The 57671-nt window shown below is 51.3% G+C and carries 52 protein-coding genes (1 of these 52 running past the window's edge); 29 read left to right on the plus strand and 23 right to left on the minus strand.

Going from position 1 to position 57671, the window contains the following annotated elements:
• The 8 genes from purF to rpsF form a co-directional block, all read right to left on the minus strand.
• A protein-coding gene (gene purF, locus PsAD26_RS13535; protein WP_063310840.1) for an amidophosphoribosyltransferase crosses the window boundary here: on the minus strand, positions 1-1303 show its 5' portion. The gene continues 191 nt to the left of window position 1, outside the view; the window shows 1303 of its 1494 coding nt (coding positions 1-1303); its start codon is at positions 1301-1303; its stop codon lies beyond the left edge, outside the window.
• 47 nt (positions 1304-1350) lie between these two features.
• The gene (locus PsAD26_RS13540; protein ID WP_063310841.1) at positions 1351-1977 is read right to left on the minus strand and encodes a CvpA family protein; all 627 of its coding nucleotides are present in this window, start codon (positions 1975-1977) and stop codon (positions 1351-1353) included.
• 81 nt (positions 1978-2058) lie between these two features.
• Entirely contained in the window at positions 2059-3462 is a 1404-nt protein-coding gene (radA, locus tag PsAD26_RS13545; RefSeq protein WP_063310842.1) for a DNA repair protein RadA, read from the minus strand.
• A gap of 33 nt (positions 3463-3495) precedes the next feature.
• Positions 3496-4647 (minus strand): alanine racemase, encoded by a 1152-nt coding sequence (gene alr / locus PsAD26_RS13550; protein WP_063310843.1) that lies wholly within the window; start codon positions 4645-4647, stop codon positions 3496-3498.
• Positions 4648-4782: 135 nt separating this feature from the next.
• Positions 4783-6270, minus strand: a complete 1488-nt coding sequence (locus PsAD26_RS13555; protein WP_063296513.1) for a replicative DNA helicase — start codon at positions 6268-6270, stop codon at positions 4783-4785.
• A 336-nt stretch (positions 6271-6606) separates the two neighbouring features.
• Positions 6607-7224, minus strand: a complete 618-nt coding sequence (gene rplI, locus PsAD26_RS13560) for a 50S ribosomal protein L9 (RefSeq protein ID WP_063310844.1) — start codon at positions 7222-7224, stop codon at positions 6607-6609.
• Between the two features lie 151 nt (positions 7225-7375).
• The gene (gene rpsR / locus PsAD26_RS13565) at positions 7376-7621 is read right to left on the minus strand and encodes a 30S ribosomal protein S18 (RefSeq protein ID WP_008552033.1); all 246 of its coding nucleotides are present in this window, start codon (positions 7619-7621) and stop codon (positions 7376-7378) included.
• A gap of 6 nt (positions 7622-7627) precedes the next feature.
• Complete coding sequence (rpsF, locus tag PsAD26_RS13570) at positions 7628-8068, minus strand: 30S ribosomal protein S6 (protein WP_057460953.1); 441 nt, start codon at positions 8066-8068, stop codon at positions 7628-7630.
• A 513-nt stretch (positions 8069-8581) separates the two neighbouring features.
• Between rpsF and fabD the strand changes: the two genes are divergently transcribed.
• The 8 genes from fabD (at position 8582) to PsAD26_RS13615 (ending at position 17197) form a co-directional block, all read left to right on the plus strand.
• Entirely contained in the window at positions 8582-9535 is a 954-nt protein-coding gene (fabD, locus tag PsAD26_RS13580; protein WP_063310846.1) for an ACP S-malonyltransferase, read from the plus strand.
• Between the two features lie 115 nt (positions 9536-9650).
• A complete protein-coding gene (gene fabG / locus PsAD26_RS13585) occupies positions 9651-10388 on the plus strand; it encodes a 3-oxoacyl-[acyl-carrier-protein] reductase (protein WP_063310847.1) in 738 nt (245 codons plus the stop codon).
• Between the two features lie 274 nt (positions 10389-10662).
• Positions 10663-10899, plus strand: a complete 237-nt coding sequence (locus PsAD26_RS13590) for an acyl carrier protein (RefSeq protein ID WP_008551920.1) — start codon at positions 10663-10665, stop codon at positions 10897-10899.
• Positions 10900-11052: 153 nt separating this feature from the next.
• Positions 11053-12318, plus strand: coding sequence for a beta-ketoacyl-ACP synthase II (gene fabF / locus PsAD26_RS13595; RefSeq protein ID WP_063310848.1), 1266 nt, complete (start codon positions 11053-11055; stop codon positions 12316-12318).
• Positions 12319-12510: 192 nt separating this feature from the next.
• Positions 12511-13686: an endolytic transglycosylase MltG gene (mltG, locus tag PsAD26_RS13600; protein ID WP_063310849.1), complete on the plus strand. Its 1176-nt coding sequence runs from the start codon at positions 12511-12513 to the stop codon at positions 13684-13686.
• A gap of 245 nt (positions 13687-13931) precedes the next feature.
• A complete protein-coding gene (locus tag PsAD26_RS13605; protein WP_063310850.1) occupies positions 13932-14822 on the plus strand; it encodes a YicC/YloC family endoribonuclease in 891 nt (296 codons plus the stop codon).
• A gap of 92 nt (positions 14823-14914) precedes the next feature.
• Entirely contained in the window at positions 14915-15607 is a 693-nt protein-coding gene (gene gmk / locus PsAD26_RS13610) for a guanylate kinase (protein WP_063310851.1), read from the plus strand.
• A 210-nt stretch (positions 15608-15817) separates the two neighbouring features.
• Positions 15818-17197 carry a multicopper oxidase family protein gene (locus PsAD26_RS13615; protein ID WP_063310852.1) on the plus strand — a complete coding sequence of 460 codons (1380 nt, stop codon included), beginning with the start codon at positions 15818-15820 and terminating at the stop codon, positions 17195-17197.
• A 149-nt stretch (positions 17198-17346) separates the two neighbouring features.
• On the opposite strand, the gene PsAD26_RS13620 is transcribed toward PsAD26_RS13615, so the two are convergent.
• The 7 genes from PsAD26_RS13620 to lptF all read right to left on the minus strand — a co-directional run bounded on the left by PsAD26_RS13620 (position 17347) and on the right by lptF (position 27820).
• Complete coding sequence (locus PsAD26_RS13620; RefSeq protein WP_063310853.1) at positions 17347-19749, minus strand: S8 family peptidase; 2403 nt, start codon at positions 19747-19749, stop codon at positions 17347-17349.
• 344 nt (positions 19750-20093) lie between these two features.
• Positions 20094-20933: a 16S rRNA (adenine(1518)-N(6)/adenine(1519)-N(6))-dimethyltransferase RsmA gene (rsmA, locus tag PsAD26_RS13625; RefSeq protein WP_063310854.1), complete on the minus strand. Its 840-nt coding sequence runs from the start codon at positions 20931-20933 to the stop codon at positions 20094-20096.
• Positions 20933-21949 (minus strand): 4-hydroxythreonine-4-phosphate dehydrogenase PdxA, encoded by a 1017-nt coding sequence (pdxA, locus tag PsAD26_RS13630; protein WP_063310855.1) that lies wholly within the window; start codon positions 21947-21949, stop codon positions 20933-20935. The genes rsmA and pdxA overlap by 1 nt, the downstream gene beginning before the upstream one ends.
• Before the next feature lie 34 nt (positions 21950-21983).
• Positions 21984-22925 carry a SurA N-terminal domain-containing protein gene (locus PsAD26_RS13635; RefSeq protein WP_063310856.1) on the minus strand — a complete coding sequence of 314 codons (942 nt, stop codon included), beginning with the start codon at positions 22923-22925 and terminating at the stop codon, positions 21984-21986.
• A gap of 208 nt (positions 22926-23133) precedes the next feature.
• Positions 23134-25536 carry an LPS-assembly protein LptD gene (locus PsAD26_RS13640; protein ID WP_063310857.1) on the minus strand — a complete coding sequence of 801 codons (2403 nt, stop codon included), beginning with the start codon at positions 25534-25536 and terminating at the stop codon, positions 23134-23136.
• Complete coding sequence (gene lptG, locus PsAD26_RS13645) at positions 25536-26627, minus strand: LPS export ABC transporter permease LptG (RefSeq protein ID WP_063310858.1); 1092 nt, start codon at positions 26625-26627, stop codon at positions 25536-25538. The genes PsAD26_RS13640 and lptG overlap by 1 nt, the downstream gene beginning before the upstream one ends.
• Complete coding sequence (gene lptF, locus PsAD26_RS13650) at positions 26627-27820, minus strand: LPS export ABC transporter permease LptF (protein ID WP_208985678.1); 1194 nt, start codon at positions 27818-27820, stop codon at positions 26627-26629. The genes lptG and lptF overlap by 1 nt, the downstream gene beginning before the upstream one ends.
• Positions 27821-28104: 284 nt before the next feature.
• Between lptF and PsAD26_RS13655 the strand changes: the two genes are divergently transcribed.
• The 5 genes from PsAD26_RS13655 (at position 28105) to PsAD26_RS13675 (ending at position 32652) form a co-directional block, all read left to right on the plus strand.
• Positions 28105-29595, plus strand: coding sequence for a leucyl aminopeptidase (locus PsAD26_RS13655; protein ID WP_063299400.1), 1491 nt, complete (start codon positions 28105-28107; stop codon positions 29593-29595).
• Between the two features lie 720 nt (positions 29596-30315).
• The gene (locus PsAD26_RS13660) at positions 30316-30765 is read left to right on the plus strand and encodes a DNA polymerase III subunit chi (RefSeq protein ID WP_063288455.1); all 450 of its coding nucleotides are present in this window, start codon (positions 30316-30318) and stop codon (positions 30763-30765) included.
• The gene (locus tag PsAD26_RS13665) at positions 30762-31454 is read left to right on the plus strand and encodes a methyltransferase domain-containing protein (protein WP_063310860.1); all 693 of its coding nucleotides are present in this window, start codon (positions 30762-30764) and stop codon (positions 31452-31454) included. Before PsAD26_RS13660 ends, PsAD26_RS13665 begins: the two co-directional genes overlap by 4 nt.
• 86 nt (positions 31455-31540) lie before the next feature.
• Positions 31541-32095, plus strand: a complete 555-nt coding sequence (locus PsAD26_RS13670) for an AAA family ATPase (protein WP_063310861.1) — start codon at positions 31541-31543, stop codon at positions 32093-32095.
• A 110-nt stretch (positions 32096-32205) separates the two neighbouring features.
• Positions 32206-32652, plus strand: coding sequence for a hypothetical protein (locus PsAD26_RS13675; protein WP_063310862.1), 447 nt, complete (start codon positions 32206-32208; stop codon positions 32650-32652).
• 78 nt (positions 32653-32730) lie between these two features.
• Here PsAD26_RS13675 and PsAD26_RS13680 read toward each other — a convergent pair whose 3' ends face one another.
• The 3 genes from PsAD26_RS13680 to PsAD26_RS13690 all read right to left on the minus strand — a co-directional run bounded on the left by PsAD26_RS13680 (position 32731) and on the right by PsAD26_RS13690 (position 36275).
• Positions 32731-34617: an ABC-F family ATP-binding cassette domain-containing protein gene (locus tag PsAD26_RS13680; RefSeq protein ID WP_063310863.1), complete on the minus strand. Its 1887-nt coding sequence runs from the start codon at positions 34615-34617 to the stop codon at positions 32731-32733.
• Between the two features lie 114 nt (positions 34618-34731).
• Entirely contained in the window at positions 34732-35622 is an 891-nt protein-coding gene (locus PsAD26_RS13685; RefSeq protein ID WP_063310864.1) for a DMT family transporter, read from the minus strand.
• A gap of 212 nt (positions 35623-35834) precedes the next feature.
• Positions 35835-36275, minus strand: coding sequence for a DUF1801 domain-containing protein (locus PsAD26_RS13690; protein ID WP_063310865.1), 441 nt, complete (start codon positions 36273-36275; stop codon positions 35835-35837).
• 145 nt (positions 36276-36420) lie between these two features.
• Between PsAD26_RS13690 and PsAD26_RS13695 the strand changes: the two genes are divergently transcribed.
• Positions 36421-37830, plus strand: coding sequence for a YfcC family protein (locus PsAD26_RS13695; protein WP_063310866.1), 1410 nt, complete (start codon positions 36421-36423; stop codon positions 37828-37830).
• A 102-nt stretch (positions 37831-37932) separates the two neighbouring features.
• On the opposite strand, the gene PsAD26_RS13700 is transcribed toward PsAD26_RS13695, so the two are convergent.
• Positions 37933-38466 (minus strand): DinB family protein, encoded by a 534-nt coding sequence (locus PsAD26_RS13700; protein ID WP_057465351.1) that lies wholly within the window; start codon positions 38464-38466, stop codon positions 37933-37935.
• A gap of 494 nt (positions 38467-38960) precedes the next feature.
• Between PsAD26_RS13700 and ndk the strand changes: the two genes are divergently transcribed.
• Together ndk and PsAD26_RS13710 are read left to right on the plus strand one after the other, a co-directional pair.
• Positions 38961-39383 carry a nucleoside-diphosphate kinase gene (ndk, locus tag PsAD26_RS13705; protein WP_057465350.1) on the plus strand — a complete coding sequence of 141 codons (423 nt, stop codon included), beginning with the start codon at positions 38961-38963 and terminating at the stop codon, positions 39381-39383.
• 221 nt (positions 39384-39604) lie between these two features.
• Positions 39605-40078, plus strand: coding sequence for a heme-binding protein (locus PsAD26_RS13710; protein WP_063310867.1), 474 nt, complete (start codon positions 39605-39607; stop codon positions 40076-40078).
• Between the two features lie 104 nt (positions 40079-40182).
• On the opposite strand, the gene PsAD26_RS13715 is transcribed toward PsAD26_RS13710, so the two are convergent.
• Positions 40183-40620: a hypothetical protein gene (locus PsAD26_RS13715; protein WP_063310868.1), complete on the minus strand. Its 438-nt coding sequence runs from the start codon at positions 40618-40620 to the stop codon at positions 40183-40185.
• Positions 40621-40782: 162 nt separating this feature from the next.
• Between PsAD26_RS13715 and PsAD26_RS13720 the strand changes: the two genes are divergently transcribed.
• The 8 genes from PsAD26_RS13720 to PsAD26_RS13755 all read left to right on the plus strand — a co-directional run bounded on the left by PsAD26_RS13720 (position 40783) and on the right by PsAD26_RS13755 (position 48967).
• Positions 40783-42771 carry an inositol phosphate phosphatase SopB gene (locus PsAD26_RS13720; RefSeq protein ID WP_063310869.1) on the plus strand — a complete coding sequence of 663 codons (1989 nt, stop codon included), beginning with the start codon at positions 40783-40785 and terminating at the stop codon, positions 42769-42771.
• Positions 42772-43140: 369 nt separating this feature from the next.
• The gene (locus PsAD26_RS13725) at positions 43141-43752 is read left to right on the plus strand and encodes a TetR/AcrR family transcriptional regulator (protein ID WP_208985679.1); all 612 of its coding nucleotides are present in this window, start codon (positions 43141-43143) and stop codon (positions 43750-43752) included.
• Between the two features lie 238 nt (positions 43753-43990).
• Positions 43991-44599 (plus strand): TetR family transcriptional regulator, encoded by a 609-nt coding sequence (locus tag PsAD26_RS13730; protein ID WP_063310871.1) that lies wholly within the window; start codon positions 43991-43993, stop codon positions 44597-44599.
• 485 nt (positions 44600-45084) lie between these two features.
• Positions 45085-45699 (plus strand): hypothetical protein, encoded by a 615-nt coding sequence (locus tag PsAD26_RS13735; protein ID WP_063310872.1) that lies wholly within the window; start codon positions 45085-45087, stop codon positions 45697-45699.
• Between the two features lie 233 nt (positions 45700-45932).
• Positions 45933-46526: a helix-turn-helix domain-containing protein gene (locus PsAD26_RS13740; protein WP_244278221.1), complete on the plus strand. Its 594-nt coding sequence runs from the start codon at positions 45933-45935 to the stop codon at positions 46524-46526.
• Positions 46527-46581: 55 nt separating this feature from the next.
• Positions 46582-47409: a TetR/AcrR family transcriptional regulator gene (locus tag PsAD26_RS13745; RefSeq protein WP_208985680.1), complete on the plus strand. Its 828-nt coding sequence runs from the start codon at positions 46582-46584 to the stop codon at positions 47407-47409.
• A 228-nt stretch (positions 47410-47637) separates the two neighbouring features.
• Entirely contained in the window at positions 47638-48180 is a 543-nt protein-coding gene (locus PsAD26_RS13750) for a TetR/AcrR family transcriptional regulator (RefSeq protein ID WP_063288464.1), read from the plus strand.
• Between the two features lie 223 nt (positions 48181-48403).
• Positions 48404-48967 carry a TetR/AcrR family transcriptional regulator gene (locus PsAD26_RS13755; RefSeq protein WP_057465341.1) on the plus strand — a complete coding sequence of 188 codons (564 nt, stop codon included), beginning with the start codon at positions 48404-48406 and terminating at the stop codon, positions 48965-48967.
• Positions 48968-48985: 18 nt separating this feature from the next.
• On the opposite strand, the gene PsAD26_RS13760 is transcribed toward PsAD26_RS13755, so the two are convergent.
• Positions 48986-49603 (minus strand): HAD-IA family hydrolase, encoded by a 618-nt coding sequence (locus PsAD26_RS13760; protein WP_063310874.1) that lies wholly within the window; start codon positions 49601-49603, stop codon positions 48986-48988.
• A 223-nt stretch (positions 49604-49826) separates the two neighbouring features.
• Between PsAD26_RS13760 and PsAD26_RS13765 the strand changes: the two genes are divergently transcribed.
• Together PsAD26_RS13765 and PsAD26_RS13770 are read left to right on the plus strand one after the other, a co-directional pair.
• Complete coding sequence (locus PsAD26_RS13765) at positions 49827-51920, plus strand: molybdopterin oxidoreductase family protein (protein ID WP_063310875.1); 2094 nt, start codon at positions 49827-49829, stop codon at positions 51918-51920.
• Between the two features lie 237 nt (positions 51921-52157).
• On the plus strand, positions 52158-53420 hold the full coding sequence (locus PsAD26_RS13770; RefSeq protein ID WP_063310876.1) for a hypothetical protein: 1263 nt from the start codon (positions 52158-52160) through the stop codon (positions 53418-53420).
• Between the two features lie 158 nt (positions 53421-53578).
• On the opposite strand, the gene purN is transcribed toward PsAD26_RS13770, so the two are convergent.
• Positions 53579-54232: a phosphoribosylglycinamide formyltransferase gene (purN, locus tag PsAD26_RS13775; RefSeq protein ID WP_063310877.1), complete on the minus strand. Its 654-nt coding sequence runs from the start codon at positions 54230-54232 to the stop codon at positions 53579-53581.
• Positions 54229-55314, minus strand: a complete 1086-nt coding sequence (gene purM / locus PsAD26_RS13780) for a phosphoribosylformylglycinamidine cyclo-ligase (RefSeq protein WP_063310878.1) — start codon at positions 55312-55314, stop codon at positions 54229-54231. The genes purN and purM overlap by 4 nt, the downstream gene beginning before the upstream one ends.
• Before the next feature lie 34 nt (positions 55315-55348).
• Between purM and PsAD26_RS13785 the strand changes: the two genes are divergently transcribed.
• The 3 genes from PsAD26_RS13785 to PsAD26_RS13795 all read left to right on the plus strand — a co-directional run bounded on the left by PsAD26_RS13785 (position 55349) and on the right by PsAD26_RS13795 (position 57489).
• On the plus strand, positions 55349-55636 hold the full coding sequence (locus PsAD26_RS13785) for a hypothetical protein (RefSeq protein ID WP_063310879.1): 288 nt from the start codon (positions 55349-55351) through the stop codon (positions 55634-55636).
• 84 nt (positions 55637-55720) lie between these two features.
• Complete coding sequence (locus PsAD26_RS13790) at positions 55721-56812, plus strand: AI-2E family transporter (RefSeq protein WP_063310880.1); 1092 nt, start codon at positions 55721-55723, stop codon at positions 56810-56812.
• Positions 56809-57489, plus strand: a complete 681-nt coding sequence (locus PsAD26_RS13795) for a DnaA/Hda family protein (RefSeq protein ID WP_063310881.1) — start codon at positions 56809-56811, stop codon at positions 57487-57489. The genes PsAD26_RS13790 and PsAD26_RS13795 overlap by 4 nt, the downstream gene beginning before the upstream one ends.
• Positions 57490-57671 lie beyond the last annotated feature (182 nt).

Below are 57671 nucleotides of genomic sequence, written 5' to 3' on the forward strand. Positions count from 1 at the left end.
TGTATTTGCGCATACCTTCAAGATCGTACTTGGCAGCCAGCAGCTTCTCGCGAACCGGCGTATCGATGCCGTAGTAATCGGAGAATTTGATTGGCGGAGAGGCCAGGCGGAAGTGAACTTCTTTCGCGCCAGCATCCCTGATCATCTGGACGATTTTTACACTGGTGGTGCCGCGTACAAGGCTGTCATCCACCAGCACAACGCGCTTGCCTTCAATTTGCGCTCTGTTGGCAGAGTGCTTCAGCTTAACACCAAGCGTACGGATCTGCTGTGTCGGCTCAATAAAGGTACGACCAACATAGTGGTTACGGATAATGCCAAGCTCAAACGGCACCCCGCTTTCGGCTGCAAAGCCAAGAGCTGCAGGAACGCCAGAATCTGGTACCGGAACAATGACATCTGCTTCAACGGCGCTTTCTTGCGCCAGCACACGTCCAAAACGCTTACGAACGTCATAAACGGAATGACCATTCAAAACACTGTCCGGGCGGGAGAAGTAGATGTATTCAAAGATGTCTGGGCGGGAAGGGCGCTTGCCGAATGGGAAGTAGCTTTCGATACCACCTGGTGTGCAAACAACAACTTCACCGTTCTCAACTTCACGAATGAACTTCGCGCCGATGATGTCCAGTGCACAAGTTTCACTCGCAAAAATCGGAGCACCATTCAGATCGCCAAGAACCAATGGGCGAATTCCATAAGGGTCACGCGCACCAATCAGTTTTTTGCGAGTCAGCGCGACAAGAGAGTAAGCACCTTCCATCTGGCTGATAGCCTCGATGAAACGATCTACGATCTTTTTCTCGCGGGAACGTGCAACCAACTGCAGAACCACTTCACTGTCAGAAGTGGACTGGCAGATCGCGCCATCCTTGATCAACTGACGGCGCACGGTCATCGCATTGGTAAAGTTGCCGTTGTGACAGATTGCGATGCCACCGCCATCAAGCTCAGCAAACAGCGGCTGTACATTGCGCAGTGCTGCTTCACCAGTGGTGGAGTAGCGCACATGGCCAATCGCGTACGGGCCCTTCAGGTTGTCAATGGTTTCCTGCTGAGTGAAATGATCACCCACAAGACCCATATGACGTTCTGAGCGGAACTGATCGCCATCAAATGTCACAATGCCTGCAGCTTCCTGTCCGCGGTGCTGAAGCGCATGAAGCCCCAGAGCCGTCAGTGCTGCTGCATCATCATGTCCAAGAATGCCAAAAACACCGCATTCCTCGTGCAGGGTATCGCCGTCAAAATCTGCCTGTAGCTCTTCCAAAGCGGCAGAATTGTTTGATACGCCACTGCTCATGGCATCACTCCTTGGTTCTTACTTGGGCCAAATGTCAAAATCTAAGCTTAGTTCCGGCCTTCGCCGGAGGCCGTCAGCTGGTCCAGTCCGCGCCGCTCACTTGGGGAGTAACGGGCTTCTTCATCACTGGATGCACCTGTTGCAGAGCCGGTTGAGCCGCCCTGCTTACGAATCTGGTCCATAATCGCACGCTCAGGATCTTCCGGCAGTGCCGCAACCAGACTTTGGCCACTGGTCACCAGCAGATGTCTGGACTTGGCATCCATGATCCAGTTTGGCTGGCGTGGCTCTGGCACAAACCAGTTAAAGAACAGCAGCGCAACAACCACAAGCAGGAAGCCGCGGGCTGCACCAAAAACAAAACCGAGGGTTCTGTCGAGCGCGCCAATTCGGCTATCCAGCACGAAGTCTGAAATGCGCATGGTGATGTAGCTCACCACGATCAATGTCACGAGGAATACAGCACCTGCAGCAATGGCAGTTGCCAGTGTGTCATTGGTTACGTGCTGCAACACAAATGGTTTCAGGCTTGCATAAAAAAGATAGGCGGCGACTGCTGCTGCGACCCATGATGCAATAGAAAGCACCTCACGCACGAACCCGCGAATCATAGCAAGAACGCCAGAGATCAGCATGATAACCAGTAGAATTCCGTCTAAGAGTGTGATCGGCATCTGTCGACACAAGTCCCTTGTTTGACTGGCAGGCAAACCAACAAAAATGCCTGCCGGTTAAAATCAGCCTAGGTTAAACCCTTAAGCGTTTTCCATTTTCTGTGCACTGGCAACAATATTTGCCACCAGATCTCCCAGCTCCTCAAGTCCTTTAACCTGACCGAGAGCATTGGAGCCTTCTTTCATATTCCCGTCGGCGATAACCGCCTGACCGAATCCAAGCTTCTGAGCTTCCTTTAATCGGGAAGCTGCCTGAGCAACTGGTCGAACTGCACCAGACAGACTGATTTCGCCGAAATAGACGCATTCGAGAGGAAGAGCAACCCCACTAAGCGATGAGATTAAAGCTGCCGCAACGGCGAGGTCAGCTCCTGGCTCATTAATTCTCAGTCCACCAGCGACATTCAGATAAACATCATGTTGCGCAAACTTAACACCGCAACGCGCTTCAAGCACGGCCAAAATCATGGAAAGGCGCGCGCTGTCCCACCCGATCACCGCCCGGCGTGGTGTGCCAAGGGGGGAGGGTGCAACAAGTGCTTGCATTTCGACCAGCAAAGGCCGCGTACCTTCTATCCCGGCAAACACGGCTGAACCTGGAGCCGTTGCGCTTCGTTCACTGAGGAACATAGCACTGGGATTCTTTACTTCTCGTAGCCCCATATCGGACATCTCGAAGACGCCAATTTCATCGGTTGGGCCAAAGCGGTTCTTCACGGCTCGCAAAATGCGATACTGATGCGCGTTATCACCTTCAAAATAGAGCACAGCATCAACCATATGCTCTACAACGCGCGGACCAGCAATCTGGCCATCTTTTGTGACGTGACCAACAATAACAACCGTTGTTCCGGTTTTCTTGGCAAATCGAACCAGCGCCTGCGCAGAGGCGCGGACCTGTGTCACCGTTCCCGGAGGAGAATCGGCCATCTCGGTCCACAGTGTCTGAATACTGTCCAGAATTACAAGATGAGCACGTTCATCGCCCTTCTTGGCTTCCAGAGTTGCAAGAATATCTTCAACACTTGTCTCAGCAGCCAATTGAACCGGAGCATCGCGCAGTCCAAGACGCTCTGCACGCAAGCGTACCTGATCCACCGCTTCCTCGCCCGAGATGTAAACGATGTTGTGCCCTTGATAGGCAAGATGTGCGCTGGCTTGTGTCAGTAGGGTGGACTTACCGATTCCAGGATCGCCGCCTACAAGCAGAGCAGACCCTTTCACAAAGCCGCCGCCAGTCACGCGGTCCAGTTCGGCCACGCCTGTGATAATTCTTGGAGCGTCTTTGGTCTCACCCGAAAGCCCAACCAATGGGACAACGCGTCCTTTGGAACGCGAAGCGGTTTTTGGTCCAGCTCCGATACCACTGGCCTCTTGCTCTTCCTGAATTGTGTTCCATTCACCGCAAGATTCGCAGCGGCCTGCCCATTTGAGTGTGGTTGCCCCACAAGATTGGCAGACAAATGAAAGGGAGCGTTTCGCCATATCGAATTCAGGTTCCTGCCAGTGTTTAGCTCGCTAGCGTTTATAGTGGCGTGTATAGCGTGCTCCAAGGCTACACAGCAATTCATATGGGATGGTTTGAGCAAAGTTTGCCAATTCATCCACGTTTACATGCGCACCCATAATCTCAACCGGAGCACCGCGCGAAAGGTGTTCCTCAGGAATATCCGTCACATCAACCGCAATCATGTCCATAGAGACACGGCCAAAGATCGGGGCAAAGTGCCCGCCTATATAAACCCGTGCGCCGATAGGCTGGTCGTCAGAGCTGCCAACCAGTCGGTGTAGACCATCCGCATAGCCTGCATTTATGGTTGCAATTCGGCTTTTTCGCGGTGTTACACGGGAAGCCCCGTAACCCACAGGATCGCCGTGCGGAACCTCACGCAAACTTATGATTTCTGCCAGAACATGCGCAACCGGAAGCATCGGGTTGCTATCATCAGGAACTGGGTTTCCTCCATAAAGCGCAATGCCTGGGCGAACCATGTCGAAGTGGTAATCAGCTCCCAGGAAAATACCGGCAGAGTTGCTCAAGGATTTGCGGGCGCCCGGAAACAATTCGCAAACTCGCTGGAAGCGATCCAATTGCTTCGCATTGAGCTCGTGGTCAGGCGTATCAGCGCAAGCAAGATGGCTCATGATCAGATCTATCTTGATGCCCTTCAGGAAATGAGGTGACTCACCAGTCTTCAATGCATCTCCAATGGACATACCAAGGCGATGCATGCCTGTATCAAAGTGCAAAGCCGCAGGCAGCTCCTCATTCAGACCTTGCGCGAAAGCAGACCATTCAGTTGCTTCCTCAAGGCTGTTTAAGACAGGTTTGAGATTGAAATCATAATAGAACTTCTCACGGCCTCGGAAGAGACCATTCAGCACATAGATTTCTGCGTGCGGCAGCTCTTTGCGCAGGTCGATTCCTTCTTCAGGAAGCGCAACAAAAAAGACACGGGCTCCGGTGTGATAAAGTGTTTTGCCAACTTCTGTAGCACCAGTCCCATAACCATTGGCTTTAAGCACCACAGCGCAAGTACAGCTATCCCCCACCTTGCCATTCAAATAACACCAGTTGGAGCGTAAAGCGGTAAGGTCGATGGTTAGCTTCGCAGCACCGCCAGCAGAACGAGCTGCGCGGGCAGATGTAGGAGCGGCAGAATGTGTCACGCGATTGCCCTCAGATTCTTTGAATGCGCAATAGCCTACAAAAAATGTCTGAATTTAAAAAGAAAGACCCGGAGCACTGCACAACTGATGTGCGTTACCCCAGGCCAATCGCTAATTCAGTAAGATGAACCAGCCCTACTCCATAATTCTGTCAGGAATATGGGCGTCGTCTGCCAGATCAGAGAAGCGAGTGAACTCGCCCTGGAACTGCAGATCAACAATGCCAGTTGGACCGTGACGCTGCTTGGCGATAATGACTTCCGCCTTGCCGCGCAACTGCTCCATCTTGCCACTCCATTCTTCATATTCTGGAGTGCCTTCAGGCGGTTCTTTTTTGCCCATGTAGTACTCTTCACGATATACAAACATGATCACATCCGCATCCTGCTCGATCGAGCCAGATTCACGAAGGTCAGACATTTGTGGACGTTTGTCGTCACGGTTTTCAACCTGACGAGAGAGCTGGGACAGCGCGATGATCGGAACATTAAGTTCCTTCGCCAGCGCTTTAAGGTTGGTGGTGATCTCAGTAATTTCCTGAACACGGTTGCCCTGATTCTTGGAAGAACCAGATAGCAGCTGAATATAGTCGACCACGATCATATCCAGCCCCTTTTGTCTCTTCAGCCGCCGGGCTTTGGAAACGAGGGACGCGATGGAAATACCACCTGTTTGGTCCACATGAAGTGGAACGTGTTGCATATGCTGTGTTGCCGCAACCAGCTTCTCAAATTCAATCTCGTTGATGTCGCCGCGGCGAATCTTGGAGGAAGAAATCTCTGTCTGTTCGGAAATAATACGAGTAGCCAGCTGTTCGGCACTCATTTCCAAAGAGAAGAAGCCAACAACGCCGCCATTTACAGTCCGAACAGTGCCATCCGGCATCTCTTCAGTCTGATAATTTTCAGCGATGTTATAAGCGATGTTTGTAACCAGCGATGTTTTACCCATCGCAGGACGACCAGCCAAAACGACCAAATCCGAAGACTGCAAACCACCCATGAGTTTGTCCAGGTCACGCAAACCTGTTGAAACACCGGAAAGGGCGCCTTCACGCTGAAAGGCTGCTGCAGCCATCTCAATGGTTTCAGTCAGTGCACTGCCAAAGTCCTGAAAACCACCATCAGACCGGCCAGTCTCCGCCAGTTCAAACAAACGACGCTCAGCATCGTCAATCTGAGAGGACGGTGGCATATCGATGGGCGCGTCATAAGCAATGTTCACCATGTCTTCGCCAATGGTGATCAGGTTACGGCGAGTCGCCAGATCGTAAATGGTCTTGCCGTAATCTTCTGCGTTGATCACAGAAGTTGCATCACCTGCAAGACGCAGCAGATACTGAGTTGCAGACAAGTCTGCAATCTTCTCATCTGCCGGGAAAAACGTTTTGAGCGTAATGGGCGAGGCAATCTTGCCTGCCTTAATCAACGCTCCGCATTTGTCATAGATATCCTTGTGGGGAGCTAAGAAAAAATGGCGCGCTTCTAAAAACTCCGAGACACGATAATAGGTCTCGTTGTTTACCATAATGGCACCAAGAAGCTGGCGCTCTGCCTCGGCATTATGCGGGACCACTCTCATGGTCTCACTAGCCTTCTCTAATTTTTGGACTGTGCCCTTCATTCCGCCCCTCGTGCCGCTTGGCAACTTGGTTACAGCTTTAAGGCGGGCAGGAAAAGGGGGCCTTCGCACCTTAAGCCCAGTTCTTTAACAAAATTAAATCAGCGGGGAAAATTGCAGGTTGCCAATTGACAGTCGCTACTCTCTAGACGCGAGAAAAGCTTAGAATAATTGTTTAAAATCAGCCGTATTCAGGGATTTTCGCCCCAACTACAATTATTAACAAACTCTTTTTTGAGGAATAGAATCAGCGGGGGCTTTGCCGATTCTGCCAAGATCAGTGCATAAAAAAAGGCAGAGTCGGAGACCCTGCCTTTTTCATCGAAAAGTGAAGAAAAATTATTCTTCGGTTTCTTTTTCTTCGCCTTCAGCTTCGTCTTCGTCAGAAGCTTCTTCAGCGTTTTCTTCGCCGTCTTCCAACTCTTCGTCTTCGTCGAGATCTTCGTCGAATTCAAAGCTGTCTTCTTCACGGCCCGTGAGGTCTTCGCCTGCTGCCTGACGGTTAGCTTCGTCTTCAGAACGAGCAACGTTAACAGAGATTTCAACTTCAACTTCAGGGTGAAGAACGATGGATACTTCGTGCAGACCGATGGTCTTGATTGGCGCGCGCAGGGAAACCTGGGAGCGAACAACGCTGAAGCCTGCTTCGGTCAGTTCACCAGCAATATCGCGGGTAGCAACAGAACCGTAGAGCTGACCAGTTTCGCCAGCTGCACGGATAACAACGATGCTTGCGCCAGCCAGCTTTGTGCCAACTGCTTCAGCTTCAGTTTTACGCTCAAGGTTACGAGCTTCAAGCTGTACACGTTCGCCCTCAAAGCGCTCAAGGTTAGCTTTGTTTGCACGAAGTGCTTTGCCCTGAGGTAGCAGGAAGTTACGTGCGTAACCGTCTTTAACAGCTACGGTTTCACCCATCTGGCCAAGTTTAGCCACACGCTCAAGAAGGATAACTTTCATGGAATTTCTCCTTTGCTGTCCTGCGGAAAGTGTGATCCGCAGTTAGAGAGAGCTTCTCGCTGATGCGATCAATCTCTCAACCGTGATCCCGACATGTCGGAATCATGAAAAAAGGTCAGAGTGCAAAACACTCTGACCTAATAATCAAGACTTACTTGATTACGAACGGCAGCAGGCCGAGGAAACGAGCGCGTTTGATGGCACGAGCCAGTTCACGCTGTTTCTTCGCAGATACTGCGGTAATACGGGAAGGAACGATCTTGCCGCGCTCAGAGATGTAGCGCTGCAGAAGACGGATGTCCTTGTAGTCAATCTTTGGAGCGTTCGCACCAGAGAATGGGCAGGTCTTACGACGACGGAAGAAAGGACGACGTCCTGCGGAAGAAGATTCAGCCATTTTCAATTACTCCGCTGCAGGTGCTTCAGGACGACGATCAGGGCGTGGGCCACGATCACCGCGATCGCCACGGTCCGGACGTGGACCACGATCGTTACGGTCACCACGACGACGGTCGTCGCGATCACGCTTCTGCATCATAGCGGACTGTTCTTCGTCCAGCTCTTCTACACGGATGGTCATGAAACGAAGGATGTCTTCGCTCAGGCCCATCTGACGTTCCATTTCAGCAACAGCCGCGTGTGGAGCATCTACATTCATCAGAGTGTAGTGAGCCTTACGGTTCTTGTTGATACGGTAAGTCAGAGTACGCAGACCCCAAGTTTCGATTTTGCCGACTTTGCCGCCGTTTTCTTCGAGAACAGTTTTGAACTGTTCAACGAGGGCTTCAACCTGCTGAGTAGAAATGTCCTGACGAGCCAGGAACACGTGCTCATAGAGCGCCATGTGGATTGCCTTTCTGAGTTAAACAATTCCGGTATTGGCGCAAAGCCCCTTCGAACGGCCCTCAGAAAAGGCCCAGAAGATGTTTACACAAGAGCGGAGACACGGGAAGACGGATATCTTTCAACTCCTACAACCCTCAAAGGGCTGCCTTCCTTTAAGCCTCCGGCCTAATACCGGAAACGAGATGGGCTTTATAGCCAATCCCCTACAAAAGACAAGTACTATCGGGGAAAAAGACCTTTTTTCCAGATGCAGTCTTGACATTGCGCTTGCGAGGCGGCTCATGTCGCCCCGATGAATACGCAAGCAACCAAGGTTTTCCTTAGGTTTCTTGAAGGTGCAAGCAGTTGACGAATAGGGCATCTGCAATGCTACTAATTTTGGCGGCGGTCATAATTTGCACGTATTTGGTGAATTTATAGCCGCCCCATCTTGGAATACAAAGTAGGCCACCCACATTTGAGGCGATTGGCCTACATTGACGCAATAAGAGTGCGACGGAGCTATTTATAAATGACTATTGCATTTACATTTCCCGGACAGGGCAGCCAGACGGTTGGAATGGGTAAAGAACTTGCCGACACGTTCCCGGAAGCGCGCGCTGTATTTGAGGAAGTTGATGCAGCTCTCGGTCAGTCTCTGACCAAGATCATGTGGGAAGGTCCGGCAGACGAGCTGACCCTCACGGCAAACACACAGCCAGCTCTGATGGCTGTAAGTCTCGCCACCATGCGTGTGCTTGAGGCGAAAGGCGTTGACCTGTCCAAAGCTGCAAGCTTTGTAGCAGGCCATTCTCTTGGTGAATACTCTGCACTGGCTGCAGCGGGCTCTTTAAGCATTGCCGATGCAGCACGTCTGCTGCGCATTCGCGGTGATGCAATGCAAAAAGCAGTGCCAGTGGGTGAGGGCGCAATGGCTGCTCTCCTGGGGCTGGACTTCGATCAGGCGATGAAAGTTGCACAGGAAGCCGCTCAGGGCGAGGTTTGTCAGGCAGCCAATGACAACGCAACCGGACAGGTTGTTGTGTCTGGTCATAAAGCAGCTGTTGAGCGCGCCTGTGAAATCGCAAAAGGCAAAGGCGCTCGCCGTGCAGTTCTTCTTCCGGTATCTGCACCGTTCCATTGCTCTTTGATGCAGCCTGCTGCAGACGCAATGGCAAAGGCACTGGCTGAAGTTGAGATTAAAGCACCGGTTGTTCCACTTGTTGCAAACGTTCTTGCTGCACCAATCACTGATCCGGAAGAAATCCGCGCCCGTCTCGTAGAGCAGGTGACTGGAACTGTACGCTGGCGCGAATCTGTAACCTGGATGGCTGACAACGGAGTGACCACGCTCGTTGAAATCGGCACCGGCAAGGTTCTCAGTGGCATGGTGCGCCGTATCGTCAAGTCTCTGGAAGGTGTTGCGATCAACACAGCAGAAGATATTGATGCACTTGTTGCACGTCTTGAAGGCGTCGAAAGCTAATACACAGATTTTGAAGGCTCAGAGGCACCGCATTTTGCACTGTGTATAGACGGAACCTATGGTTCCTCCCTATGAGCTTTCTTCAAACGGATTTTAAGCCGAGGAGACCAACGGCATGTTCAATTTAGAAGGTAAAAGCGCACTCGTAACCGGCGCGACCGGTGGTATCGGTGAAGCGATTGCACGCGCACTTCATGCGCAAGGCGCAACTGTAACTCTGTCCGGCACTCGCAAAGCGAAGCTGGAAACGCTGGCATCTGATCTGGGCGATCGCGTTCACATTAAGGCGGCAAACCTGTCTGACCGTGACAGCGTTGATGCGCTTGTGCCAGCTGCTGAAGAAATGATGGGCGCTCTCGATATCCTCGTGAACAACGCTGGTATCACCCGTGACAACATCTTCATGCGTATGAAAGACGAAGAATGGGATCAGGTTCTTGAAGTGAACCTGTCCGCAACGTTCCGCATCTGCCGTGCTGCAATCAAAGGCATGATGAAGCGTCGTCAGGGCCGCATTATCGGAATTACCTCTGTTGTTGGTGTGACCGGCAACGCAGGTCAGGTGAATTACTCTGCTGCAAAAGCTGGCATGATCGGCATGTCCAAGTCTTTGGCGCAGGAAGTGGCGTCTCGTAAGATCACCGTAAACACAATTGCTCCAGGTTTCATCTCAACTGCGATGACCGACGAGCTGAACGAAAAGCAGCGCGAATCGATCCTGGGCAACGTTCCAGCTGGTCGTTTGGGTACTGCTGAAGAAATCGCAGGTGCAGCTGTTTATCTCGCAAGTGATGAAGCAGCGTACGTTACCGGTCAGACACTGCACGTGAATGGCGGTATGGCGATGATTTAACGAAGAAATACGCAGTCAGTCCGATCCTCTTACAAATGGGGCAATCACTACTGGCGGCTGGTAAACCAGTGCTAATTGTGCTAGGAACCCGCCGATTAGAAGTGACCTCTTGGAAAGAGGAACGGAAAAGCTGCGGTTTTCTTTGGAAGCGGCTTAACATATGGGCCGTTGCGTCTTTTCAAAAGAACCAGAGTATGCAACACGGGAGCCGAGTGAAACAAGGCCCCGCGAAGCGGACCGAAACACTACCTTGAAAACCAATTGAGGACTTAAAATGAGCAATGTTGCAGAGCAGGTAAAGAAGATCGTTGTCGAACACCTCGGCGTAGAGGCTGACAAGGTCGTTGAATCTGCAAGCTTCATCGACGATCTGGGTGCAGACAGCCTGGACACCGTTGAACTGGTAATGGCTTTCGAAGAAGCATTTGGCGTTGAAATCCCGGACGATGCTGCTGAAACCATTCAGTCCGTTGGCGATGCTGTAAAGTTCATCGAATCCAAACAGGGCTAATCCTGTTTCAAAAAGCTAGGCACGCGGTGGGTCGTTTGCGCTCGCCGCGCCTGTTTCCTTTTCAGTTGCATGCCTGTCGCAGAGAATGACGCTTACGTCTTCCAGTACGACACAAAGGGCTGGCAGCGCCAATCTAATTAAAGTGCAGGAAATATGCGTCGAGTCGTTATCACAGGCATTGGCATGGTTAGCCCACTGGGCAGCAGTGCAGAAATCTCTTGGCAGCGAATTCTTGAAGGTAAGAGCGGTGCACGGCGCATCGAGGGCTTCGAAACAGAAGACCTTCAAACCAAAATCGCTTGTCAGGTCCCACTTGGCGATGGAACCGATGGAACCTTCAATCCAGATGATTTCATGCTCCCAAAAGAACAGCGTAAAGTTGATGACTTCATCATTTATGCTGTAGCAGCTGCCGATCAGGCAATTGCAGATTCTGGCTGGAATCCAGAAACCGAAGAAGAGCAGAACCGTTCCGGCACCTTGATTGGGTCTGGTATCGGCGGCCTTCAAGGTATCGCTGAAACAGCTATTATGATGGAAGAGAAGGGCCCACGTCGTGTTAGCCCGTTCTTTATTCCAGGCCGCTTGATCAACCTTGCAAGTGGTTATGTGTCCATCAAGCACAAACTCAAAGGCCCGAACCACTCAGTGGTTACAGCTTGTTCCACTGGTGCGCACGCTATTGGCGATGCTGCCCGTCTGATCGCATTGGATGATGCAGACGTGATGGTTGCTGGCGGCACTGAGAGCACAATCTGCCGTCTGGGCATTGCCGGGTTTAACGCCTGTAAAGCACTGTCTACGGGCTACAACGATGAGCCGGAAAAAGGCTCTCGTCCCTACGATAAAGACCGTGATGGCTTTGTCATGGGCGACGGTTCTGGCGTTGTTGTTCTCGAAGAATACGAGCACGCTGTTGCGCGCGGTGCGAAAATCTACGCTGAAGTTGTTGGTTACGGTCTGTCTGGTGATGCATACCACATCACGGCACCAGCATCCGATGGCGACGGTGGGTACCGTTGTATGAAAGCTGCGCTGAAGCGCGCTGGTATTTCTCTCGGTGATGTTGATTACGTCAACGCACACGGCACCTCAACACCTCTGGGTGATGAGATTGAGCTGGGTGCAGTTGAGCGTTTGGCTGGTGATGATGCCGGGTCTTTGACCATGTCATCCACCAAATCTGCAACCGGCCACCTGTTGGGTGCAGCTGGTGCAGTAGAGGCAATCTTTACCGCTTTGGCGATCCGTGATCAGATTGCTCCACCAACGATCAACCTTGAAAATCCATCAGTTGAAACTGAGATTGACTTGGTCCCTAATAAAGCCAAGAAGATGGAGATTAATTATGCTCTGTCTAACTCATTTGGCTTTGGCGGCACAAACGCGTCTTTGGTTCTCAAAAAAGTCGGGTCATAACTCGCTTTCTTGATCAAGAAATAAAAGGGCCAGACTCCGCATGGCGGAATCTGGCCTTTTATATTGCGGCTCCCGAATGGGTTAGGCTCTGTAATGAGTATTTAAAGCGTATCTGCGAAAAGTGGGCATCGGTTTTCGCTAAGGATACGCTAGTAATGGAGTGCTGTAAGTGCTCCCGTATAGAGGGTTACAATGGCTCAATCGCCTGAAGACAACTCAAATGGGCCTCAAGATCCGTCCGATCTTCATATTCAGCCGGGTGGGCAATCTGCTCCGCGGAGTCCCAGCCGCGCTATTCAGCCAGAAGCTGCACCACCACCTCCGCCGCGTTCTCGTCATGCACGCAATCCTGTCGTCATCACCATCAACTTTCTGCTTTCCATAGCTGTACTCGGCATTATCGTTGCCGGTGCTGCGCTTTATTGGGGGAAGGGCGAGTTTGATGCCACCGGTCCGCTGACAGAAGAGAAAATTTTCATTGTCGCGAGTGGCATGAGTCTGCCGCAGATTGCTGCTAAGCTGGAAGACGAAGGCGTCATTACCAACTCACTCGTATTTGAAGCAGGCACCCGCCTGTTCAAAAATGAGAACAAGATCAAAGCAGGTGAATACGAGTTTCCGGTAGGGATCTCCATGAAGACCGTCATGGAAGATCTTGTTAGTGGCCGTGCGGTGTACCACTCCGTAACCTTCCCGGAAGGCTGGAGCAGTGCCCAGATCATCAATCGCCTGAATGCAAACAAGATCCTGACCGGTGAAATCTCTGCAATCCCTGCAGAAGGCTCACTGCTGCCAGAAACCTATACATTCACTCGCGGAACCACGAAGGCGCGCATTATTGAACAGATGGAAAAGGCGATGAATGATCACATCGCCCGCATCTGGGAAAAGCGCTCTCAGGGCTTGCCGATTGATACGCCAGAACAACTCGTGATCCTTGCCTCTATCGTAGAGAAGGAAACGTCCAAAGTGGATGAGCATCCGCGCGTTGCCTCTGTCTTCGTCAATCGTCTGCGCAAAGGCATGCCGTTGCAATCTGATCCGACCATCCTCTATGGCTTGTTCGGTGGAGATGCCTGGACAAAAGATCGCTCAGCGATCACGCGGTCTATGCTCAAGGAAAAGAACCCTTACAACACCTACCAGATCAAAGCTCTGCCTCCGGGGCCAATCGGCAACCCAAGTGCTGCAGCTCTGGAAGCTGTCGCAAATCCGGCCCGTACAAAGGATCTTTACTTTGTGGCTGACGGAACTGGTGGCCATGCTTTCGCAGAAAGCTACAAGCAACATCAGCGCAATGTAGCCAACTGGCGAAAGGTCGAAAAAGAGATCCGTGCAAGACAGGCTGCGGAAAAGAAAGAGAACTGATCTGCAAACCTTGCAGGACAAAATGAGAAAAACCTGCCCAGTTCATAAACCGGGCAGGTTTTTTGCTGAAAGCAAGCCCTATGCCTGAGGCATGGACGCTGGGTTTCAAATTAGGCAATGCGTAAAGGCCGGGGCAACGACATACCTCATGGGCATAATCCGATTTCACCGATATGCTCAGGGCTAGCAAATATTGAATGAGAACGCCGCCCGTCAGGAGGTGTTCAGATGAGGAGTTTCAAGGGATGGCACTGGCGAGCATGACCGGCTTTGCACGCGTGGAAAGCAGCTATGAAGAGACGCGCTGGGTATGGGAACTCCGTTCCGTCAATGGCAAAGGTATGGATGCACGCTTGCGACTGCCTCAGGGACTGGACGGAGTTGAAGCAGAAGTGCGCAAGCGCCTCGCTGCGAAACTCAAACGCGGCAACGTCTCTGTAGGCCTGCAGATGCAACGTTCACAGTCTGACACGGCGCTGGTTGTGAATGAAGAAGCGCTTGAACAAGTGCTCAAAGCCATTTCCATTCTCCGCAATCGTCTCCCTGACGCGCCAGAACCTACACTCGACGGCATTCTCGGCTACAAAGGCGTCTTAGAGTTCGAAGAGGCTGAAGAGAGCGAAGAAGACAAGAATGCCCAGATTGCAGCTCTTCTGTTGTCTTTTGATGAAGCGCTGAATGAACTTGTCGAAATGCGCAGAAGTGAAGGCAATGCCATTGCCACTCTGCTGAAGGGGCAGGTTGATACCATTGAGGCGCTGGCAAAACAAGCTGAAGAGCTGCCCTCTCGCAGCCCAGAAGCCATTCGTGCCCGCCTTGAAGCTCAGGTCAACGAGCTGCTTCAGGCGAGCAGCCAGCTTGATCCTCAGCGCTTACATCAGGAAGCTGCCGTTCTTGCCACAAAAGCAGACATTCGTGAGGAACTGGACCGACTTTACGCGCACGTGGAAGCTGTCGGTGACTTGCTTGTCAAAGGTGGAGCCATCGGACGTCGCCTCGATTTCCTGGCACAGGAATTTAACCGCGAAGCAAACACGCTCTGTTCAAAGTCCAACAGCGTAGAGCTGACAGCAATCGGGCTGGAGCTGAAAACAGTGATCGACCAGCTTCGCGAGCAAACTCAAAACATTGAGTGAAGCGGTGCTGCGAAAAACAGTGATCGGTTTTTGCAGCAGAACATGAAGACAAAAGTTTGAAGTGCAGATAAGTAAAAGAAGACAGAACCAATATGACCTCCAATAAATCAGACGGGACAACCGTATCAGCTCAGGACATCGAAGAGGCGCGCCGCGGCTTCATGCTGGTGTTAGCTGCGCCCTCCGGAGCTGGGAAGGGAACGATCGCAAACAAACTGCTGGCTGATGACGACAAACTGGCGCTCTCTGTGTCAGCAACGACCCGTCAACGCCGCGCAGCCGAAGAGAATGGCGTTCATTACTATTTTCTCGAAACGGATGAGTTCGAACGCAAGATCAAAGCCAACGAACTACTGGAATGGGCCAAGGTCCACGACAACTATTACGGCACCCCGCGTGAGCCTATTGATGCCAGCCTGAACGCTGGTAAGGACATCCTGTTTGATATCGATATTGCAGGCGTACGTCAGCTGCAGGAGCAAGCCGGTGAAGATGTTGTTGCGATCTTCGTATTACCGCCATCTATCGCAGAAATGCATGCTCGCCTGACAGGTCGCGGAGATGATGATGACGCAGCCATCAAACGCCGCATGAAGACAGCAATTGATGAGGTCTCCGGCTGGCAGGAGTTTGATTATATCATCGTAAATGACGACTTGGACAAGGCCGTCGCAACAGTACAGTCAATCATCGCAAGCGAACGTCTGAAGCGGGTCCGTCTACCAAAACTCTCCGGGAAGATGGAAGGTATGATTGCCGACCTGAAGTCCACCATTGCTGAGTAATCAGACAAGAAAATTGCAAAATCTTGTAAATTCAGAATGTTGACGTGGTTTTGTGATTCAAACTATTAGCTACTTGAATCGAATTGTGAGCCAGATACAAGCAGGGCATTATCTGCAAGAGCAGGTGCCCTGCAAAACAGCAGCCGTCGTGAGTGAATAGCCATTGACCAGCCAAGTACAGAGACGGGCTGAACTTGAGGACAAAGAGCGATGATCACACGACGTCAGGCGCTGAAGGGCGCTTTGTTTGGAGGGGCCGCTGTTGCTGGCGGCTTGGCAGGTGCCTCCAGTCTGTGGGCTGTTCCAAAACGGCATGATATGATTGCAAGAAACATCGATCATCAATTGATGAACGGTGCGCCTGCCACAAAAAACATGTTTACGTTTGGCGACGCCATGCCACCAACCTTGCGCGTAAAGCAGGGCCAGCCGTTCCATAGTCGTCTCATTAACAAGCTGGAAGAGCCAACAACCATCCACTGGCATGGTATGCGCCTGCCCAATGATATGGATGGCGTTGCGTTCCTGACCCAGCATTATGTCTACACCGATGATCACTTCGACTATCGCTTCACACCGCATGATGCAGGTACGTTCTGGTATCATCCGCACTGTAACTCTTTGGAGCAGTTGTCTTACGGCATGACAGGCTTGATGATTGTCGAGGAGGATGAAGATCCCGGCTTTGATCATGACATCCCGGTAAACCTGCGCGATTTCCGCCTTGGCAGTGATGGCCAGTTCGTCAAACTGTTCCAGCCACGCAAATCTGCGAGAGCAGGGACGTTTGGAACGCTCCGCACCTCTAACTGGCAATCAGCACCAGTAATGGATGTAAAAGCAGGCTCCCTTGTCCGCCTGCGTCTATGCGTGACTGACGTAACCCGCATCTACAAACTGTCCTTCCCACAAGGCACGGATGCAAAAGTCATTGCCATGGACGGCAATCCGGTCGAGCCATTTGCCGTCAACAAGCTTGCACTGGGGCCAGGGCAGCGTGCAGATATCGCGATGCACATTCCAGATGGAGAAGGGGAGCAGATTGAGCTGACCAACTTCTCCTCGTCCTCCCCATGGCCTGTATTGTCTTTGAGGGCGATTGGACAAACCTTGAACCGCGACCTGCGCGAGATCAAGCCATTGCCAGCCAATCCGATCCCGCAGCCTGATTTGAAAAACGCGGAATACATTCCACTGGAATTCTCAGCCACAGCCGAAAAACGGCCTGCCAACCCAATTTGCGGAAGCCTGGGCTTCTCATTCTGGGCGGTCAACAAAGAGGCATGGCAAGGCGCAGAGCGCGGCCCGCTGGATCCAGTGGAAGTTCTCAAACGTGACAAGTCTTATGTGTTCGAGTTTATCAACCGAACACCGCACACGCACCCGATCCATATCCACGGCATGACCTTCCAGCTCCTCAAAAGCAACAAACGCCAACTCGCTCCATGGTGGACCGACACCGCACTCGTGCTGCCAGACGAACGCGTACAAGTCGCCGTGCGCCCGGACTACGAGGGCGACTGGCTCATGCACTGCCACATCATAGAACACCAGGAAAGCGGCATGACCGCCTTCATGCGCGTGGAATAAACCATCGCTGCAGGCCTAACAAAAAAGCCCTGAAACCAGACAAGGTCTCAGGGCTTTGTCTGTTTGGAAGTAGTAAAAGCTGACTAGGTTTCAAACTTAAATTTGCCTTGGAGAGGTGCGATTAGCGGAAATTTTCTGCCTGATCACGTTCAGAAACGGTGCTTCAACGACATCATCGCGGTTGCATCCAAGTTCCCTTTAATGTGCCCTTTATTAACGGATAGGACGCTGCCAAAACCCAGAACGATATTTTGGATATGGCCAATGTCATAACGAAGACCAAGGTCCAACTGTCGAGCGCTTGGTTGCATATCAACTTGATGATTTGCGTATGTGATGGTTCCATCTGCTAGGCGGCCAGAAGGGAGGCGGATAGTTCCATTACCTTGCTCGATACGCAATGGCTGTCGCAACGAAAGGGTAATACGATCTTCTTTCGAGAATACACCCTCGATCTTGGCACCTACACTAAATGCACTATGTAAAGCAGGGTCAAATGACTCAATATAGCCAGCTCCACTGGCAACAGTTAGGCCGAGTTCAGCATTTGCATAGAATGACAAGCCTTTCCGATAAGTCCATTCTCCTGCAAATGTGAATGCAGAGCTAGCAGCGGATAAGCTCTCGTCTTGCTGGCTCTCAGCAGTAAGCCCGAGTGCAGATTCTGTCTCACCATTGGCAACAAAGCCGATTACACCAGTCAGGTTAGGAGTTACTGCTCTTGCTGCAGAAAGGCCAAAACCAGCAGATACGACGCTATCAGAAGAGCGCTCAACAAAGGTCATCGCACTAAAGCCATGTCCATCTGATTTGCTCACGGTTGCAAATGCTATGGTGTCTGGGGTATCCGGAACAACAGAGGATGTTCCTGAAAATAGTCCGTTACTAGATCTGAGGAAGCCAAGTTCTTCACCCACCTCTGCAATATTGCCTGATACGAACTGAAATCCACCTGTTTCAGTGGCTAACTCATTGCCCATGAAGGAGTAGGACATGGGAGCAGAGGTTCTTGCTGATCTATCCGACTGGAATTTTGTGAGCCGCGCTCCAAAATCTTCTGTAGATGCCTTGATGATGGTATCTGCACTTATTGTGAAATTCGCGCCAAGGGAATCGTAGATAGCCATTGTTTTGCCCGAAAGAGCGCTTGAAAATGCATCTCCATGAGCGCTGCCGGATGTTATGTTAACCTCAGACAGAGGGGCAATGCCATCATAGGCGTTATTGGTAACGGGCACCCCTATATTTCCGATTGGCAACAATGCTGCTTTCAGATCAACAAAGCCATGACCAAATTCTTCAGAATAGCCATGAGTTATGCCGTTTCCAAAGTCTACACTATCGGTTGCAGTAAAGAAGCTGTTATTGGCTGACGCAAAGAGCCTGTTGAGCAAATCGGAAGCTGGCAAGGATGGAAATGCTTCCGCAAGAAGGGCAACAGACCCGGATATCTGAGGAGCAGCGAAAGAAGTACCCGTTCCCTTATCATAGGAGTTATTTGATGCGGAAATACCGCCATATGTTGATCCATTTGCGGTAAGACAATATTCCGCTGTTTCTAAACAGCCTGCTGATAGGCGATGTACTTTGGAGATCCCACCGCTCGAGTTATACTCAGGAAGGCCATTAACAGCGACCACCCAGGAACCTTTTAATTCGGGGAAGATTTCTGGCAGCGCAGCCATCAGCGAAGAGCTGGTGTCATTCTCATCGTTGGATTGTGAAAATACTACCACACCGTTGTTGCCGAACTGATCAAGTGCAGAAATATAGTTTTCCCAGTCAGGAGCACTTTCGCCGAAGAAATTTGCAAATAGTTCTGCTGAGGATAGGCCGGGATTGAACCCAGCCCAGGCATTGTAGTGTGAAAGTGTAATGCTTGATTCATCTGCTAGAAAAACATACCCCCAGGAATTGTTCTGTACAATTGCACCTTTACTCACTGCATCTTGGGTAGCCGCAGCAAGGTGGGCAGTATCGCTAACTGAGGATGCTCCTCCATCTAAGGACGTCAAATGAAGATCTGCCCCAGAGGCAACCCCCATGACGCCGTCTCCATCTTCATCTCCAGCAGCTATCGTTGCAACGAACGTCCCGTGATCTTTAACTGTGTTTTTGCCGTAAACTGTAATGTTTTTATCACTCAAGTCGTTGTGAGATAATAAGAAACCTTCATCAACTAGAGCAATAGTTTGACCGGCACCTGTTAGTCCTAAAGAACGGGCATACTGAAGATTAATATCTGAATAGGCATTACTAGTGATTGCATAGCCTGCACCACTCCAGGAATCTTGAACGGTAACATTTTGTACTTTAAATTCACTCTTATTAGAAATGAACTCTGCTGAGGCCTCGTTAAAGGACGTAGTGCAATATGATGAAAAAACGCCAATTGTGGCTGTATTATCAACACATGACTGAGTGCTGGAAGGAGAGACATCACCAGTGTTGTTGGTCTGATCGGAACCGCCTCCTGATCCGCCACCGCCCTTACACGCAGACAAACTTAAAACGGTTATAATCACCCCGGCGCAATATGCAGTGTTCCTCACCGACTTCCCCAACTCGATTCAAGATCGCTATATAGCTTGTTTAAAAATTAATTGGATAAATAAACTGTAAATCATAGCTGTCAATTATACATGCTTGTAGCATTTACTATTCATTCAGCTGCTGGTTGAGTGTGGAGATAATCATTGCGCATATGCTATATGGTTTAGCTGATTAGAATGCGGCATTTCAACTTAATCCTTGATAGCCAGAGTGGTCTTTTCGAATCATTAAATTCGTTGTTTCGTGTAGTAATGTTCGCCAGATAACAGTTTCCCTCCTTCATTCTTTGCTATTGAAGCATTTGCAATGGAGGAAAGCTGATACATATTGGCGTCTGAACATACTATTCTGTATCAAAAGCATGTGCCAGGGCAATGAAGCCAGCAACGTCAATTTCTTCTGCACGTGCAGTAGGCTTGAGACCGGCAGCTTCGATGCGAGATTCTGCGTCAGGCTTAAGGCCTTTTAAGCTGGCTCTGAGCATTTTACGGCGCTGACCAAAGGCATGGGCGGTTACTCGCTCCAACGCCTTCAGTGGGCATTCAAGAGGTTTCTCGCGTGGATGCAGTTGCACGACAGCGGATATCACTTTTGGTGGCGGGGTGAAGGCCTTTGGATTTAGGTCAAACAGTATGTCTGTATGACATCGCCAGTTTGCCAAAACACCAAGGCGCCCATAGGCCTTATCGCCAGTTTCAGCAACAATGCGTTGCCCTACTTCTTTCTGGAACATCAAGGTCAGAGAGTCCCAAAATGGTGGCCATTCATCGGTTGTCAACCATCCAAGCAGCAGCTGCGTGCCGACATTGTAAGGCAGGTTGGCGATAATCTTGATCGGGCCGTCAGCAAGGTCAGCAGGATTGTACTTGAGGGCATCACCCTCAATAACCTCAAGCGTCCCTTTATAATGCTCTGAAATCTGAGAAAGGGCAGGCAGACATCGCGTGTCTTTCTCAATCGCAATAACCTTCTTGGCACCAGCTGCGAGCAAAGCGCGGGTCAAACCGCCAGGGCCAGGACCAACCTCAATAACGGTACAGTTGCTCAGATCCCCAGCACTGCGGGCAATGCGCGAGGTAAGGTTGAGGTCCAGAAGAAAATTCTGACCAAGGGATTTGCGGGCATCGAGCCCATGCTCTGCAATCACCTCACGCAGAGGTGGCAGATCATCAATTTGTGCCATTAAACGAGCTCAGGTTGTGCGAGGGCTGCTGCAAGACGCAAGGAAGCCATCAAGCTGTTTGGAGAGGCCTTATTCGTTCCCGCAATAGAAAATGCGGTCCCGTGATCAGGTGATGTGCGCACATAGGGGAGGCCTAGTGTCACATTCACAGCTTCATCAAAGGCCAGAGTTTTGACTGGTATAAGCGCTTGGTCATGATACATGGCCACGGCTACATCATAGGTATCCAGCGCTTCACTATGGAACATGGTGTCAGCGGGCAATGGGCCGCGTGCATCTATGCCCTCACTGCGCAGTTGGGCAATAGCTGGAGAAATCGTTTCGATCTCTTCCGTACCCATAGAACCACCTTCACCAGCGTGAGGATTGAGACCTGCAATAGCAATACGCGGCGCGGAGATTCCAAACCGCTCAATCATGTCTTTGTTGATCGCTCGGCAGCGGGTGATGATGAGATCTTTTGTCACCAGCTTTGGCACATCCACAAATGGAACATGGACAGTAAGCGGAACGGCCATCAGTTCTGGGCCTGCCAGCAACATAATGGGCTCGACCTCTTTATCCCAGTAGGTCTTTGCCAAATCGCCGAGAAACTCGGTATGACCAGGGTGATGGAAACCCGAATCATATAGGATCTTCTTGGAGATTGGATTGGTAACGACGGCAGAAGCTCTGCCATCCTTCACATGCCGCACCGCAGTCTCGATGGATTCAATGACAAGGGCAGCATTCGTTCCAGACGGGGCCCCAGGACTAACCTGCACCGGACCTGAGAGCGGAACTACAGGAAGTGCTTCATCAAAGCAGTCACAGGCTGCTTCTGGTTCCACCACTTTGATTGGAATTTTCAATCCGAGATGCTTTGCGCGAGCTTTGAGAAGCTCTGGATCGCATAGGACGTAGAACGGCTGAACAGCTTGTTCAAAGCGAACTTTCCACGTTTTAAGCGTGATATCAGGTCCAATACCTGCAGGCTCGCCCATTGTCAGGGCGAGCGCCAATTTCACTCTGCGCATAATAAAAAAACATCTCCTGCTGCTGATCAGGCGATCAGCGCTGCTCGATTACAGCATTGGAGCGTAGGTCACGAAGGTAACGGCGAGAAAGCTGTTGACCTTTTTTATTCCGCAACTCGCCCTCGATAGTGCTTCGCGCAGTCGCATCACTGTTGATTGTCTCTTTACCACAAAGAGCAATCATCTCAAATCCGGAGTCTACAGGGGTAGGCGCTGTGACGCGGCCAATAGAGATCTTATTCAGCTTTTGCACGAAGGCAGCGGGCAGATCAGTTTCAAGACGTTTACCGATTGGACGCACGATGACTTCATTCAATCCTGATGCAATACGCGTACCTTCTTCACAAGAAGTGAAGCGGGCTCTAAGCTTCTTCATTTCGGAGACGCGCTTGTTTTTGAAGGACTTGCTGGATTTCTTAGGAACGACAAAAATGATGCGTTGCAGATCGTATTCAACGCTGGTTGAGCCATTGTCATCTTTGCTTTCTTTGCCCTGAAGCGCAGCAATCACATCTGATTCATTAATCCGAACGGTCGCGCGAAAACGCTGCATGACAACTTCAGACCAGGAAATTTCAGCACGCAAACGATTTTTCAATGTGCGCGGATTTACGCCGCTTTGAGAAAGGGCTTGCTTGAATTGAGAAGGGGAGAGTTTAACGCGCTGTGCGATCGTTGCAAAAGCATCGTCTACTTTCTTGTCAGCGATTGAAACTCCGACCCGCTTTGCTTCTTCAAGCTTCAGCGCTTCGTCAATCAGCTCATCCTTAGCTTTTCTTTTGGCAACGCTGGACGGTGCCCGCGTGGTGAGCGTGATAAGCTTAGACCGCTGTTGCAGTTCATAACTGGTAATCGGACGGCCATTGACGACAGCAACGATTTTACTTGCGGCTTCCGCAGAAGTAAGCATCGGACCAAGTGGCGCCAGCATGCTGGCAGCAACAACAAGCGAAGCACAGAAGCGAGTAAGTTTCATTTTGTTAAGCTCTCCGTCCCAAAGGCGACTGCCCTCAATGGACGCTCCCTAGATAGCACTGGTGCATATTTGGCACAGCTTGACTCAAATTAGAAGGGTGCAGCCCGGAAAAATTTATTCAAACTAATAATAACAAATGTAGGCGACATTCTGTCATGCCTCTGGCTATTTCCTGTGCACAGCCAGAGGTTTAAGCTCATATACCTACTCAATCATTTGGGGATGAGTCAGAAGTTGAGGTCGAAAGGCTCGTATCACCAATCGTTCTGAGGCCGAATCGGAAGAAGAAAATCCGCTCAACTGGCTCGCCATTGTTCCGACTTCTGTCCTCGCCGTAGGAGAGTGAAGCGGAGAAACCTTCATCATCATAACCAAGGCCAATAGTGTCCTGAACAATGTTCTCGTTGATCATGTCATAACGTAGTGACCCAAAGACCCGCCAGTTTTCCTGCAAGTTCAGATTCAAAGCACCAACAAGCTCAGAGCGCTGTTCATCAATCCCGGCATCTGGACGCTCCGCCAAGTAGGCGTAGGACAGGACCGTCGAAGCAGGACCATAACGACCACTCGCGCTAACTTCTGCTCGCTCGACACCAAAGTCGTGCTCGCTAAAGCGTGCGTTACCACCAACACGGAATCCTGTGTTGGTGTCGAAGTATAGGCTTGTAACGTAATCAGATCCGGCAGTCTGCAGACCAGAGTCGCCAGTCGAATCCAGAATGCCCGGGACAGAATAGGAATTCCGTCCAGCAAGCTGGAAAGAACGCCCAAACAAACCACTGATGAATGAACCTTTGTCAAACTGCAGCTTATACTGCAAACCTAAGTTTGCACGAGTGCCACCCTCGTTACGGTCAAACCCTGAGAATTTATCCCACTCGAACAGAGTAGAAGCATCAAACACGATGGACTGTGCATCTTCGTTTGGCAGCTCTCCGATTGCTGCTTCATTGGGGCGAACAATGATCTGTGCGATCGGCTCGATAACCTGATTGCCGCCGTTAAATGTAGCAAGGAATGGATAACGGTATTCCAAACCAACTGCAGGCATCCCGCGGAAAACAACAGATTCATCTGAAAGAGCGGTCACATTATCATCTGCATTTGCGAGGAAATACAGGTTGGTCTTCGCATAGGCAAATGGTGTGAACACCTGCCCAATAGGATCGATAAGTGTACGCTGCCAGGTCAGATTTGCGCTTAGACGAGTAAACGTTCCTTCCACACCACGAAAACGATTCTGGCCATTCACAGAGAACGCATCAGTTGTTTCGCGTGTCAGACTCGTTAAATTGCCATCATAACTCAACTGGCCACCAATCACTGATTTCTCGAAATAGATAGCGTTGTCGATGACAGGATGAACAAAAGGCTGCTTCTCTTGCAAGTCAGCGTTGACCTGAGAGAATGGTCCGATCGGATTCATCGGTTGTGTTGGACTCGGATTGTCTTCCTGTGAAATTTGGAAGGCGTACGCATTTGCATCAAAGAGATTGCGTTTAGTCTCCCCGCTTAAGTAGAGCCGAGATACCTCTTGTGCACTACCAAATTTGGCAAAACCGTAGTCTTGACGAAATGCTCGGTCAGTCGCATAGGTTATATTCCACCCAGCATCCCATCGGCTACTCAGATCAAAGCTACCGTTCGTATTGACGATAAACCGTCCGCGCACATCACCGCTTGAGCCACTAAAGGCGCTTGGGTCGGCTTGTGATATCCCACCTAATGACACATTATAAGATCCAGTCTCAAGCTTTTGACGCCAATCCAACTGGCCTAAAACACCCTGTTGCGAAAGCGGAGAGAGCGTGACGGTCAGGTCGTAAGTCGGTGAAAGAGACCAGTAATATGGAATCGCTGCACCAAAACCAAGGCGGTTCTTGGTGACAAAGCGCGGAAGAAGGAAGCCAGATTTCCGGCCGACTGATGGGTCAGCAATTGAGAAGTAAGGGATCTTAGCGATCGTATTTCCGAACAGCTCAATAGAAGCACCCTCAAAATAGATGCGTTGCTTTTGCTGATTGTGGATGATCGTTGTTGACTTGATCCGCCATAACGGAGGCTTGGGCGCCTTCTTATAGACAGAATAAGTACCATTCCTCAGTGTGGTGACGTTGTCATTAGAGCGCTCGGCGCTCTCGGCAACGAAATGCGTAAACTGAGGAGTGTCAATCTGCAAAGCATTGACGAAGCCCTCAGAGAAATCGTCACTCAAAGTCAGATTGTCTGCAAGAATGAGATTGCCATCAGGCTCTGTCATTTCCACATTGCCGTGCGCAGAAAACTTGCCGTCCTTACGATTGTAAGTCACACGATCTGCGAGCAATGTGTAGTTGTCAAAATAGATCTCAACACTACCCGTCGCGATAATGACATCATTGTCAAAATCATAGCGAAGCTCTTTAGCTTCAAGCAACATTGGTTGAGACGTGTCAACAGCCTGCTGGGCAGACTGTGAGAGGTCGATCTGCGCAGCAACAGGCGCGCTGAGGACCGTAAGGCCAGCGCCGCACAGCAGAGCAACTGCAGAGACAGTGCGAAGGTATTCTGGCGATACGCAGCCAGCACCAACTCGCTTGATTTTCTGTTTCAGGATCAAGGCCGAACCCATCAACCATCCTCCTGATTCAACAGAATAGTAAAACCCATAAGAACCCCAAATACGCCAGGTGCCCATGCTGCAACCGTTGTGGGAACGATTCCAGCACCGCCCAGATCCTTCGAGACTTCGGAAACGGCATAAAGCACGAAACCAGCAACAATGCCCCAAACGATCAAGCGGCCAATCCCCCCAAAACGCGATACACGCAGCGAAACAGCAGCAGCAATGACAATCATTGCCACAAGTAACAGGGGTTTGGCTAGAAGAGTCTGATATTGTAAAGAATACCTATACGCGGGTAGTCCAGCCCTTTGGGATAACTCAATAAAGCGTGGAAGACTCCAAAAACTAATAGATTCCGGCGACCCTATGCTCTCTTTGACCTCGGTTGGGGTCAAAAAAGTGCTGACAGAGTAGTTCCCATAATGCTGTGGATCAGTGTCGACAGCATAGACAACTGCATCAGTGAGGCGCCACATGCCCTCAGCTAGGATGGCTCGCCGTGCTTCGATTCTCTCTGAAAACTGGCCTTGGCGATCAAATGAGAAGATCGTGACGCCATTGAGTGTTGCGCCTTGCCCGCTGGTATGGCGTGCGTGAAGAACTGATTCACCATCGGTGCCATTCTGCCTCAGCCAAACCTCGCCAGATCCTTCCAGTAAATAAGTTTGCTCCACACTGAACAAGCCTTCGGCCACTTCATCTGACTTCTGCTGCAGATAAACCGCGCCAGGATTGTAGCCAATGACAGCAGCAATGCCGATGAACAGGCCAGTCAGAAGAGCAGGGGCAGTAAACTGCCAGACCGAAATACCAGCTGCACGTGCAACTACGAGCTCAAGACTTCTGGAGAGCGTGACAAACGCCCAGATGGAGCCAAAAAGGACGGCAAACGGAATAACTTGTTCAAGCAGAAGTGGAACACGCAAGGCAGAGATTGCAGCAATGCGCAGAAGGGAGAAACCTTCACGATCGCCACCACGGCGAACAAGCTCAAGCACGTCAAACAGCAAGATCAACACTGCGGCAAACAGAAAGAGGGCCAGAATCGACTTCAAAAACCGTTTGGATATGTAAAGACTAAGCGTTCTTCCGGTCATTACAGTCCTGCTGTCCCTTGGTTCTTGCGGCCTACCAATTTGGAGAACACACGACCAATGCCATTAAAGAGGCTTTGTGTTCCATCGACCAGACGCTGAACAAACCAAGGTCTTCTGTTCAGGCTAATGGACCACGCAGCAAGCGCAATTGCGATTATTGGGATTGCGTAGAGCAATGGGAACATATCTGGAGCCGAACTCACGATGAGCGTTGCGCCAAAACCTGCCGTTCTCAGCAAGGTCACAACTGCAATTGTTGTTGTTATTGCAAGGCCTTGGTCCTGACGAGTGGTCTTGGGTGAACCCAGGAAAGCATAGATGATCAGGCCAAAAGCAATGGGGTAAAGCGGGACACTTAAACGGTCGTGGAATTCCACAACTAGCTTGTCCCAATGCTTTGCAGCGTAAGAATCATCAGGGCTTGCACTCAGCAATTCGAAGGTCGGGCGCTCACTTGCCTTGAATGTTGGCTCCCGAGCTTCGGGAATCATCGAGGACAGATCGAAGCCATAACTCTCAAAGCTGACGATGGACATATCCTGCCCACCTTTCGGGCGGCGTTGGATCGTCCCATCAATCATGACAAGCAGTGTTTTGTCCGCAGCCTCGATAATTCGCCCAGTTTCAGCCGTGTAGGTAAATGAGGTCTCCGGATCGCGGGCATCATCCAGCAAAAGGCCTTCAAGGACCCCATCGCCGCTTCTGTTACGGATATGGAAGGTCAGATTCTCTTCAATCGGAATGAAACGCCCGGGCTTGATGATGTTGGCGACCAGATCAACACGCACACGTGTCACCTCATTGCGCAGCTCTGCCAAGCCTGCCGGGGATAGATATATGGACAGGAAATACATCAGGCCCGTGATCATCAGCGAGAACACCAAGATTGGCCGAAGAACAAGCGACTTGGAAGCGCCCGAAGCATTGATGACGATAAGCTCACTGTCGCGGGACATGCTGTTAAGCACGATTATAAACGCCAGCATCATTGCGAAGGGGGCAACGATCAGGATGAGGAAAGGCAGAGCCAGTGCAGTGATGTAACCAAACTGCAGAAGGGTCTGGCCTTTTGAGGTGACAAGATCCAGTTGGCGCAGCGCTTGGGTGGACCAGACGACGCCAGTCATGGCGGCCAGTGTCACAATAAAGGCGGTAAAGCTGCGTTTGACGATGTAGCGTTCAATAGTTTTCATTGTGCCGTGCAACAGAACCTTTTCTTGTTCGTTATGGGAGAGGCCAAGCCGCAAAATGATTCAAGTCCACTCAATAACACGGAATACGGCAGAAAGCCGGATCACCGGATCTTTTAATGAATAAACTCGCAAGTTTCTTCACATAGCCTTGAAACAGGACCATTATCGCGCCATGTTCTGCGATGAATTTTAAGAGTAGCTGGACCACGCGTCCGCCTGTGGTCGCTAGCATATTCTGCTAGAAATTGCCTATCGCAGGTCATCCCAAGGAAAGAAACGATATAATGACGCAATTCACATCCATTAAGATCGCGCAGTATTCTGATGCAACAGCACCCGTTCAGGTCGTCTTTGCAGGTGAAGAACTCAGCTTTGCAGCAGAAGCTGAGGGTGTGATGGGCTCTGCTGGAAAAACTGTTGAGCGCGCAGCGAAAACTGCTGATTTCACAGGTAAGAAGTCCGGCATCATGCACTTGCTCGCTCCAGAAGGTATGGATGCAGACCGTTTGATCGTTGCAGGCCTTGGCAAAGTTGACGATCTGAAAGAGCAGGACTGGGTTAATCTGGGCGGTGAAGTTGCGGGCAAATTGCTAGCGCTCAAAGCAGAAGGTGCAGAAGTGACCTTCCCAGCAGCAGCAACTGCTCAGCAGGCAGCAGATTTTGCGCAGGGCGCTTTGCTGCGTGGCTACAAGTTCGACACCTACCGCACTGTTAAGAAAGAAGCAGACGGCGACAAAGCCTGCGAAATCACGTTGAAGGTGCAGGATGCAGCAGCAGTGGCGCCACTCTGGGCAGAAGCTGAAGCTGTAGCAGAAGGCACACTGCTCGCACGTACTCTTGTTGATGAGCCTGCCAACACACTTGGCCCGGTTGAGTTCGCTGCAAAAGCACAACAGCTCTCTGAATTCGGCGTGGAAGTTGAGATCCTTGACGAAGCCGAGATGCAGGAACTGGGCATGAATGCGCTACTGGCCGTTGGTCAGGGATCTGTTCGTCCTTCCCGTTTGGCTATCATGAAATGGAATGGTGGCAAGGAAGGCGAAGCTCCAATCGCATTCGTTGGTAAAGGCGTTGTGTTTGATACAGGCGGTATCTCCCTGAAGCCGGGCGCTGGCATGGAAGACATGAAGGGTGACATGGGCGGCGCGGCAGCTGTCATCGGTCTCATGAAAGCTCTTGCTGGCCGTAAAGCCGCAGTCAACGCAATCTGCGTGCTGGGTCTGGTGGAAAATATGCCAGATGGCAACGCGATCCGTCCGGGCGACATCGTCAAAACCATGTCTGGTCAGACCGTTGAAATCCTCAACACCGATGCGGAAGGCCGCTTGGTGCTGGGTGATGCGCTTTGGTACACTCAAAGCCGCTTTGAGCCGAAGTTCATGGTAGACCTCGCAACCCTTACTGGCGCTTGTCTGGTTGCTCTGGGTGGCCACCGCGCAGGTGTCTTCTCTGCTGATGATGAGCTGGCTGCGCAGATCTGTGAAGCTGGTGAAACCACTGCAGAAAAAATGTGGCGTCTTCCATTGGGTGATGAGTACGACAAGATGGTCGACACTCCAAATGCAGATATGCGCAACACCGGCGGCAGTCGTTGGGGTGGTGCAAGCACTGCAGCTGTTTATCTGCAGCGTCACACGAATGAGGCTAAGTGGGCACACATCGATGTGGCCGGCACTGCAATGGGCTCCAAGAAAAACGCAATCTCGCAGGGCTGGGCATCTGGCTTCGGCGTGCGCGCACTGAACCGCATGATCAAAGATCATTACGAAGGCTAAGCCTTGCTTCAGGCAACAAAATGCCTGCGCTAAATTAAACGAACAAAGGCCGGTCACAGAAGCTGTGGCTGGCCTTTTTTGCTGCTCATCACTGAGACACAGAGACTTCTCGACGACGGCAAAAAAAGAACCCCACTTCACACTGAAGAGGGGCATTCTTGATCTTAAAAGAGTTCAATGCGCTAAACGCTATATTCAAAGAAAATTTTATATTTGAAAGAGTTAGTTGGCTTTCCAGTCAATCAGCAGGTCTGATAATGAGAACAGGAGCTGGAGGCTTCTGGAAGCATTGCACCCACTGCAGCAGTTACGCCAACAAGACCGGATACAAGAGCAAAAAACAATACAATACGCGCTGCCATTTGGTCGTTTCCTAAATATACAATGCCTGCGGTCCCACAACACCACAGAGATGAGAGCATTTCACCCTCCATAATTTGGCGTCGGTTTCGCTAAGCTTAACACCACACCGAAATTCCCCAGGAATGAGGTTAAGTCTAGCCCTTTAAAGCGTCTGGGTTGGGTTTATCAACGATTCCTATGAATATCCCGATGTAATTGGGATCATTCACGACAATTTTTAGGATAAAATGTGGTCAATTGAGAAACACTGTGATTTGGGCTTTACATATTCCATGCGCAGCCTGATGCAGCATGCGACGCACGACGTATCGGGCTGCAGGACGCAAAAAGCCTGCCGGATAAACGGGAAACCAGAATATGAGTGAAGTGCTGTTCTACCAGCTCTCTAAATTTCCGCTGGAACGGGCATTGCCCACTCTCCTTGAAAAGTGTTTGGAGAGAGAATGGGTTGTCACCATCCAGTTTGGAACGGAAGCACGGTGTGATGCCATTGATTCTTATCTCTGGACCTACTCAGACGATGGTTTCCTGCCTCATGGCACCAAAAAGGAAGGCCATCCGGAATTTCAGCCCATCTACCTGACAACGGAAAACGACAATCCCAATGAGGCAATTGTCCGCTTTCTTGTAGACCGCGCGCCTCTGCCAGATCCGGCGCAGTACAAGCGCGTCGTTTATATGTTTGACGGCAACGATCAGGATGCCTTGCAAGAAGCCCGGCAGCGTTGGCTGGAGGTCAAAAACGGCGACCATGAACTCACATACTGGGCGCAGACCGACAATGGCGGATGGGATCGTAAAGCATGACCACTGACGACATAGACCATCGAAAACAGCTGCGCGCGCGTCTGGATACGCTGGAAGGCGCAAATGGTGGGGGCTGGGAAAACCGTAAAAACTGGTTTGAGCAGGTCTACACCACCGCCGATGGCGACACCAACGAGATCCCGTGGGCTGAACTGAAGCCAAAAGCACCATTGGTGGAATGGCTGGAACAAAACGAAGGTGAGGGACGCACCGCACTGGATGTGGGCTGCGGGCTGGGCGACAACGCCAATGCTTTGCATGAGGCAGGCTGGAAAACCTCCGCCTTCGACGTAGCGCCCACGGCAATAGAGTGGGCGCAAAAGCGCTTCCCATCTGGTGAAGTCGAATTCCGTTGTGCGGACCTGTTCAACCCACCAGCAGATTGGATTGGCAAGTTCGATCTGGTCTACGAATGCTTTACACTGCAGGCCATCGGAATTGAAATGCGCGGTGATGTGGTAAAGCCACTCAAAAGCCTCGTCGCCCCCGGCGGCACGCTGATTATCCTCGGGCGGTACTATGATGGCACCGGCGACCGCTCAGGCCCGCCATGGCCACTGACCGACGAAGAGATCGCTGAATATTACGATGACGACTTCGAAGAGATTGCGAGAAAAACCTTCGTCCAACACAAAGATGATGGCCGCAAGATCCCACACATCTGGCTGGAACTAAAACGCAGCACCTAAGATATCGCGCCTGCAAATAACAACCAGATAATCAAGCGCTTCACTCCGGGTATGGAGAGAGGCGCTTTTGTCTTTAAGGGGGCAACATGAGGGTCGCAATCTCAGGAACCCACGGGATCGGCAAAACAACACTCATAGAGGACTTTGTCGATCAACATCGGAACTATGAAGCCGTTCAGGAACCCTATTGGGAGCTTGCAGAACAGGGCGTTGCACTCTCGAGTGAGCCTTCCATCGAAGATTTCACAGAGCAGCTGAGCCACAACCTGAAAACGATACTTACAGCCAGCGCAGAGCAAAACATAATCTTTGACCGCTGCCCGCTGGACTTCATGGCCTATCTGGACGTGCTGAGTGAACAGGACGGCGATGAATGGGAACCATCAGGTCAGCTCCTGAGACAAATCGAACAAGCCCTCACCACACTGGACCTGATCGTCTTCCTTCCGCTCACCTCACCAGATGAGATCACCACCACTATCGAATATCCCAAACTCCGGAAGCAAACCGACATCTGCCTGAAGGAAATCCTCCGCGATGATGCGCTCGGATTGCTGGATGTCCTGCCCGAAACGGTGGAGCTGACAGGTTCGAGGAACGACCGAGTGAAAACCCTGTCAAAACTCGTTTCCGAGGCCTAACATGGTGTGAGCGTTTCACTTGAATCAATTTGTGAGGTTGGTGAATCTGTATATTAGAAATATCAATTAAGTTATTGTTTTTATTGCTTTATTTATTTGGAAAAAGCTTGATGAAGCAGCCACTGGTAAAACTTGGGCTGTTGGTATGTTTGCCGGTCCTCGTGCACACTTTCTTTCCAGTGCAAGCCTGGTGGCCTGTTATGAGCTATACGAGCTCATACAAACAGGAGCCACAAGAGTTCATTGTTGAGTTTGGAAAGCTCAATCTTATGGTCGCCGGAGACGCCATGGTAGTCATGGATGGGCAAGAGAAAAGTTATGTCTTCGGTGACAGAGCATACTCAAAGCTGCTTGCATTGAGCAGTAACAGTGAAGGGCGTGACCCGTTCCTGGTATCCATGAAATGCAAGGGAAATGTCTGTACCAGGACGCCAAGTGATGTTTACTTTGCCGCTCTTATGATTGCCTGCCTCGCCTTGATACTAACGATACTGATGATATTTGGGGTCCGTAATTCTTTCCCTTCAGGGGATTCCGCTATAGACATTGACGTATAAGTCTCCTGCTAACTACAACAAAAAACCCGGCACTGTTTCCAGCCCCGGGTTCATAACAATATCACGAAAGCTCAGGGCCTAGCTGCCTGTCAGCTCTTCCAGTTCAGCAGACATCTTCAGCCAGGTCTCTTCGGTCTCTTCCAGCACCTTTACATAGGCAGCACGGCGGATGGCGTGTTGTTTCGCTTTGTCCGGTGCCTCGGTGTAGATGCGAGGATCAGCCAGCAGGGCATCAAGCTTTTTGATGTACTTCTGGTACTTGGAGATCTCTTTTTCTGCAGCTTCAATGTTCTTCTTCAGCGGTGCTGTTTTGGCGCGGCGCTCAGCTGCTTCCTTGCGGCGAGCCTGTGCATTCGCTTTCTCGCTGTCCTCATCAACCGCGACTTTGGACTTGGAGCCACTGTCGCCCTTCAGGATCAACTTGCGGTACTCCGCCATGTCGCCGTCAAAGTTTCTAACACCGCCATCAGCAACCAGCCACAGCCGGTCTGCACAGGCCTCTACCAGATGCCTGTCATGGCTGATCAGAATGACCGCACCGTCATAATCGTTGATCGCGTGCACAAGGGCTTCGCGGCTGTCGATATCAAGGTGGTTGGTCGGCTCATCGAGGATAACAAGGTTCGGGCCGTGGAACGTGGCAAGACCCAGCAGCAACCGGGCTTTCTCCCCACCGGAAAGATCCTTGGCAGGGGTCAGCATACGGTCAGTCGGCAAACCAAACCGGTCCACACGAGCGCGGATTTTGGACTCCAGCGCACCCGGCATCAGTGGCCGCACATGCTCAATCGGGTTGCTTTCCGGCATCAGGTCATCCAGCTGATGCTGCGCAAAAAACGCAGTGCTCAGCTTGGTGGCCTTAGTCATATCACCAGACATCAAACCAAGACGCCCTGCAATCAGCTTGGCGAAGGTCGACTTACCGTTACCATTGGCTCCCAAAAGAGCAATACGGTCATCATGGTCAATGTTCAGCGTAAGGTTCTTCAGGATCACCGTGTCATCATAGCCAACAGAAGCTTGTTCCAGCTTGATGATCGGTGGGGAAAGCTTGGCTTCAGGTTGCGGAATGTGCAGCTCCAGCCCTGATCCTTCATCCAACACGGAAATCGGCTGCATCTTCTCAAGCATCTTGATGCGAGATTGCGCCTGTTTCGCTTTGGTGGCCTTCGCGCGGAAACGGTCAACGAAGCTCTGAATGTGCTTGCGTGCCTTTTCCTGCTTATCTGCCGCCTTCTTCTGCAGCAAAATGGTTTCACGGCGCTGACGGTCAAAACTGTCATAGCCACCGCGATAGAAGGTGAGCTTGCCACCATCCATGTGCACGATACTATCAACCGCATTGTTCAAAAGATCACGATCATGGCTGATCAGAACAACCTGGTACGGATAACGCGCAATGAAGTTCTCCAACCACATCGTACCCTCAAGGTCGAGGTAGTTGGTCGGCTCATCAAGCAGCATCAGGTCTGGCTTGGAAAACAACAGGGCCGCAAGCGCAACACGCATACGCCAACCACCGGAGAAGTTGGCACACGGCTGCTGCTGCTCATCGTAAGAAAAGCCCAACCCGCTCAGGATCGCAGAGGCCCGCGCTTCAGCGCTGTGGCTCTCAATGTCGACCAAACGCGTATGAATTTCAGCAATCCGGTGCGCATCCTCAGCCGTTTCGGCTTCAGCCAAAAGAGCGGTACGTTCCGTATCAGCCGCCAGAACCACTTCCAAAAGGGATTCCTGCGTGCCCGGCGCTTCCTGAGCCACCTGACCCACACGCGCCTTTTGTGGCATATGCACACTGCCGCTCTCAACGGACAGCTCACCGCACAGCAGTTTGAACAGCGTGGATTTGCCGACGCCGTTGCGCCCAACCAGACCGGTCTTCGCACCACTTGGAATAGTAACGGAGGCATTGTCGATCAAAAGACGCCCGGCAATGCGGTATGTAAGATTAGAAACCTGAAGCATGCCACGCTGTTTGCCCGCAAACCTCTTGTTTAGCAAGGGGAGAAACACCGCTGCGCGCAAATTTGTACATGCACTCGGCACATAGGCAACGGTCCCCTGGATCTATGAGGATTGTCAGGTCTGTGCTGGCTTAGGTTTTCGCCGGTCTTTTATGGCCACAAAACTCACAGATGTGAAGATAAAGGCAGCGGCCACATAAAAATTGCTGGCTGGAACAATGTCGAAGATCATCAAGTCCGCCAGCACAGCAAACACAAGGGAGAGATACTCAAAGGGAGCCAGCTTGGAGGCTTCACTGTACTTGTAACCCAGTGTCATCAGAATATGCGCAATGCCACCAGCAAAACCTGCTCCAACAAGCAAGGCATATTCCTCCATGCTTGGTGCAGACCATCCCAAAGGAAAAGTCGCAGCTCCGAGCACCGCACAGGTGAAGGCGAAGTAAAAAGCAATCGCGCCAGCATTCTCAGTCTTGGTTAGGCTACGAACTTGTATCATAGCCACTGACGTAAGCATCGCCGTGATGAAGCCAAGCGAAACACCAATGAGATACTCTTCATTGGCCTTAGTACCCGTCAGGTCTGGCAGGACCAGTGGCAAAATGCCAGAAAAGCCGAGTGCTACGCCGATCCAACGCGTTGCAGTCACCTGTTCCGCCAAAACGATACGCGCCAATATCATCGTGAAGATAGGCGTCACATACCCAATGATCGTTGCTTCTGCGATAGGAAGGTATTGGATGGTTGCAAACGAGGCGAACATCGCCGCCGCCCCAAATAAACAGCGCGTAACATGCCCAAAAGGCCGCTTGGTACTGAGCCCGCCGGGAAAGTCATCTGTGAGCCGCAAGAAGAGGACCAGTGGGATCAAGGCAATCACACTGCGGAAGAAAACCACCTGTCCAAGCGGGATCGTTCCAGAAGTCAGCTTCACACACAACACCATCAGGGTGAAGAAAACTGTCGCGCCAATGCGCATGGAAATGCCAATTTGATCGTTCGTCATAACGCACCAATTATCAGGCAGCACAATCCGCTGCCTCGATTATCTATTTAGCGAGAAGTGACGTTGGCGAGCCGGAAGCATTTCCGTCACAGCTACTGGAACACTTGATGAGATGAAAAGCCTCCCAGTGAAAACTGAAAAACGACTTAGAAAAGCTAAGGTAACAACTATGCGGATTTGTCCCGATTTGGCAAGGTAAGCGGTTCTCAGGCTTATGCCTTCTTCCCATACCTGAACGCCTCAGCCACAAAATGCTCAACCGCATCACGAGGATAATCGCCATTCGAGGGCACCCACAAACACCGGTTTCCCTCAAATGAGAGCTCATCGCCATAAAGCGCGCGCATGTCGGCGATGAGCGTTGTCTGGCAATGAACAAACAGCCCGACCTGATTGCCAAATTTGGGCTTCCAATGCAGGCGTACGCTGGTGCCGTCGTGTTTGGGCAAAGGACGGTAGGATGGCTCGCCCCATTTCAGGGTCTCAGTGAAAGAGGAAGGGCCAAAGAGACGCTGGGCGCAGTCCAAAATTAAAGAACGCAGCTCCAGTAGGCGCACGCGTTTGTCCTCCGGATAAGCACTAAAGGTGGCAGCAACATCCTCTGGAAGAGACGACCCATCAACCTCCACAATGATCTTCTTTGAAGATCCCATAAAACCACCTCAGAAATTAGGCCAGATGCAACGGAGAAAAGCGCTTTGTTCTCCCCTTGAAAAGGGGAGTGCCAAACAGCAGAATTCGCAGCTTTAATCACAAGCAACGCAAAGGACGGTCACCACCATCATTCGGGCGCTTCTCATGTCAAAATCCAGATTCCCCACCGCGTTTACAATTTTGTTCACGCTAACGATTCTGGTTGCAATAGCAACCTGGTTCATACCGGCGGGCACATATGATCGCACGTTGAACGCAGAGCTGGGTAAGGAAGTGCCGGTGCCAGGCAGCTATCACGAAGTGGCAAGAAACCCGCAAGGCCCCATAGATGTTCTCATGGCGCCGATCGCCGGCCTCTATAACCCCAAGACCGGACAGGCCAATGCCATCAATGTTGCCGTCTTTGTGCTGGTCATCGGCGGTTATCTCATGGTGGTCAAGCGTACCGGAGCAATCGATGCCGGAATAGCTCATGTCATGCTGGCGCTAAAAGGGCGGGAGAGATTGATGATCCCCATCCTGATGGCCCTGTTCGCTTTAGGTGGCACAGTTGATGGTATGGCAGAGGAAACGCTGGCTTTCTATGCCCTTGTGATCTCCATCATGATCCGGGCAGGGTACGATTCTCTCACTGGTGTCGCCGTGATCATGCTAGGTGCGGGCATGGGAACGCTGGGCTCAACCATCAACCCCTTCGCCACCGCCATAGCCTCAGATGCGGCGGGCATTCCGTTTACCAAGGGCATGGGCCTAAGGCTCATGATCCTTGCGATAGGCTGGGGCTTTTGCGTGTTCTGGGTCATGCGTTACGCTGCCAAGGTCAAAGCGGACCACTCCAGGTCCCTGACTGCGGATATGCAAAAAGACAACGAAAAGCACTTCCTGCATGGGGTGACCATAGATGAACTGCCGCAGTTCACCCACACACACGCCAGAGTGCTGGTCATCTTTGCGGCTTCATTCGGCATGCTGGTCTATGGCGTGTCCGCGCTGGGCTGGTGGATGGCCGAAATGTCGACCTTGTTTCTCGGTTCATCCATCTTGATTGCCTTCATCACCCGTATGGGAGAGCACGCCTATATAGACAACTTCCTTGATGGCGCGAAGGATCTTCTGGGCGTCGCGCTCATTATTGGTGTGGCACGCGGCATTGTCGTGGTCATGGACGCGGGCTCAATTACGGACACCGTGCTCCACTGGTCAGAGCAAGTCCTGAGCGGACTGAGCAAAGTTGCTTTCATTAACGTGGTCTTTTGGCTGGAGCTGATGTTGTCGTTCTTCGTCCCATCCTCATCAGGGCTGGCCGTTCTCTCCATGCCCATCATGGCGCCGCTTGCAGGTTTTTCAAATGTAGGGGCGGAGTTTGTCGTTACAGCCTTTCAATCAGCCAGCGGATTGCTGAACCTGTTCAACCCAACTTTTGCTGTGGTGATGGGCGGTCTGGCGATTGGGCGCGTGCCTTACCATACATGGCTGCGCTTCTGTATGCCGTTGGTGATCATGCTGTTTGTGCTGATCACGCTGGCGCTCTCACTGAGCGTATATGCGGGCTGACAAAAAAAGCAGTTTGCCTGTTCAGTGAGAACGGCAAACTGCTTTATGTTTTGCATTCAGGGAGAGACAAGAGGACCTCCACTGAACCGGGGGAAGGATCGATCAGGCGGTAATCATGTCCTCTTCTTTCGCCATCCATTGACCTGTCTCACGCTGGAAGTAGATCATGTCCAGCGCCGCTGGAGTGCGACCCAACTGGGTCAGCATCGCGTGCACCTGTCCGCGGTGGTGGGTCTGGTGGTTGAAAAAGTGGAACAGCGCCGCGCCAAGGGGCTGCTGCATCACCAGCGGCTTGCGCACAGTGCGATAGATCATGGTGCGTAGGAAATCTTTCTCCTGCATCTGATCAATCACCGAGCAGATACGGTCGTCCAACAGACGGCGCTTTTCCTGCAAGGTTGCAAGGTCACCAGTCAACTGTTCGTCAAGGCTGTCAATCGGGTCGCCCTGGCCGGTAAAGCGATAGAGCCAGACCTTATCTGCCACATACTGGTGATCCATGGTGCCATGAATGGAATTGAAATAAACGCCAAGATCACGGTGGTACTCTTCCGCAGTGATCTGGTCGCATTCCTGAAGCAATAGATCGTTAGCCCACTTGTTATAGGAGGCATACATTACAAATGCTGCTTTCATAGGGGTGTCCTCTTGCTATGTCTGTTGCAAGAACAATGCACGCCTTTGAACCTCTATAAATTGACCCACCTCAAACAAAACCAGCAGCAGGGGGAGACGTGTAGTCGCAACCCGAAAGACGTATCTGGCCCATGCAGAGTCAGAACGTGTTGGAACCTCAACTCTTTTCGCCAAAAGCCTGCATTCGCGACATTGCCTCCTTGGGAAAACCTCCCCTTAAAATCAAAGGGGGCCATAAGGAAGAGACGGGAGGGGTGCCTCGGAGCAGGGCTGATAACAGCATTACAACCGTCATCAATGAGTCATAATCGCCTGTTTTCTGCAGTTTTCACGCAGGACAACGTGGGAATACGGATATACCCTCTTGCTTTTTAAGGGAGAGTTTAAGTATATCTCGCGCGAACCTTTGTGGCGCTTTGTTAAGGCGCTACAGGAAAAAGATTTTTAATGAGAGCTGCCCTTCGCAAGCTCGTGACAAACTGCAGGTAATAACGATGGCGATTGAACGCACGTTTTCCATGATCAAGCCGGACGCAACCAAACGCAACCTGACCGGTGCTATCACCGCTAAGCTCGAAGAAGCTGGCCTCCGCGTTGTTGCATCCAAGCGCGTTTGGATGTCCCTGCGTGAAGCAGAAGGTTTCTATGCAGTACACAAAGAGCGTCCTTTCTTTGGTGAACTGACAGAATTCATGTCTTCCGCTCCAACCATCGTTCAGGTTCTGGAAGGCGAAAACGCAATCGCGAAAAACCGTGAAGTCATGGGCGCTACCAACCCCGCAGATGCTGCTGAAGGCACCATCCGTAAGGAATTCGCTCTGTCCATCGGCGAAAACTCCGTACACGGTTCTGACGCTCCTGAAACAGCTGCTGAAGAAATCGCTTACTGGTTCTCCGGCACCGAAGTCGTAGGCTAATCTAGCTCATCGATTTCAGCTGTCTGCTGAATTCAAAAAAGGCCCGCTTGATGCTTGATTGCGTCAGGCGGGTCTTTTCTTGTCAAAAATTCCATCGTATCGGCAGACGGTTCATAAAAGTTACTGGATAAACTCAGGTTTGCGCTGGGCACCCTTGCTTCGGACACAATTTTAAAATTAAGTCCGCGCGCACGTGGGAAAACGGAACGCGAGATAAATTCATGAATATTAATGCAAAATCGCTTCTTTTAGGGGCATCTCTGGCACTGGTGGCAAGCGCGGTAACCGCTCAGGACCATACCCGTCCTTATTTGAGCCTTGATGCTGCAGGCAAAGGCGTAAGCGCCTGTGTGGCTCTGGCAAAGGAAAACGGTTGGAACATGTCCATCGTTATTCTGGATCGGGGAGAGGATGTTGTGGCGTCTGCACGCATGGATGAGGCTCTGCCTGCCAGCTACAAAGGCGCAACGCTCAAGGCAAACACATCTTTGTCCTGGGGCATGCCAACAGAGCAGGTGAACGAGGTTCTGGAGAAGGCACCGGTCTTCAAACAGTTCCCGGGTATTTTGGGCATTGCAGGTGGCCTGCCAATCATTGTGGGTGAAAGTGCTCTGGTGGGTGGTATCGGTGTTGCGGGCAGCTCCATGGAAAATGACGCAGCCTGCGCAAAGGCTGCTGTAGAAGCCATGCGCTGATCTCAGCAAACCGAGTGAATTTAGCAAAGCCAGTTCCGTTTGTGCGGAGCTGGCTTTGTTTTTACGCTATCTCTGTCTCAAAGGCACGAGGCAAGCCTCAGGAGTTACATCCACATTTTCGGGTGGTCCTGGCCTGACAACTCAGGGGCCGCACCGGCTTTCACTTCTGCATACCACTCTGAGACCTGAAGGAAGACCGGAAAAACCTGCTTCAGATGCGTCACGTCAATGTCGCTGTCTGGAATGCGGATTTCGCCATAGGCTGAGGAATGAGCAACCTCAAGGCCAAAGGTCAGATTATAACCAGCCACATCAAGCGTATTGCTGTTTTGCAGCAGTTCCGTGAGAACGCGGGTATCAGTCGGCAAGTCATTGAAGAGAATGCGGAGCACGCACGTTTCAGTAGTCTGATCAAAGCCGAATACCAGAGAAAAATTCTGATTAATTTCAAGCACGAGTTCGCCGTCAAGGTCATCCTCCAGCATCGGGCTTAAATCAATGCTTTCCAGAAATTCATTAGCGGCTGTTTGAAAGTTCGACACGGGTGCTCCTTTAAACGGGATGTTTGATTTGAACTCTGTCTAACAGAGACAATCAACCCACAGGCGTGCCAAAGGGCACATCACGCCTCTCAGCTTTCCATATGCTTTGTCTCAAGAACGCGCTCAAAGCGCCGCTAAAAGACAAAACTAAGGGAACTAGGCATGGGAATTCCGACGGTCGCGGCATCGACAACTGTCCAACCTATTGAAAATACATCTGTAAATCAGGTAAACACCAATACCTCTGAAAACACAGCTGCAAAATCAACTGAAGTGCGGAGCCATGATGGTGGCCTGTATAAAATTGTTGCTTATGTCAGAGAAAAACTCTCCAGCTCTTCCCATCACAGCCTGGCAGCACGTGTAAACACTCCGGCAGAAGGCAGAGAGACCGAGAGTGTCTTTGCTCGCGTCAAAGCCTTCTTCACCGGTACTTCACGCGCATCCCAAGCAGAAACCGCTCCGGCTGCAACAGGTGCCACCAAGCAGTTGGTGAACGCAAAAACTGCGGAATTTACTGAAAATAACAAGAGCCTTGCTACATCGGTCGAAAACATCAAGGAACGAGCTGATACCCATGTAAAACCAGCCGCAAAGTATGCTGTTGCAGAATTGCTGAGTGCTGGGGTTCGTGGAAACAGTGATGTCTTTGAGATCAAAGCAGAAGTGGGCATCAAGGCGGCGTTCAATCGGTTGGATGCAAAGATTGCAGAACATCCTGATGATATCAAAGGTATCGCTAAAGCCTCTAAAGCGCTGAACAAAGATATCCAGAAGGAAGTCATCTCAGCTTATAAACTGGCTGCGTCTACTGAAGGAACGACGCTCTCCAAGAGTGAGGTCAAAGCGCTGAAGAAGGACTTTCAGCAACATATGTCCGCACATATCACCCAGACCCTGAACACGACAAAGGACAACTGGCAAACCACCACGGAGACCGTCAAACTGGATGCCGCAACTCAAAGAGAACTGGGCGCTTCTGGTGATGCCACACCGACGGAGCGCACGTTCACAGCTACCACCACACCTGCCGCAAAACTGGGTGCGTTGGAGGTTGGTTATCAGACCAGTGAAAAGCACGGCATCAGCTCCACGGCAACATCAGAGACAGAGCACGCCGTCAATCTCTGGGTCAGCGAACTGAAAGGGGACACCACGTCTTACGCTGCAGTCCGCCACGGTGTGAACTACCCGTTCGGCGTCAAGCATAATGCTGACTTGGCTAAAGAGGGCGCGGACAACAGAACTCGGGAAGTGGTAACAGCAGCGGCGTCCACGAAGACCTCTGACATTGTTCAGTGGCGTGCAGATCATCCAAATGGAGAACCGTTCCCACTGAAGATTGTTTCAACCTCACTGCTGACCGCTGCGTCCAAAGCAAAAACCTATGAGACTGGCCAGCAAAAAGCGTGGGACCGAATTCAGGGCGAGCAGACCATTAAGGTCGATCTGCCGGATGTGGGCGTGACGGAAGTCAAGGTAGAGGTCGAAGTGCTGCCGTTCAGCATGGGTGTCAATGGTTTCGCGAAACTGGGACTGTTCTCTGGGAGCATCGGAAAGCATCTGGGCGATCGTCTCACCGGCTGGAAATGGGCAGACAACCACAATGAACCGCTGATTGGTAAGCTGGATGAAATGGTCGATCAGGCTAAAGCCGATGCAGTCGAGGCCAACGATCCAGGTAAAGTCGCCCGTCTCGAAAGTTATAGTACCCAGCTGCATGAGGCGGTCAATGATGGCAAGCAGCGCCGTTCCGCAGGCAATGCATACGGTGTCGCTGTGCTGGTAAACCTGATCGCCAATGAAACCGGAGCCGTTCCTGCAATCAACTGCATGTCCGGCAAGGATCGCACAGGTTATCTGGATGCCGCCGTCAAAGCGCGTCTCATGGAAGTAGAGAGCCTGAACGCAGGGCGCGCAGAAAATGAGAAGTCTCTTGTACCTCAGATCTACGGCCAGCGGACTGAAGCACAAAACGCGCTGATGAGCCTGTCCTCTGAAGTGATGGGCGGTAAGACTGTACAAAAAGCATGTACCGGCGTTGCTGGTTATAAGGTCGGTGAAGGCGGAATGTTTAAAGTTCAGGCCAACCTGGACAACGTGCTCGATTCCAAAAGCCTGCTGGGCCTCTCTGCGGCTGTTAAGGCGTAACCAACGCTACACCGCAAAGCGAAAGCAACATCAAGAGCGGCCTCAGTGCCGCTCTTTTTTATGAGGCGAGGTAGACGATTTCCTGATTTCATACGTAATAGTGGAAGCTGAGCACTGGATCTCGTTATCTCTGTGATTTTGGGGTACGCCTCTGCAGATCGCAAGGGGTTGCGACAATCTGTCATTATACCTTAGCCGGAGAGACAGGCGTGAAAACACCGCAAAATGGGCCACGGGCTTTTGCATAACAGTTTGATATGCATCAGTAATGTGTGGGTGAAGGCGGTGATATAATGCCAGAAACCTAAGGAATACCCTTGGTAAAACTATGATTGATTAAAATTTCAATCAATATATATAGTGATCGCTATGGAAATGGAAAAAGCCCCCCGCGGTCGACCCCGTCGGTTGGATAAAGATAAAATACTGGAGATCGCAAGTATCCTGTTCTGGCAACAGGGCTATGAAGCGACTTCGATAAATGAGCTAGTCACTGCCATGGGTATTACACCACCAAGTCTATATGCAGCGTATTCCTCCAAGGAGGAACTGTACCTGGCTGCAATCGACAGGTATTCGGCAAGCTATGGCCGGCAAATGCTGTCTGGCCTTGCTCTGCATTCCTGTGTTTATGAAGCGATCCGGACCGTTCTTTATGAATGTGTGGAGGTTTTCGTCGGTGGAGACCATCCTTCTGGTTGTATGATCGCCACCGGATTGGTCGAAAGTTCTAATGCTCAAGGCGCATTGGCACGTAAATTGGCTGATTTGCGCCAGCAAACCATCAAGATCATCGCCGATAAGTTTAAAGCCTGTGAAACCCAGTTCGTCGAAGGAACTGACCTTCCGGCCCTTGCCAGCTTCTTTGGTGCCACAATTCAAGGCATGGCTGTCCAGGCAAGAGACGTTAACTGCCCGACAGAGCTACATAAAATCGCAGAACACAGTTTGAGCGTATTACAGGCATCTCGCCGTTTCTGATAAAAGAAATGGCGCAAAAATTGCGTTATTTGGCGTGTGTTGCTAATAAAATTACGCAATCACGCCATTTTTATTTTGCAATATTACGCAAACTAAAGAATGTCATTTACATAATATATCAGAGTATCGCGAATGATTATATTAAGGGTGTTTCCCATGCACTCTTGAGTTTGTTGTTCCAAGTCTCCCGTCACCTATGCTTTTGGTATGGATTGCCCAACACCAAGGGAGGCTGACGATGGATAGTGATACCATTAACTTCACCGAGACGTTCCCGCAGTCAATGCAGGAAGCACTCAAAGCATCCCTCAAAGTATTCTGGCGCCTCGGTGTCCATCGCACGTCTATTGATGATGTGTGCCGACAGTCCGGTGTTTCCTATCATTTCCTCAATGAGAACTTTGAGAGTAAAGAACACCTCTATCGCACTGCAGTGATGTGGTATCTGGATCAGTACGGAAGACAGCTCCTGTCAGAGTTCGCGCTTCACTCCAATCCTACAGAAGCTCTGCGCGGTGCGCTCTACGAATGCATCGGGCTGTTCTGCAACAAGCAGTGTGAGCACGCCAAGCTGCTGTCTTATGCACTGGCAGCAGTCAACAACAGCGATCGGATCCTGATCTCGGAGCTACTGTCACTGCGCCGCAAGGTCTACGCCACCATCTTAGTGAAGCTGAACGGCAATAAGACCCACTTGAAGGATACAGCAGACATACCCGTACTGGCGCGCTTTTACATCACATCACTCAGAGGCCTCGCCAGTCAGGCAGCAGACGGCATCCCAAGCGATGAGCTCTACCGCGTGGCAGATTTAAGCCTGGAGCTGCTGGAAGCCTACCGAAAATGAGTACGCCCAGCACACTCCCACCCAAGAGCCTGACAGAAATGAACATCTGTCAGGCTCTTTTTTTTGGTGAGGGTGCCTGTCAACTTTTGTCGCCCTTGAGTTGTATTTTTTTAGAAGGCTTTTTGTGTTGAGAGATAAGGGCAGGGAATAATGGCCCATCGTAGCGCACCGCTTTAATCTGGTCACGTAATCGCCCTGATTGCTTTTGTAACAAGCTGCGTTACCAACACGACAAAATATCAAAGTCTCGCCACAATAGATGACAGCAGACGCAAGGTCATGCAGCCTTCGCAGAATGAGAGTTCCGTAAAATTCAGCCTAATATTTTTACATGGCCACAGATGGTTACATCATTTTTCACTAAAGCTGAGACAAACCGATCCTCTTTGTTAAGGATGAGTTCCGTTCGCGTGAGGGTAAGTTGTTGCATACATAAAAGAGCTTAAGATTGAAGGCTCGCTCAATAGAGATACGGGAGATTTTCGATGCAAATCGAGACCGTTAAAACGAACCAGCCGACACCGATCAGTTTGACAAAAACTTTTGTAGCCTCCATCCATGAGTTCTCAAATTTTGGGGTGGAAGCAACATCGCTGGAGCAAATCAGTACAGCGACGGGCGTCCCAACCGAGCGTTTATCCCAAACCTTTCATGACACCGCTAATCTGTTCTCCAATGTGGTCAAATGGTACTTGACCAGATACGAGCACCAGATCCTCTCCGGTTTCGCTATGCATTCCAACCCAGTCGAAGCCATCCGCATTGCCCTTTACGAATGCATTGAGCTGTTTTGCGAGGATGACTGCCCACATGGCAGTTTGCTCTCTGTTGAGCTTATGGAGATTTCGGATGCCGACGGCGTTATCTCCAAAGAAATGGCGCACCTCAAAGAGCAGGTCCACGGACGCATCTATCAAAAACTGGAGAACTGCAAACAGCGCTTCGCCTCGGGTTTTAGACCCAATGAGCTTGCGGAATTCTATACCGAAGTCATGGTTATTCTCATCAAGCAGGCCTGTGATGGGGTAGATCGCACCGACCTATATAATCTCGCTGATGCCAGCCTTGAAAGATTGGAGAACCAGCCTGTCATACACTAGTGCGTGTGAGCAAAAACAATCAGAACAAGCGGACTGGCAGCCCTCAGTGTCAGCCCGCTTTTTTGTAAGATAGAACGCTCAAATCCGGCGCGAAATGAGGCTGCGAAAAGGCGAAATACTCAATTTGTCCGGATCTTGTCTATCAGGCCTTAATCGTAATTTTCCTAGTATTAATAATCGGTTGTTCTTTATCCATGGCGGCGTAATATGTACTTATGCCTATCAAGGATGAAATGCACGTGGAAACAATATCTCCGGACATCGAGGCCATGTTAGAAGCCTCTGTCAAAATGTTTTGGAAGCGCGGCTATGAATCCACTTCCCTAGATGATGTCGTGGACGCTATGGGTGTTCCTCATGAGTTCGTAGAAGGGGCATTTTCCAATAAGGAAGAACTCTATGCAGCAGCCACAAGGTGGTACCTGCAAAACTATGGCCGCAGGCTGCTTTCGGGCTTTGCCATGCATTCCAACTGCTGTGATGCCATTCGTGTCGCCCTTTACGAATGTATTGATGTGCTCTGCGATAAAACAGAGTCAGACGGATGCCTTCTGTCATCTGGCTTACTGGAGATCTCCACTCAGGATAGCATTCTGACCAGAGAGATTACTGATCTGCGCAACACCATGGTGGTTGCGATCACGCGCAAGCTTACTGATTGCAAAGAAAGCCTCAAGACCGGTACTGATATCGAAACGCTTGCCCGCTTTTATGCAGCAACTCTGCAGGGACTGGCCAGTCAATGTAAGGATGGCGCCAAAAAAGAACAGCTCTATCGCGTGGTTGATATGAGCATGAAAGTTCTGGATTCCTACCGCATCAATTAAAAGGTTATCTTTATGTTCTCTGTCGATATGAGATTTGGAACATAGGGTGAACATAATGAATTTTGAGGCGTGCCAGGGCACTTCAAAAGATAACCCAATCGCGATCGTTTCTAATCCTTTACAGATGGTGAAAGTTATAGGCGCAGTAAGCCCTATGTCTTTGCAATGTTGTTTCCCATGTGACCAAAACAGCGTTGAGGAGACCCGCCGACACCATATACTCGCGGCTATGAGACCGTGCGATAAGATAGAAGGCGGAAACGTATCTCCTGAAGCGGAAAGGCTCTTCGACCAGTGCGTCAAAGTCTTTCTCCTCAAGGGCTACGAAACCTGCACTCTGGATGATATCGGTGAAGCAGCTGGATGCTCGGGAGACTGCGTGAAGGAACACTTCACGTCCAAGCAGGAACTCGCAGCTGCAGCCATGCGCTGGTACTACATCAAGTACAGCCGCCACATGCGCGCAGAAATGGCCATGCACCAGGACATCTATTCGGCCATGGAAGCGGTGTTGTTTGCCTTCATCGAAATCAGCTGCGATCAGGTCCATGCCAACAAAGGCCTGTTTGTCCGCACGTTCATTGACATTTCCAACGTTGATGAGTTCGTCAAAAACTCCTTCGAGGAACTGCAGGATGATTGGGAACATCAGGTTCTCGACAAGTTCAAGCAGTGCAAGCTGGAGCTCAAGGACGACGCCGACATCGAGGTGTTGGCACACTACTTCCTGACAGTGATTGAAGGCCTTTATGAGCTGATCAAATACGGAACCCCGTGTGATCTGATGTACAAGGTTGCAGTTGTGAGCCTCGGCGTTCTGGAAGCGCATATGAAGACCGGCCAACCCAAGAAAAAGAAGGGCTCCAAGAAGAAATCAAAGTGAGTGACCCTGACTTCTCACCGCCCATTGCCTTAGCTCTTTACAGAAGATGAAAGAAATCCACCAAGACAGGAGAGACCTCTTCTGTACTCATTTCCCATAGCGGGAGAACGAGATTGCTGCCCCCCACCCAAAACGTATACTGGCGCCATGTCCTCATTAGATCCCATACGCGATGGTGAATTGTCACCTGAACTCGAAACCGCCTTAGATTCCTGCGTGAAGGTTTTTATGCTGCAAGGGTTCCAGCATTCCACATTGGAAGACCTTGCTGTTGCAAGCGGAAGCTCAAGAGACTTTATCGAGAAGCATTTTGCCACCAAAGAGCAGTTTTGTGCAGCTGCCATGCACTGGTACTTCTCCAAATTCTATCGCCAGCTCCGGTCTGTGCTCGCGCTCCACTCAGAACTTTACCCGGCAGTTGAAGCTGTGCTTTACGAGTTTATTGAACTCTCCCGGGAGCAATATGATGCTGGCACGGCCATGCGGTTCCATACCCTCATGGACATTGCTGAGCTGGATCCGGAATTGTCGGAGGAGCTGCGCAAGATGAAGCTCGAGGGCATGGAGCACTTCATCTACAAATTCACCCAGTGCAAAGGCGAGCTTCAAACCGATGATGAAGCCACATCACTGGCCAAGTTCTACGCAACGATCTTTGAAGGTCTCTCCATCATGGTACAGCACGGCATGTCCCATGAAGACCTTTACAAAATGGCAAATCTAAGCCTGGAAGTGCTGGCCAACCATTTGAAAAAAGGCATCAATTTCTGAAGACGTTTCTCCGTAGAATGATGGCTGCTTCTCAGGTGAAGACACGCAAGACCTGTAAACTCAAAAACACGACGCATCAGGTTCAAATCCTTCCATTGCTTTTAAGGGTCTCTTTGCACTGCCACGGTTCTTCTTTGCAGACCTGACACTGCGCTCATATATTAGAATGGCGTTCTAACTTGAGATAGAGCGGTACTCTCGTCAGGGTTGGAATGGTGTTCTAGTGGCCAATGAAAACAACAGATATCAATCCATACTGGATGCTGCGCTGGAGCTGTTTTTAAAACAGGGCTACACAAGCACCTCGATTGCACAAATCCGCAACAAAAGCGGAGCGACGACTGGCAGCATCTATCACTTCTTCAAGGGAAAACCGGATATCGCCGTCGCGCTATGGGATCAGGCCGTCGCCGGTTGGACCAGAGAGACACGCAACACACCTCAAACCGCCAGCGCTGAAGACACCATCAAAGCCTCCGTCAATGGCTTGCTGCGGTGGGGCAGTGCCAATCCTGATCTGTTCCGCCTCTTTGAGGAGCTGAAGGTCAAAGCCCAGACGGAAGATGAGTTCGAAACCATCAAGCAACAGATGGAGAACGTTCATTTGCAGGGAGAGGCGCTCTATGCCACCTGGCAAGTGCTGGGAGCTGTAAAACCCATCCCATGGTCCGTTGCCTCCGCGCTCATCGTAGGTCCAGCCTATACGCTGTTAAGCACAGAGCGGGTTGTCTGTGATAAAGACAGGCAGTTTCTGGTGAAGATGGCATGGGAAGCGGTGAGGAAGTAAGAGACCCACTAAGATGCACTAAAACGACCCAAGCACCTTGATGATCTGCTCGCGGGTGTTGGGAGTAAAGTGCAGCGCCCGCCACCCCATATCCAACGCGGACATAATGTTCTCTTCCCGGTCGTCAATCAAAAGCATCCGGTTGGCAGGAACCTTAAGGGCCTTGGTAACATGTATGAAAAACTCGGCGCTGGGCTTGGCCACCCCCATACGCCCGGAGGCAAACACCGTCTCCACACGATCCTTGTAACCCATCTGTTCTTCGATGTAGCGCGTACGCCGCGCCCCGTTGTTGGTCGCAATCACCTGGCGGACATGAGTCTTGGTAAGCTTGCGCATTAAGGCCAGCAGATCAAAGTCCGGGTGGGCGTCCTTTTCAAACCAGTACAGCAGGAAATGATCAAGGTCGCCGGGATAGCCGGTCTTATCCGCCCAACGGGAGAGAAGGTCTCTGAGATCCTCATGCCCAACCAGAACCTCGTTAAAGTCATCCGTAAACATCTCCTGAGCAAAGGTGTACCATGAGATGCCGAGATCCTCTTCAAACTGCTGCACCCAGATAAAGCGGTCATTGATAATGTTACGATTGAGAACCCCGTCAAAATCCCACGCAATTACGTCGATATCCTGCAACATGGACTGCCTCAAGCTTCAAACCATTCCCTATGAAAGACCAGAACAGGCACCTCTTGCAAGCATTAGGAAATATAGGAACACCGCAAAGACCGTGCAGGACCTCAAGAAATCGTCAATTCAAGAATTTTTTGCCTGCGCTTTCTTGACAATTTGAGTGTTACCCGCGATCTGTCTGTGCAACGAGAACAAGTCTAGAACACCAGTTTTATTGAGTACGCCACGCATGTCTAAGCCCGAAAAACCACAAAGGTTTGCCTCCGCATGTCCACACGATTGCCCGTCCACCTGCGCAATCGAGGTCGAAGTACATGCAGATGGGCGTGTAGGCCGTATTCATGGCACCCGTGACAACGACTATACCGCTGGCGTCATCTGTGCCAAGGTTGCCCGCTATTCTGAGCGCTTGCATCATCCTGACCGCCTGACCAAACCTTTGCGCCGCACAGGGCCGAAAGGCTCCGGCCAGTTCGAAGAGATCAGTTGGGAAGAGGCACTCCAGGAAGTCTCAGAGAAATTCCTGGAGGCTGAGAAGAAACACGGCCCACAAACCGTCTGGCCATACTTCTTCGCCGGCACCATGGGTCTTGTACAGCGCGACAGCATCAACCGCCTGCGCAACGCCAAAAGTTATTCCGGCATGTACCAGACCTTCTGCACCAACATGGCGTGGACTGGCTACATCGCTGGCACCGGCAAGCTCGCTGGGCCGGACCCGCGCGAAATGGCGCTTGCCGACGCTGTTGTGATCTGGGGCACCAACCCGGTGGCGACGCAGGTCAACGTCATGACCCACGCCATCAAGGCCCGCAAGACCCGTAAAGCCAAGATCGTTGTCATCGATGTCTATAAGACCGAGACCATGAAACAGGCAGACATCGGCCTTGTCCTGAAACCGGGTTCCGACGCCGCACTCGCTTGCGCTGTCATGCATGTTTTGTTCCGCGATGGCTATGCCGACCGCGCTTACATGGAAATGTACGCCGACGCACCTGCCGAACTGGAAGAGCACCTGAAGACCCGCAGCCCTGAGTGGGCCAGCGAGATCACAGGTCTTTCCGCAGAGCAGATCGAAGAACTCGCAAAGCTGGTTGGCGAAACAAAGAAAACTTATTTCCGCCTTGGCTACGGCTTCACCCGCCAGCGCAACGGCGTGGTTTCCATGCATGCCGCCAGCTGTATCGCGGTTGTTGGCGGTCACTATCAATATGAGGGCGGCGGCGCGTTTCATAACAATGGTGCCATCTACGGTCTCAACATGGCCATGGTCGAAGCCCACTCGCTCCACGACAGCTCCATCCGCAAACTCGACATGTCTCAGGTAGGCCGGGTTCTTACAGGCGACAGCGAAGCGCTCATGGATGGCCCACCAGTCACCGCCATGTTGATCCAGAACACCAATCCGGTGTCTGTAGCTCCTGAGCAAACCCTCGTAAAAGAAGGCTTTGCCCGCGAAGACCTGTTCACCGTGGTCCACGAGCAGTTCATGACTGAAACCGCGCTTATGGCCGATATCGTCCTGCCAGCAACCCAGTTTCTGGAACATGACGACATCTACAAAGGCGGCGGACACCAGAACCTCCTGTTCGGTCCAAAACTGGTCGACGCCCCGGGCGAAGCCAAACCGAACCTTTATGTGCTGAACGAACTGATTGAACGTCTCGGCGGTGAAGATCACGAAGCACACAAAATGACCTCCCGCGAGCACATCGACTGGATGCTCAAAAACTCCAAGTATCCGGGTGGCTTGAGCGAGCTGGAAGAAAACCGTTGGCTCGACTGTCAGCCAGACTTCAATGAAGCACACTACATAAACGGCTTTGGCTATGAGGACGGCAAGTTCCGCTTCAAGCCGGACTGGGCAAAGGTGCCTGCACCAAACAACGGTCCAATGGGCCCATGGCAGCAAATGCCAGCCTTGCCGGATCATTGGGACATCAACGAAGCGCCGACCAAGGACTATCCGTTCCGCCTCGCCACATCTCCTTCACGCTCGTTCCTGAACTCCACGTTCAACGAGACACCAAGCTCTGTGAAGAAGGAAGGCCGCCCAACAGTCATGCTGCACGCGGAAGACGCAGCCGCGCTGGGCGTGGAAGAGGGCGACAAGATCATCCTCTCCAATCACCGCGGCGAAGTCATCCTGCACGCCTCCGTGGGCGATCGTCCTCAAAAGGGCACACTCATTGCAGAAGGCATCTGGCCCAACGCAGCGCACGAAGGTGGCAACGGCATCAACACCCTCACCAGCGCCGATCAGACAGCACCGTTCGGCGGCGCCGCCTTCCACGACATCCACGTGGCGGTGCGCAAAGCGTAACGCAGTTATCCTTGACATATTGAAGGGGACGATACCGCTCCTTCAATAGGCGTGGACGACAAAAGTGATGATTTTCCTCAGTTCACAAAAATTGAACGCATATGTGAACAAAAAAGAGCCCCCATAGTACTAAGCGACACTCTTAACTCCGCCAGGAATCGTAAAGTAGTTCCACTTAGCGAGTTCTGATTGAATTTGATAACTCTGCGTCAAATTCATAATAATAAAGGGTGTGCAATGAGCGGATTAACTATTGGTAACTCTAGTAATTTTCACGGTGCTGTTGAAAATCTGGTAAATCAGGCTCGTGTCGAGCATGCGACCTCGTTAAATCTAAATACTGATGACTTGATCGTTTCTATTGGCAGTAAACAAGGCAATCCGCAGACAGGGGAACGGATTTACTCTGTTGTGGTTGACACGCCGCAGCACAAGCGTGGTTTGGGGGATAATCTTAAATCTGCAGCAAGTGCGTTGTCGCATGGCCGCCTTGCCAATGTGAAGCAATCTCTCTCCGACGCGACAAAAAACATCGGGAACCTTCTGGGACGAACCCAAAGTGCTCCGGAACAAGCGAAAGAAAACTGGGCTCCCTTTCTGGAACTTGCAGAGCAGACGATTGCAGACACAATAAAGCACGCCTCATCCGGGACCGAGCGTCTCGTTGACCTGAAAGCGATGATGGCCGGTATTCAAGCGAGCGTTTTTGACAGGACTGAGTTCAACGAGCACGACGGATCTCATCGCACACTGGGGGATGTCGCCAAAGTCGATATCCGCAGCCTGAAAGCTTTGGATGCTGCTGTCTCCAGCGCTCAGGGGCGCATTTTGGGCTACGCAAGCAGCACCCGAACCGCTGAGGTCTCGGGCTCTGGCGTGCAGCAAACGCCTCTTTACGACACTCCGCGTCTGCCAGCACAGTCTCTATACGATACCCCTCGTATACCGCCTCAGCCTCTCTATGATACCCCACGCCCACAACCGCATCACTACGATGTACCGCGGTCACAGCACCCATACGACCATCTGGAGCCAAAGGCGACTGCGGCCCCAACATACGACGAAGTGCATACCGGCACCGCCTTACAGAATGTGGAAGCACAGAGTTTGGGTGAGAACACTGAAAGCTACTCCGCGCGGCGTACTCTGGAAATCACGAACCGCAACTTCGGAACCAACTTCCAAAGCCTGGATGAGCTAAATAAATTCATGGAAGGGAAGGACGTCTACATCGACGGCTACATGGCTCAGTTGCAGACGACAGGAGAGTTCAAAACCTTCGAGTCATATTTCGCTCAGTTCAACAGGCCAGCACCTCATACATCTCAGCAGGTAACGCCACCAGCAGAGTCCAATGTCAACTATGCTGATCTGGAAACAGCACCTGACGAAGATGGTATCGAGCAGCCAGAAGTTCAGACCGAGCGCAGCGCGAAGGACCAGTCCAAGATGGTGAAACTCGAAGATTTGGTTCTGCAGGAGGGTGAAGTTCTGATCTGATGTTTTTGACAGGCGGTAGCTTGCTACCAACTCCGCTTTGAACGCAGAAAAAACGCAAATCGCGCAAACGAACGCACATAGCAACGCAAACGAAAAAAGGCCGGAGACAGATGCGTCTGCGGCCTTTTGTGTCTCTCTTTAAAAAGAGCCTTATCCTATTAGCAAATAAGACTTTCTTCCGTTTGTTCTTCGCCTTCAATCTTCACGCGAAAGCCATCAACGGAAGCTTTGCCGCTGGCCACTGCCTCCAAAGCCTTCGGGTAGATCTCATGCTCGACAGCCAGCACACGCGCAGCAAGATCATCCGGGTTATCCCCGTCCAGAACGGGGACAGCACCTTGCGCAATGATCGGACCCACATCCATTTCCGCCGTAACAAAGTGCACGGTCGCACCATGAATGCGAACGCCTTCCTTCAACGCTCGCTCATGCGTATGCAGACCCGGAAAGCTCGGCAGCAGAGCAGGGTGGATGTTGATCATCCGGCCTTGCCACTGGCTCACAAACCACGGTGTTAGCAAGCGTAAAAAGCCAGCCAGAACAAGCAGTTCAACATTGTTCTCTAACAGCTTGGCATGCAGGTCACGCTCAAAAGCTTCACGGTCCTTGCCATAAAGCTTGTGGTCCAGCGCAAAGGTCGCAAAGCCTTCGTCAGTGGCACGTTCCAACCCTTTTGCGTCAGGTCGGTTGGACCCCACCACAACGATTTCCGCTGGATAATCAGGGGCTTTTGCTGCCTCAATAAGAGACAGCATGTTGGAGCCACGCCCTGAAATCAAAACACCAACGCGTTTTTTAGGCTGCGTGCTCATTTGGCAAAACCTAGCGAGCCATCAAACACAACCTGCTCGCCGCCATCCTGAGCAGCTTCCAATTTGCCAAGCGTCACAACTGTTTCGCCTTCACGCTCAAGCACTTCGCGAACAGCATCCGCTTTGTCAGCAGCAACTGCTACCACCATGCCAACACCACAGTTAAAGGTGCGCAACATCTCAAACTGCTCAATACCGCCCGTTTCAGCCAACCAGCCAAACACAGCAGGAGAGGAGATTGCAGAAAGATCAATCCGTGCAGCAAGCCCTTCTGGAAGAACGCGCGGCAGGTTCTCAGGAAGACCACCACCAGTGATGTGTGCCAAGGCTTTGATGCCTTTGGTTTCTTTAATCGCGGCCAGCAGTGGCTTTACATAAATGCGGGTCGGCTCCATCAGCGCTTCGCCAAGCGTCTTGTCAGTATCAAACGGCGCTTTGTCAGCCCATGTCAGGCCGGAGACTTCAACGATCTTGCGAACCAGAGAGAAGCCGTTGGAGTGAACACCGGAAGAAGCCAGCCCAAGCAGAACGTCACCTTCGCCAATATCCTTGGACGGCAGCAGCGTTCCGCGCTCAGCAGCGCCAACAGAAAAACCAGCCAGATCATAATCGCCAGCTGCATACATGCCCGGCATTTCCGCCGTTTCACCACCGATCAGCGCTGCACCGGAGGTCTTGCAGCCCTCTGCAATCCCCGCAACAACGTCGGTCGCCATGTCCACGTCCAGCGCGCCAGTGGCAAAATAATCAAGGAAGAACAGCGGCTCAGCACCTTGCACAACAAGGTCGTTCACACACATGGCCACCAGATCTATCCCCACGCCGCTATGCACGTTGGTGTCGATCGCAATCTTCAGCTTGGTGCCCACGCCATCATTGGCCGCCACAAGAACAGGGTCTTTAAACCCGGCGCCTTTCAGATCGAAAAGACCGCCGAAACCACCAATGTCACTGTCAGCACCTGGGCGACGCGTTGCTTTAACCAATGGGCTGATCCGCTTGACCAGTGCGTTCCCGGCGTCGATATCGACCCCCGCTTGTGAGTAGGTAAGGCCGTTTTTACCGTTCTGGTCCTGGCTCATAGATACTGCTCCGCATCGTCAAGAGTGTAGCGGCATGACCGCCTATGTAATTTGGCGGCATAAAAACAAAACTGCAGGGAATTGCAAGGCCGAAAGGGGAAGGAAACCACGCTGGTATCTCAGAAAAACGCAGATCTGTGCAGAACCAGCTAAGCTTTTGCAAATTAATGCGGCTTTGAAAAACTCTTCATTTGAGGGAAAGTTTTTCACCTCTCTCACAGCTTCTCCGAAATTAAGCGGGCGAAAAGGTGGAGTAGCTACTCTGGCAAACCTGATGCTGCGACTTGACGTAATCAACCTATGGAAACTACAACCAACTTAAATTTCAAAGATGCCTCTGCGAGCGACCGCGCTACCGGATAACCGGCAAGTTGATGGGCTCCATGCCTCCATCTGGAGATAGTTTATGAGTACAAACAAACGGTTATTCTTCTGGTTGCTGGCTTTTACGGCCTTCATCCTGTTCTTGTCGGTGTTTCAAAGCATCCTTCTGCCGTTTGTCGCAGGCATGGCCTTGGCCTACCTTCTCGATCCAATCGCGGATTATTTGGAAAATCATGGGTTTGGTCGTATCTGGGCAACCGTCACGATCCTGCTGATATTCCTGATTGTGTTTACCGCAGCGCTGTTGATCCTCCTGCCAATTCTTGGCAAACAGCTGATCGCATTTCTGGAGTATCTGCCAGAATTGGCCGGAAATCTGGAAGCCTTACTGCGGGAGAGCCTTGGGCCGCAAATGGACAGACTTGCCAATCTGTCAGGGCAGACCAATAAAATCGATTGGGGTGCTTTCGTCGGTCAGGCTGCAAACTTCGTTGGGGGACTGCTGTCGTCCATCTGGAGCGGTGGACAAGCGCTCATCTCTATCATCGGTCTTGCTGTTGTCACACCGGTTGTCGCGTTCTATCTCCTGCTCGACTGGGACAATATGATTGAACGCATCGACAGCTGGCTACCAAGAGACTACCAGCAAACCATCCGCACACTGGCAAGTGATATGGATTCAGTGGTGGCCGGATTTGTCCGCGGTCAGGTGATGATGTGCCTGATACTGGGCACGTTCTACGCTGTCGCACTGTTGCTTGTTGGTCTCAAATTTGGTCTCTTGATCGGTCTCACAGCTGGTCTGATCAGCTTCATTCCTTATGTCGGTGCAATTGTCGGTTTTGGTCTGTCAATTGGTGTTGCTTTGGTCCAGTTCTGGCCTGATTATTTTATGATCGGAGCAGTGCTGGGCGTATTTGTTGTGGGTCAGTTCTTGGAAGGAAACGTCCTTCAGCCCAAACTTTTAGGTGGAAGTGTCGGTCTTCACCCTGTCTGGCTCATGTTTGCACTGTTCGCTTTTGGTTCTTTAATGGGATTTGTGGGGATGTTGATAGCAATTCCAGCTGCAGCAGTGGTTGGGGTACTAGCAAGATTTGCTCTCAGGCAATATCTTGCAAGTTCGCTATATGCAGGTCACTACAAAAATACCAATAAGACGGAAGGACTGGAATGACAGGATCGACAGGGCCACAACAATTGCCTTTGGTCTTGCCCCATGAGGAGGCTTTGGGGGTTGATGATTATCTGGTTTCAACGTCAAATCAGGCTGCATTCAATCTAATCACCAACTGGCCGGAATGGCCATCTCCGATCGTGACCCTTCAAGGGCCGATTGGTTCGGGTAAAACGCATCTGGTCAACGCGTGGCAAGAGCTCAGCGGTGCACAGATCGTGGGCGGAGATGAACTGGAGTATCTCGACCTGACAGCGCTGGCGGAAGCCGGCCCGGTCGCGGTTGAAGACCTGCATGCAGGTTTTGATGAGGCATCTTTGTTCCATCTGTTCAACGCAGTGCGCCTGACGGGCGGCAACATGTTGATGACCACCCGCGAGTGGCCAAGCACATTTGACCTAAAAACCAAAGATCTGGCGTCCCGTTTTCGGGCAGCGACCCCGGTGCAGGTGGATGAACCCGATGACATGTTGCTCGCAATGGTCATGACCAAACATTTTTCAGATCGTCAGGTAACTGTTGACTCCAGTGTGATAGATTATCTCGTGATAAGAATTGAACGGTCACTGGATGCAGCGCGCAACGTTGTAGACATGCTGGACAGACACGCATTGGCGAAGGGTCGTAAGATTTCTCGCGTCATGGCCTCCAAAATTCTGGAGAGCATGGGCGAGTAGGTACTAGGCGTATCTCCGAAAAGTGGTTGCCGGTTTTCGATTCAAGATACGCCACTAGAAAAAGCGTATCTGCGGAAAGTGATTATCTGCTTTTGGGTGTAGATACGCCTGTAAATAATGCTGAGAGCTTGCTGCCGGAACGCAACATGCTCTAAGCTTTATTTTCCCGTCAAAAATGTGTG

This window comes from Pseudovibrio sp. Ad26 (genome assembly GCF_001623285.1).
GTDB lineage: Bacteria > Pseudomonadota > Alphaproteobacteria > Rhizobiales > Stappiaceae > Pseudovibrio > Pseudovibrio ascidiaceicola.

What these genes read in the sequence shown, in the direction of transcription:
- PsAD26_RS13540 (WP_063310841.1), bottom strand. Translation starts at nt 1,977, where the DNA reads ATGCCGATCACACTCTTAGACGGAATTCTACTGGTTATCATGCTGATC.
- radA (WP_063310842.1), bottom strand. Translation starts at nt 3,462, where the DNA reads ATGGCGAAACGCTCCCTTTCATTTGTCTGCCAATCTTGTGGGGCAACC.
- PsAD26_RS13555 (WP_063296513.1), bottom strand. Translation starts at nt 6,270, where the DNA reads ATGAAGGGCACAGTCCAAAAATTAGAGAAGGCTAGTGAGACCATGAGA.
- rplI (WP_063310844.1), bottom strand. Translation starts at nt 7,224, where the DNA reads ATGAAAGTTATCCTTCTTGAGCGTGTGGCTAAACTTGGCCAGATGGGT.
- rpsR (WP_008552033.1), bottom strand. Translation starts at nt 7,621, where the DNA reads ATGGCTGAATCTTCTTCCGCAGGACGTCGTCCTTTCTTCCGTCGTCGT.
- rpsF (WP_057460953.1), bottom strand. Translation starts at nt 8,068, where the DNA reads ATGGCGCTCTATGAGCACGTGTTCCTGGCTCGTCAGGACATTTCTACT.
- fabD (WP_063310846.1), top strand. Translation starts at nt 8,582, where the DNA reads ATGACTATTGCATTTACATTTCCCGGACAGGGCAGCCAGACGGTTGGA.
- fabG (WP_063310847.1), top strand. Translation starts at nt 9,651, where the DNA reads ATGTTCAATTTAGAAGGTAAAAGCGCACTCGTAACCGGCGCGACCGGT.
- PsAD26_RS13590 (WP_008551920.1), top strand. Translation starts at nt 10,663, where the DNA reads ATGAGCAATGTTGCAGAGCAGGTAAAGAAGATCGTTGTCGAACACCTC.
- fabF (WP_063310848.1), top strand. Translation starts at nt 11,053, where the DNA reads ATGCGTCGAGTCGTTATCACAGGCATTGGCATGGTTAGCCCACTGGGC.
- mltG (WP_063310849.1), top strand. Translation starts at nt 12,511, where the DNA reads ATGGCTCAATCGCCTGAAGACAACTCAAATGGGCCTCAAGATCCGTCC.
- PsAD26_RS13605 (WP_063310850.1), top strand. Translation starts at nt 13,932, where the DNA reads ATGGCACTGGCGAGCATGACCGGCTTTGCACGCGTGGAAAGCAGCTAT.
- gmk (WP_063310851.1), top strand. Translation starts at nt 14,915, where the DNA reads ATGACCTCCAATAAATCAGACGGGACAACCGTATCAGCTCAGGACATC.
- PsAD26_RS13615 (WP_063310852.1), top strand. Translation starts at nt 15,818, where the DNA reads ATGATCACACGACGTCAGGCGCTGAAGGGCGCTTTGTTTGGAGGGGCC.
- rsmA (WP_063310854.1), bottom strand. Translation starts at nt 20,933, where the DNA reads ATGGCACAAATTGATGATCTGCCACCTCTGCGTGAGGTGATTGCAGAG.
- pdxA (WP_063310855.1), bottom strand. Translation starts at nt 21,949, where the DNA reads ATGCGCAGAGTGAAATTGGCGCTCGCCCTGACAATGGGCGAGCCTGCA.
- PsAD26_RS13635 (WP_063310856.1), bottom strand. Translation starts at nt 22,925, where the DNA reads ATGAAACTTACTCGCTTCTGTGCTTCGCTTGTTGTTGCTGCCAGCATG.
- PsAD26_RS13640 (WP_063310857.1), bottom strand. Translation starts at nt 25,536, where the DNA reads ATGGGTTCGGCCTTGATCCTGAAACAGAAAATCAAGCGAGTTGGTGCT.
- lptG (WP_063310858.1), bottom strand. Translation starts at nt 26,627, where the DNA reads ATGACCGGAAGAACGCTTAGTCTTTACATATCCAAACGGTTTTTGAAG.
- lptF (WP_208985678.1), bottom strand. Translation starts at nt 27,820, where the DNA reads ATGAAAACTATTGAACGCTACATCGTCAAACGCAGCTTTACCGCCTTT.
- PsAD26_RS13655 (WP_063299400.1), top strand. Translation starts at nt 28,105, where the DNA reads ATGACGCAATTCACATCCATTAAGATCGCGCAGTATTCTGATGCAACA.
- PsAD26_RS13660 (WP_063288455.1), top strand. Translation starts at nt 30,316, where the DNA reads ATGAGTGAAGTGCTGTTCTACCAGCTCTCTAAATTTCCGCTGGAACGG.
- PsAD26_RS13665 (WP_063310860.1), top strand. Translation starts at nt 30,762, where the DNA reads ATGACCACTGACGACATAGACCATCGAAAACAGCTGCGCGCGCGTCTG.
- PsAD26_RS13670 (WP_063310861.1), top strand. Translation starts at nt 31,541, where the DNA reads ATGAGGGTCGCAATCTCAGGAACCCACGGGATCGGCAAAACAACACTC.
- PsAD26_RS13675 (WP_063310862.1), top strand. Translation starts at nt 32,206, where the DNA reads ATGAAGCAGCCACTGGTAAAACTTGGGCTGTTGGTATGTTTGCCGGTC.
- PsAD26_RS13680 (WP_063310863.1), bottom strand. Translation starts at nt 34,617, where the DNA reads ATGCTTCAGGTTTCTAATCTTACATACCGCATTGCCGGGCGTCTTTTG.
- PsAD26_RS13685 (WP_063310864.1), bottom strand. Translation starts at nt 35,622, where the DNA reads ATGACGAACGATCAAATTGGCATTTCCATGCGCATTGGCGCGACAGTT.
- PsAD26_RS13690 (WP_063310865.1), bottom strand. Translation starts at nt 36,275, where the DNA reads ATGGGATCTTCAAAGAAGATCATTGTGGAGGTTGATGGGTCGTCTCTT.
- PsAD26_RS13695 (WP_063310866.1), top strand. Translation starts at nt 36,421, where the DNA reads ATGTCAAAATCCAGATTCCCCACCGCGTTTACAATTTTGTTCACGCTA.
- PsAD26_RS13700 (WP_057465351.1), bottom strand. Translation starts at nt 38,466, where the DNA reads ATGAAAGCAGCATTTGTAATGTATGCCTCCTATAACAAGTGGGCTAAC.
- ndk (WP_057465350.1), top strand. Translation starts at nt 38,961, where the DNA reads ATGGCGATTGAACGCACGTTTTCCATGATCAAGCCGGACGCAACCAAA.
- PsAD26_RS13710 (WP_063310867.1), top strand. Translation starts at nt 39,605, where the DNA reads ATGAATATTAATGCAAAATCGCTTCTTTTAGGGGCATCTCTGGCACTG.
- PsAD26_RS13720 (WP_063310869.1), top strand. Translation starts at nt 40,783, where the DNA reads ATGGGAATTCCGACGGTCGCGGCATCGACAACTGTCCAACCTATTGAA.
- PsAD26_RS13725 (WP_208985679.1), top strand. Translation starts at nt 43,141, where the DNA reads ATGGAAATGGAAAAAGCCCCCCGCGGTCGACCCCGTCGGTTGGATAAA.
- PsAD26_RS13730 (WP_063310871.1), top strand. Translation starts at nt 43,991, where the DNA reads ATGGATAGTGATACCATTAACTTCACCGAGACGTTCCCGCAGTCAATG.
- PsAD26_RS13735 (WP_063310872.1), top strand. Translation starts at nt 45,085, where the DNA reads ATGCAAATCGAGACCGTTAAAACGAACCAGCCGACACCGATCAGTTTG.
- PsAD26_RS13740 (WP_244278221.1), top strand. Translation starts at nt 45,933, where the DNA reads ATGCACGTGGAAACAATATCTCCGGACATCGAGGCCATGTTAGAAGCC.
- PsAD26_RS13745 (WP_208985680.1), top strand. Translation starts at nt 46,582, where the DNA reads ATGAATTTTGAGGCGTGCCAGGGCACTTCAAAAGATAACCCAATCGCG.
- PsAD26_RS13750 (WP_063288464.1), top strand. Translation starts at nt 47,638, where the DNA reads ATGCTGCAAGGGTTCCAGCATTCCACATTGGAAGACCTTGCTGTTGCA.
- PsAD26_RS13760 (WP_063310874.1), bottom strand. Translation starts at nt 49,603, where the DNA reads ATGTTGCAGGATATCGACGTAATTGCGTGGGATTTTGACGGGGTTCTC.
- PsAD26_RS13765 (WP_063310875.1), top strand. Translation starts at nt 49,827, where the DNA reads ATGTCTAAGCCCGAAAAACCACAAAGGTTTGCCTCCGCATGTCCACAC.
- PsAD26_RS13770 (WP_063310876.1), top strand. Translation starts at nt 52,158, where the DNA reads ATGAGCGGATTAACTATTGGTAACTCTAGTAATTTTCACGGTGCTGTT.
- purN (WP_063310877.1), bottom strand. Translation starts at nt 54,232, where the DNA reads ATGAGCACGCAGCCTAAAAAACGCGTTGGTGTTTTGATTTCAGGGCGT.
- purM (WP_063310878.1), bottom strand. Translation starts at nt 55,314, where the DNA reads ATGAGCCAGGACCAGAACGGTAAAAACGGCCTTACCTACTCACAAGCG.
- PsAD26_RS13785 (WP_063310879.1), top strand. Translation starts at nt 55,349, where the DNA reads ATGACCGCCTATGTAATTTGGCGGCATAAAAACAAAACTGCAGGGAAT.
- PsAD26_RS13790 (WP_063310880.1), top strand. Translation starts at nt 55,721, where the DNA reads ATGAGTACAAACAAACGGTTATTCTTCTGGTTGCTGGCTTTTACGGCC.
- PsAD26_RS13795 (WP_063310881.1), top strand. Translation starts at nt 56,809, where the DNA reads ATGACAGGATCGACAGGGCCACAACAATTGCCTTTGGTCTTGCCCCAT.